This window comes from Enterobacter cloacae complex sp. P29RS, from assembly GCF_014893445.1.
Taxonomy (GTDB): domain Bacteria; phylum Pseudomonadota; class Gammaproteobacteria; order Enterobacterales; family Enterobacteriaceae; genus Enterobacter; species Enterobacter intestinihominis.
The window spans coordinates 55716-112032 of record NZ_JADBPZ010000004.1 but is presented as its reverse complement, the minus strand read 5'-3'; the positions used below and the strand labels follow the sequence as shown (position 1 = coordinate 112032).

Below are 56317 nucleotides of genomic sequence, written 5' to 3'. Positions count from 1 at the left end.
GGTTATCGATGAAGAAGAGAGCGAAGAGGATATCGCCCTCGCACTGAAATTCTAAAATTGCACGGCGCGGGGCAACCCGCGCCAGCGTAAAGGAGCTTAAAGATGTTAGATTTAGAGAGTATCGTTGCCGAAGAAACCGCAGTGAACGATCTGGAAGAGGTGGTGATGGGGCTCATCATCAATTCCGGGCAGGCGCGAAGCCTGGCGTATGCGGCGCTTAAGCAGGCTAAGCAGGGCGATTTTGTTGCCGCGAAAACCATGATGGAGCAGTCCCGTACGGCGTTAAACGAAGCGCATCTGGTGCAGACGAAACTCATCGAAAGCGACCAGGGCGAAGGGAAGATGAAAGTGAGTCTGGTGCTGGTACATGCGCAGGATCACCTGATGACCTCCATGCTGGCGCGCGAGATGGTAGCGGAGCTCATCGAGCTTCACGAGAAGATGCAGTAAGTCTGAACAGGCACCAGGAGGTCAGCACGATGGAAATCAAAACCGCACATGAGCAGCAGCTGTTTAATGGCAAGAATTTTCACGTGGTGATTTACAACAAAACGGAGAGCGCCAGCGGTCTGCACCAGCATGACTACTACGAGTTCACGATTGTTCTGACCGGCCGCTACTATCAGGAGATTAACGGTAAGCGCGTCCTGCTAGAGCGTGGCGATTTCGTCTTCCTGCCGATGGGGTCCTATCACCAGAGCTTTTATGAGTTTGGTGCGACGCGCATTCTTAACGTAGGGGTGAGCAGGCGTTTCTTCGAGAAGCACTATCTGCCGCTGGTTCCGTTCTGCTTTGTGGCGTCACAGGTGTACCGCGTTAAAAATGAGTTTATGACCTGGATTGAAACGGTTATCGCCTCGCTGAATTTCCGCGACAATGAATTTGATGAATTTATTGAAACCGTGACGTTCTACGTCATGAACCGTCTTCGCCATCACCGTGAAGAACAGCAGGTGGTGGATGATATTCCTCAGTGGCTGCGCAGTACCGTGGAGCTGATGCACGACAAAGGACAGTTCAGCGATAACGCCCTGGAAAACATGGTGGCGCTGTCGGGTAAATCGCAGGAATATTTAACGCGTGCCACGCAGCGCTATTACCGTAAAACGCCTGTTCAAATTATTAATGAAATCCGCATCAATTTTGCCAAAAAACAGCTGGAAATTACTAACTACTCTGTTACCGATATCGCTTACGAATCGGGTTACAGCAGCCCCAGCCTGTTTATTAAAACCTTTAAGAAAATGACTTCATTCACACCGAACAGTTACCGCAAAAATTTAACGGTAATTAATTAACTTTCGGCGGTTTATCCGCAGGAATATTGACGTAATGGCTTGCCCAAATAGCGGGAAGAGTACGCTATACCTTGCAGGCGATTACCCTGATAAGCTAAGGGAGAGTTTATGCAAAAGAAATTAAAAGTCGTAACCATTGGTGGCGGCAGCAGCTATACCCCGGAATTACTTGAAGGTTTCCTGAAACGTTATCATGAATTACCGGTCAGCGAATTATGGCTGGTGGATGTTGAAGAAGGTCAGGAGAAGCTAAATATTATTTTTGAACTGTGCAAACGCATGGTTGAAAAAGCAGGCGTGCCTTTAACCGTGCATAAAACGCTGGATCGCCGCCTGGCGCTGAAAGATGCTGACTTCGTGACCACCCAGCTGCGCGTCGGCCAGCTGAAGGCGCGTGAGCTGGACGAGCGTATTCCGCTGAGCCACGGTTATCTGGGCCAGGAAACCAACGGGGCAGGTGGCCTGTTTAAAGGTCTGCGTACGATTCCGGTCATTTTTGACATCATTAAAGACGTGGAGGAGATCTGCCCGAACGCGTGGGTGATTAACTTTACCAACCCGGCCGGGATGGTCACCGAGGCAGTCTATCGTCACACCGGTTTCAAACGCTTTCTCGGCGTCTGCAATATTCCGATCGGCATGAAGATGTTCATCCGCGATGTGCTGGCGCTAACCGATAACGATGAATTGTCCATTGACCTGTTCGGCCTGAACCACATGGTCTTTATCAAAGATGTGATTGTGAACGGGCAATCGCGCTTTGCGGAGCTGCTTGATGGCGTTGCCTCTGGTCGCCTGACCGCGGCCTCGGTGAAAAACATCTTCGATCTGCCGTTCAGCGAAGGGCTGATCCGCTCCCTGAATCTGCTGCCGTGCTCGTATCTGCTTTACTACTTCAAACAGAAAGAGATGCTGGCGATTGAAATGGGCGAATACTACAAAGGTGGCGCACGCGCTCAGGTTGTACAGAAAGTAGAGAAGCAGCTTTTTGATTTGTATAAAGATCCGAACCTGAACGTCAAACCGAAAGAGCTTGAGCAGCGCGGTGGGGCATACTATTCAGATGCCGCGTGTGAAGTGATCAACGCCATTTACAATGACAAGCAGGCCGAGCACTATGTGAACGTTCCGCATCATGGGCACATCGACAATATCCCGGCAGACTGGGCCGTGGAGATGACCTGCATCCTTGGGCGCGAGGGTGCAAAACCGCATCCCCGCATTACCCACTTCGACGATAAGGTGATGGGCCTGATTCATACCATCAAAGGCTTTGAAGTGGCGGCGAGCAATGCGGCCCTGAGCGGCGAGCTGAATGACGTGCTGCTGGCGCTGAACCTGAGCCCGCTGGTGCATTCTGACCGTGACGCTGAAAAACTCGCGAGTGAGATGATCCTGGCGCATGAGAAATGGCTGCCAAACTTTGCTGCAACGGTTGAGAAACTGAAACTCACACACCGTTAAGAGGAGGCGCGATGGAAAACCTGCTGATCGTCAATGCCGATGATTTCGGCCTGTCAAAAGGGCAGAACTACGGCATTATCGAAGCCTGTCGCCGGGGCGTCGTGACCTCTACAACAGCGCTCATCAACGGTGAGGCGGTGGAACATGCGGCGCAGCTAAGCCGTGAGCTGCCCGAACTGGGCGTGGGCATGCACTTTGTGCTGACGCTTGGGTTGCCCCTTTCACCGATGCCGGGGCTGACGCGCGACGGGCAACTGGGTAAATGGATTTGGGAAATGGCGGAGCAGGACGCTTTGCCACTTGATGAGATTGCCCGCGAGCTGGACTGCCAGTTTAACCGCTTTGTGGATGTGTTTGGCCGCGAGCCCACCCATATCGACAGTCATCATCATGTGCATATGATCCCGGCGATTTTCCCGCTTGTGGCAGAATTTGCCCAACGTAAAGGCGTGGCGATGCGCGTGGATCGGGAGGTGCGCGGACTGCCGGACGTTGCGGTGACGTCAACGGAGGGGTTCAGCAGCGCATTTTATGGCGACGATATCGACGAAGCGCTGTTCCTGAAGGTGCTGGATGCCTCCGCCGCAAAAGGGGAGCGCTCGCTTGAGGTAATGGCGCATCCGGCGTTTGTCGATAACATCGTACGTAAGAGCGCCTACTGCTGGCCGCGTCTGGCGGAACTGGACGTGCTAACGTCGGCGTCGTTGAAGTATGCGATTGCCGAGCGTGGGTATCGTCTGGGGACGTTCAGGGATTTGTGAGCAAAATAAAGCCCGGGGACGGCTTCGCCTTACCGGGCCTACAACATCAGTCGAAATATAGGCCGGGTAAGCGTAGCGCCACCCGGTTTTTTTTACGCCGGTATCTGGTCAATCTTGCTGCTGCGCGACCACACGCGGTGCGCGGCGAGCAGGTCAAACAGCCGGGTCATAAACGCATCGTCAATGTTATCACCTTCGACAATGCCTTCTTCCCCTTGATCCGGTACCTTCAGCAGCGATTTAAACTTCCGCGCATCGCCTGCGAGGGCGATTGGCTTCAGGTGCTTATAGGCTTCCAGCAGATAATAGGCGGCATCACCGTTACCGAGCAAACTCTCAACGTCGCCGCACGGCATAATCACCGCATCAACCGTCAGGGACGGTGCCCCGGCGAAGGTCGCAGCAATCGGCAGGACGGAGCCATCATCGGCCGTCACTTCACCCATGCGTGAGTAAAGCAGTTTGGCATGTACGCCCTGAGTCTTGAGCGCCCTCATGATCCCCAGCACGTCGCTGGCGCGCGGTTTATCGTTCAGCAGGATAGCCACTACGCGGCCTTTGATCGTCCCGCCAGGTACCGCGTACAGGCTCAGGGACGGATCCTTCTTAAGCCCGTTCACGTCTTTAGGCGGTGCAGCATGGCATTGCTCGTCAGTCAGCGTAATGCCGAGATTATTCGCCACGCCCTGAGCAAGCTGGATATCAATATGCGCCAGATGGTCGACCACGCGCTCGCGAATGTAGGTACGCACCACTTTGCTCAGCTCGAAGCTGAAGCCGCCGATAATGTGCTGCTGTTCGATCGGGGTCTGGCTGTTCCAGAACAGGCGAGGCTGAGCGTAATATTCGCCGAATGACGGGCTGCGCTCGCGAATTTTTGTTCCGTCCACGCGCTCCTGATACGACTCGAATCCGCCACGTTTTGGCCCCGGCGGGGTTTCACGCGGCCAGTTATCGTTAATGGAGTTCGGCTCGTAGTTCGCCGGGTTGGTATCGATATCCTGGCGATGCATCCCGTCACGCTGGAAGTTATGGTACGGACAGGTCGGACGGTTGATTGGGAGCTCATGGAAGTTAGGTCCACCAAGACGGCTGATCTGCGTATCGGTGTAAGAGAACAGACGACCCTGCAGCAGCGGATCGTTGGTGAAGTCCAGCCCCGGCACAATATGGCCCGGGTGGAACGCTGCCTGTTCATTTTCCGCGAAGAAGTTATCCGGGTTGCGGTTAAGCACCATTTTACCCACCAGCTGAACCGGCACCAACTCTTCAGGAATAAGCTTGGTCGGGTCGAGCAGGTCGAAGTCGAATTTGAACTCGTCTTCTTCCGGGATCAGCTGTAACCCCAGCTCGTATTCCGGGAAATCACCGGCTTCAATGGATTCCCACAGTTCGCGACGGTGGAAGTCCGGATCGCGTCCGGTCAGCTTCTGCGCTTCATCCCACACCAGGGACGCTTTCCCCGCGACCGGTTTCCAGTGGAAACGCACAAACGTCGCTTTACCTTCAGCATTAATCAGACGGAAGGTATGAATACCAAAGCCTTCCATAGTGCGATAGCTGCGTGGGATCCCCCGGTCAGACATCGCCCACATCACGTTGTGAAGGGTTTCCGGTTGCAGGGAGACGTAGTCCCAGAATGTGTCATGCGCACTTTGTCCCTGCGGTATGGCCCAGTGTGGTTCTGGTTTTACCGCATGGACAAAGTCAGGGAACTTATGCGCGTCCTGTATGAAGAAAACCGGGGTGTTATTCCCGACGAGGTCGAAAATGCCCTCTTCGGTATAGAATTTGGTGGCGAAGCCGCGGATATCACGCACCGTGTCGGCCGAACCCGCGCCGCCCTGTACGGTAGAGAAACGCACAAACACCGGTGTGATTTTGTTCGGATCGGAAAGGAAATCTGCTTTGGTGAGCTCCTTCAGGCTCTTGTACGGCTGGAAATAACCGTGCGCCGCGGAGCCGCGAGCGTGGACGATACGCTCAGGGATACGCTCATGGTCGAAATGGGTGATTTTTTCGCGCAGGATGAAATCTTCCAGCAGCGTCGGGCCGCGCGTTCCGGCGCGCAGGGAGTTCTGATCATCGGCAATGCGAACGCCCTGGTTCGTGGTCAGCGCATGGCCTTCACCGCCCTTGCGGTGAGGATCGAGCGATTTCAGCTTTTCGTTTTCCGTTTCCGGGGCTTTCATGCTGCCCGGGGCGGTAGGCTGTTCACCCGGTGCGGAAGGACCCGGTGATGGTTTGTGTGAGCCGTCGGCTGGGGCAAGTGAGTCCATTCCCGGTTGAGATTCTTCAGTCCCATGAATGGGTGACTGATGTGGTTTATCATTGTTCGACATTGCACGCTTCTCCTTTGTTCATTCCTAAAAACCCTATTAAGGATAGAACAATGTTAAGAATTAGCAGGCGAACTAAGCGTTTTCAGATATTGATTAGCGAAAGGAGCCATCTCCGATACGTCAGGCGCGACGGGCGGGGGGAGAATCGGCTATGATAGAAATTTCCTGCTTTAAGAATTTGCTTTAGTGAACCCGTCGCTTATGAAACCTCTTCGTCAACAAAACCGCCAGGTTATTAGCTATGTACCCCGCGTTGAGCCCGCGCCGCCAGACCATGCCCTGAAGGTGGATGGTTTTCGCGATGTCTGGATGCTGCGGGGTAAATACGTTGCCTTCGTGCTGATTGGCGAGCACTTCCGTCGCTCCCCTGCGTTTACGGTGCCGGAATCGGCGCAGCGATGGGCAATGCAGACCCGCCAGGATGAAGAGGTTGAAGAATAACAGCCATAAAAAAACCGCCCGATGGCGGTTTTTTTATTTCAGCAGTGATTAACGATGTGCCAGTTCGGCATCATCATCACTGTCGAGAATCGTTTTGTCGGTCTGCTTCAGCCACTGGCTGGTCAGGGTACCGGCGGTCATTGAACCACTCACGTTCAACGCGGTACGACCCATATCGATCAGTGGTTCAACAGAGATCAGCAGGGCAACCAGCGTTACCGGTAGCCCCAGCGCAGGCAGAACGATCAGCGCAGCGAAGGTCGCGCCGCCGCCCACGCCCGCAACACCGGCGGAGCTAATGGTCACGATACCGACCAGCGTCGCAATCCAGACCGGATCCAGCGGGTTAATACCCACGGTTGGGGCAACCATCACGGCCAGCATCGCCGGGTAGAGACCCGCACAGCCGTTCTGCCCGATGGTGGCGCCAAAGGAGGCCGAGAAGCTGGCGATAGACTCGGGTACGCCCAGACGACGTGTCTGTGCTTCCACGTTCAGCGGAATCGATGCCGCGCTGGAACGGCTGGTGAAGGCGAAGGTCAGCACCGGCCAGACTTTGCGGAAATATTTCAGCGGGCCAACGCCGTTCACCGCCAGCAGGATGCCGTGCACAACAAACATGATGCCCAGACCGAGGTACGAGGCAATCACAAAGCTGCCAAGCTTGATGATGTCTTGCAGGTTAGAACCTGCCACGACTTTGGTCATCAGCGCCAGGACACCGTACGGCGTCAGCTGCATGACCAGACGCACCAGCTTCATTACCCAGCTTTGCAGGGTATCGATGGCAGTCAGAACCCGCTCGCCTTTCGGCGCATCGTCCTTCAGCAGCTTCAGCGCAGCCACGCCCAGGAACGCAGCGAAGATCACTACGCTGATAATGGAGGTTGGGCTTGCACCGGTCAGGTCAGCAAACGGGTTTTTCGGAATGAAGGAGAGCACCATCTGCGGAACGGTCAGATCGGCCACTTTACCCACGTAGTTGGTCTCAATCGCCGTCAGACGCGCGGTTTCAGCGCTACCCTGCACCAGACCTTCAGCAGTCAGGCCAAACAGATTGGTAACCAGCACACCCACCAGCGCCGCAATCAGCGTGGTGAAGAGAAGGGTGCCAATGGTCAGGAAACTGATTTTACCCAGTTGAGAAGCATTATGCAGGCGGGCTACGGCGCTCAGAATTGAGGCGAATACCAGCGGCATAACGATCATTTGCAGCAGCTGTACATAGCCGTTACCGACAATGTTGAACCACTGAATGGAATCTTTCAGTACCGGGCTGTCGGAGCCGTAAATAGCGTGTAAGGCCAGGCCAAACACCACGCCCATGACCAGACCAACCAGTACCTTTTTCGCCAGGCTCCACTGTTTGTGGCGAGCCTGGGCGAGAAGCAATAGCAATACGACGAACACAACAATGTTCGCGATGAGTGGAAAATTCATCCCCGTTCTCCTGATTTATTATATGGTCGGTTTTTACCGAACCTGTTGGCGCAAGGTTATCAGAAGTGTGATGTGGCGCTTATATCCATATGGAATGGTTTATGACAAAAGTGATTATATTGTCGGTTTAATGTTCAATTTGGTGATTAATAAAACGATTGAACTGAAATTGCAGTGAGTTGATCATCTGCGATGACCAGCGCACTGCACCATTTTCGGGCAATGTCTGCGGCATCCAGACGGCATAGGCAAACAGCGCCATGCACAGAACGCGCTCCAGCTGGTTGCCTTTTTGCGGCACGAGGATTGGCAGGCGGAAACGCCAGCGGCAGGGCCAGAGCAGCGGAACGCCCGCTGGCGTCAGCATATCGGCGAGGATATGGCTTAAGTAGCCGAGCACCATGCCCTGAATGGCATCCGCCGGGACTATCCAACTCTCGGGAACCTTCAAATAGAAGAGTGTAAGCAGGCCAAATACGGCCAGCAGGCTGTGGGTAAACCCGCGATGACCAAAGGCTCTGGCGATGGGTTTTGAAATCCACTTCAGCCGCTGACCAAGGAATGATTTTGGATGATCGATGTCCGGCAGCAGGCAGGTCAGCACGGCAGAAGGGACAATATGCCACCAGTCCCCCTGGGCCAGCACAGGGGTCAGTTCAGCGTTTTTAGCAAACACTGCACAGGCAAGTGAAAAAAGCAGGTGGCCTTCCGCCGTCATGATAAAACCCGGTAAACTGTCAATCCATACAGTATAGGGTTTTTATACAGTGTGTGAAAGAGGTGACGGTGTAACTCTTTGTCACAAACCGGCGGTTAGCGCGCCAGCCAGCCACCGTCTACGGCAAGGGTATGGCCGTTAACGTAATCCGACGCCGCCGAGGCCAGAAACACCACCGGACCCTGTAAATCCTCCGGAAGTCCCCAGCGGCCCGCCGGAATACGGTCGAGGATCGCCTGGCTGCGCTGCTCATCATCGCGAAGTTGTTGGGTGTTATTTGTCGCCATATAACCCGGCGCGATAGCGTTCACGTTAATACCTAGCGGCGCCCATTCGTTTGCCAGCAGGCGGGTGAGCCCGAGGACGCCGCTTTTCGAAGCCGTATAGGACGGCACCCGAATGCCGCCCTGGAAGGAGAGCATGGAGGCAATGTTAATAATCTTGCCGCCCTGACCCTGCACGATAAACTGTTTCGCTACTGCCTGAGAGAGGAAAAAGACCGATTTCAGATTGAGATCGATGACCTCGTCCCAGTCCTTCTCGCTAAATTCCAGCGCATCGCACCGACGAATGGTGCCGGCATTGTTAACCAGAATATCGATGCGGCCCATCTCTGTGATGGCGGTATCCACGACGCTCTGAATACTCTCATGCTTGCCGAGATCGGCGCGAATTGCGATAAAGCGCCGTCCCAGCGCCGTGACGCGCGCTGCCGTTTCGTCAGGAACCTTGCGGTTTACCCCCACGATATCGCATCCTGCCTGGGCGAGGGCAATCGCCATGCCTTGCCCCAGACCGGTATCGCACCCGGTCACCATCGCCACTTTTCCTGCCAGAGTAAAAGCATCCAGTATCATACGCGCCTCAGAAGTCAGGTTATTGTCATTCTGCACGTAAGGATAGGAGTCTGGAATAAGAAAAGCAAATAAAGTAAAACGTTGTTTTGATTTTGTGATACAGGCAGCCGAAGCTGCCTGAAAGAGCGTTACTCTCCGCGCAGATGGCGGGCAGTCAATTCTTCAAGAGACGTCAGCCTGACATCCGCGAGGGCAAAGCGGGGATCGTGTCGGCCTTCTTCAGCCGGCACAACGATGGAGCGCATACGTGCGGCTTTGGACGCCACCATGCCGTTAACCGAATCTTCCAGCGCCACACAGGTAAGCGGATCCAGCCCCAGTTTCGCGGCGCAGTCCATATACACCTGCGGATGTGGCTTGCTGTAAGGAAGCTTTTCGGCCGAGGCCAGCGCGTCGAAGCTGTCGCGCAGCCCGAACATCGTCAGCACTTTTTCCAGCATATGCAGAGGTGAGGCAGAGGCAAGCCCCACTTTCAGCCCTTGCGCCTTGCACAGGGCGATAGCGTCGCGTACGCCCGGTAACAGAGGCTTATTCTCTTCAACAAGGGAGATAGCACGGTTGATAATGCGCGCCGTAACTTCGTCGCGATCCGGGCCAACCCATGGCTGGTGGGCATACCAAAGGTCAACCACCATATCGATGCGCAGCCCCAGGGTATCGGGAAGCTCATTACGACGACTGATATCGACGCCGAGGCTGGCCATCACGTCCAGTTCAGCCCGATCCCACAGGGGTTCGGAATCAATCAACAATCCATCCATGTCAAAAATAGCGGCAAGTATCTGGCGCGGTGTCGACATTACAACATCTCCTTATCTTGGGGGTAAGACGAACGGTGCTAAGCACAAGCAATTTAGCATATTGCATTCAAAGATCGGGCGAAAATGACCGACAGCAGGTAGACTTAGGCACAAATAACGCGTCTTTATGAAGAGGAACTAATGACGTATCAACAAGCTGGACGCATCGCAGTCTTAAAACGTATTGCTGGTTGGGTTATTTTCATTCCCGCCCTGATTTCAACGCTGATCTCCGTACTTAAATTTATGTACGATCACAGCGAAAAACAGCCGGGCATTAATGCCGTCATGCTCGATTTTGCTCACGTCATGATTGAGATGATGCGGTTTAACACCCCATTCCTGAACGTCTTCTGGTTCAACTCGCCCACCCCGGATTTTCACCACCAGCTGAATGTCGGGTTCTGGATAATCTATGCGTTGATCTTTATCGCGATGGCGTTGCAGGCCTCCGGCGCACGCATGAGCCGCCAGACCCGCTTTTTACGCGAAGGGGTAGAAGATCAGCTGATACTTGAGAAGGCGAAAGGCCCTGACGGGATGAGCCGCGAGCAGATCGAATCGCGCATTGTCGTTCCGCGTCATACCATTTTTGTGCAGTTTTTCCCGCTCTATATCCTGCCGGTTATTATCATTGTGGCCGGGTATTTCTTCTTTACGCTGCTCGGCTTCCTGTAATGTCAAAGGGGGCGAATTGCCGCCCCCTCCCGCTATGCCGCCAGGATACGGTCCAGCGCCCGCTGGGCATTCAAAAGATGACTCCCGCCAAACAAAATCGCCCGGTTTAGCAAGGTGTACAGCTGATAAACCGGCTGACGTTCAAGGAAACCCGCAGGTAACGGCGAGACAGACTGATAGCCATCATAAATTTGCGGCGGCTGTTCAGGGTGCAACGGCAGCATCGCGAGGTCACATTCTCTGTCGCCCCAGTAGCAGGCCGGGTCAAATATATAGGGACCATCAGGCCCAAGCGCGCAGTTGTTCGACCATAAATCACCGTGCAGAAGGGAAGCCTGAGGCTGATGCGAAGCCAGACGCTGCTGAATGTGTTCAACAATCGCGTCGATGTTGCCGAACGCTAGTCCCTTTTCAGCGGCCAGCTCCAGCTGCCAGCCTATGCGCTGCTCGGCGAAAAAAGTCGACCAGCGGCGTTGCCACGCGTTTGGCTGTGGGGTGGTAGAGAGGTCGTTATCGAAATCGAGCCCAAACTGAGGTTGATCGCTCCACTGGTGCAAACGGGCGATCTGTTGGCCGAGAATAAAGGCGTTGTGCGCATCCAGAGGGCGCGCCGGAAGATAGTTCATCACCAGAAAGCTGTAGTCACGATCGCTGCCAACGGCTAAAACCTGTGGAACGTTGACTGTTTTACTGCGCGATAACAACTCAAGCTGATCGGCTTCGGCCGTAAAAATGGGGAGCAATTCGCGCTCATCACATTTCACGAAGAGATCGCGCCCGGCGTAACGTAAATGCCATGCGGCATGGATCTCTCCGCCTGGCAGTTCGTTACGCAGTTCAATTTCACCTTCACCCAGCTGCTCACTTAAAAGATGACTGATAGCCTGCCACATGATGTCTCTCCCATGTTGTCTGCCAGATCATAAAGTTAGCGCAAAACGGCTATAAAAAAACAGGAACTAACGCACAACTGAGCGGTTTAATTTTGTACAGGGCACTTATTGTTCTTTTTTATGCCAGTTTTCCCAGCTATCCACATCAATTTCCGTGGCTTTGTCAGTCACGCTTTCCACCAGGCTACTGGCCAGCGCCTTCACCTCCTCCTGACTCAGCGGGCTTATCAGGCCAAAGGCCAGCGAGCCGAGATCGTGAATATTGCCCTCATCGTCCGTCAGCGTGAGCAGAAAATTCGCCCGCGTGAAAGCGTTGTTGAGTTCATTCAGTTCGGTCAGCGATGCTTCATGAATATTGACGGTTACGACGTAGCGGGTGATATCACCACTGCTCATAATTCACCTCGTTGTTATCCTGAAAGTTTTCTTAGCATAGTCGATAAGCCATATTTGGCGACTTCCCCCTCCACGGGAAGGGGAAGCACGTTCAGCTTCTCGCCAGGTAATCGACAATTTTCTGAGTATCCGCAAGCGAACACAGACGGGTTCCCTGATTGATGGTGGCAGCGCTCCCTGCCGCGACGCCATAGCGTGCCATCTCCAGAAGCGAAGCGCCCTGCGCCAGCTTCAGCACCATCGCGCCAACCATACTGTCACCGGCACCCACGGTACTCTGACTTTTCATCGGCGGTGGAACAACCTGCACGCAGCCCGTCTTGTCGACGGCCAGCGCACCCTGAGGACCGAGAGAGACTACAACGCGATGCGCTTTGCCCGTGCGTACCAGCTCTTCTGCGGCAGTACGCACGTCATCAGGCTGGTTGAGCTCGCGATTGACAAGCGCACTGAGCTCTTTCTGGTTAGGTTTGACAAGTTCAAGTTGTCCGGGCTCTAACGCCGCCTTCAGGGCATCGCCTGAGCTATCGACAATGCAGCGGATGCCGCGCTGGAGCACCGCCTGAACCAGTGCCGTCAGCTTTTCTGTTTTGACGCCCGGCGGCAGGCTACCGCTGATCACCAGCAATGAGCCGCTTTCAATGGTCAGCACTTTCTCTTCCAGTTGACGAAACTCATCATCGCTCAACTTCGCCCCTGGCATCACAAAACGATATTGCTCGCCGCTGGATTCAACATGGACATGCAGGTTTTGCCGGGTCCAGTCTCTGGCGTCAACGGTATCTACGGCAACCTGTTCATCTGCCAGCAACGCAACCAGATGCTCACCCGTGGCGCCGCCAGCGGGGAAGATGGCGGTTGCTTTTCCGCCGAGATGGGTAATTGCGCGCGCCACGTTAATGCCGCCGCCGCCCGGCTCAAACACCGGCGCGCTACAGCGCAGCTTACCTTCCGGATAGATTTGCGGCGTCATGGTCGCAGAGTCGAGGGAAGGGGAGAGCGTCAGCGTGTAAATCGAAGCCATCATGACCTCCTTTTATCATGGGTTATTTTAAGCCTGGCACCGTTTGGCAGGAAGGCAACGTAAATAACAGTATGATTTTAAAAATGAATGCTGACAAAAAACCTTGGCCGGGTATATACATTAAATCGCGTTTTGGGATCGTTCTTATTCAAAAAATGAAAGAAGAAATTATTGCTATGTTATTTGCGGCTTTTTATAATTTGTTACCTTTCTATGGTCGCTTTGTCATTGATCCGCAAGAAAGTTTCCGAGACCGTGACGGTCTCTTTTTATGTTGTACGGACTCCTAAAATAAATGAAGCTTTTGAAGACAGTACCCGCAGCACTGATGCTGGCGGGTGGCGTATTTGCGTCACTGAATGCAACCGCCGATGATACCGTTTTTACTGTCATGGACGATCCCTCCACTGCCAAAAAACCCTTTGAAGGTAACGTGAATGCCGGGTATCTGGCGCAATCCGGTAACACGAAAAGCTCCTCCATGACCGCAGACAGCACCCTGACCTGGTACGGCAACACCACGGCCTGGTCGCTGTGGGGCAATGCCAGCAACACATCTGCTAACGATGAACGCTCCTCTGAGAAATACGCGGTAGGTGGGCGTAGCCGTTACAACATGACAGATTATGACTACCTGTTTGGGCAGGCGAGTTGGCTTACTGACCGCTACAATGGCTATCGCCAGCGCGATGTCATGACTGCGGGTTATGGTCGTCAGTTCCTGAATGGACCAGTACACAGCCTCCGTTTTGAATTCGGTCCGGGTGTCCGTTACGACGAGTACACCAACGGCGAAGATGAAACCCAGCCGCTGGGTTATGCATCGGGCACCTACGCATGGCAAATGACTGACAACGCGAAATTCACCCAGGGTGTGTCGGTGTTTGGTGCTGAAGATACAACGCTGAACTCTGAAAGTGCGTTGAATGTGGCTATCAACGAACACTTTGGACTCAAGGTGGCGTACAACGTAACCTGGAACTCATCACCGCCTGATTCCGCGCCGGAACATACCGATCGCCGAACCACGATTTCTTTAGGTTATAAAATGTAATTTCTTCGGGCCGGGACTATTCTCGGCCTGTTTTTTATTTTTTGAAACTGTGCTTATTTATATTAAACGGCGTTTTGAAATAATAGGCATGCTTTCGTCTTCATAATTTCTCCATAATTAGGCGACCAGGCCTTATTCAGTTTATTTGACACGATTTGATAAATAATTTGACTAGGCAAAAGTGTGATCCAGATCTACACTTACGGCACAGGCAAAAAACTCGCCTCAGGCATTTCTGCATTAATTAAGTATGAGAACAGAATTATGAAAAAAATCAAAACCGCTACAGCAGCAATGGTGCTTTCCGCACTTTCATTTGGCGTATTTGCTGCTGATAATATGACGCAACCTGCCAGTGACGTTAACAGCCCAGTCGGGATCGCTAAAGCCTCTGATGTTGAAGCAGGCTCCAACATTGCCCCTGGCTCCCAGTCTACCGGCCAGTCAATGAATGATGCATTTGATGTACACAAGCTGGTGGCGGGTGAGTGGTCCTGATATTTCAACTGCCACATGTGATGGAATATATACGCTGTCACAGCCTGGCGAAAACCGGATTATGACGTACCGGTTTTGGACCATAAATTATCGTAAAGATAGTTAAGATTTATTCAGTAAATTCACGGCACGTCTTCGCTGACATAATATTAGCCCCAGATCATCGCGGCCCAGCGCAGCAGCAACATCGCGCCGCAAATAGCGATTAACACCACGACCATTTTCCAGTGCTTAACGGCAAATCTTTTTGTTGGCATAACCCAATCCTTGTCAGTTGATACCCTTAGTCTACCAAAGTCTGTGCCAGAAAGCGCTTTACCCGGGACAACAGGTTATGCCAGAACAGCGGTTCGGCTTAAAACCAGTGGAATCTGTCGGCCAGTATCAATACCAGACCAGCAGCGGAAAGTAGATTCAATATCACAACGGTTCTGCTCGATACATTCATGTGATACCCCTTCGATGTTTAAGGACCAGATCAAGAATAGCTCAGCACTTTCGGATTGCGAGCCCCCGTCAACAAAAGTTCATGAACGCAGACATAAGGATGAGCGGTTCAAATCGGTCGCGGGAAGGTGCATTCGCCCTGTTAATAGTGTTACCATTACGCTGCTTGCCGTAAATCCGCATTTATCTGAATCGGCAGGTGCATGATGACGAACCAATTTGACGATTGTTGGTCAGATGGTTTCGTAATCTACTGTTTAATCACGATTATTTTCTTTGTATATGCTCTTATGTGTGGGGCATCACTGCAAATAAGGATATAAAATGCCTGTAATTACTCTTCCTGATGGCAGCCAACGCCATTTCGACCACGCTGTAAGCCCAATGGATGTTGCCCTGGATATCGGTCCTGGACTCGCAAAAGCAACCATTGCAGGCCGCGTAAACGGTGAACTGGTAGACGCGTCCGATCTGATTGAAAGCGATGCAACGCTTGCGATCATCACCGCGAAAGACGAAGAAGGTCTGGAGATCATTCGTCACTCCTGTGCGCACCTGTTAGGTCATGCTATTAAGCAGCTGTGGCCCAACACCAAAATGGCGATCGGCCCGGTTATCGACAACGGCTTCTACTACGACGTTGACCTTGACCACACACTGACACAGGAAGATATCGACGCGCTCGAAAAACGTATGCATGAGCTCGCCGAAACGAACTATGACGTCATCAAGAAGAAAGTCAGCTGGCATGAAGCGCGTGAAACCTTCGTGAAGCGCGGCGAGAGCTATAAAGTCTCGATTCTTGATGAAAACATCGCTCATGATGACAAGCCTGGCTTGTACCATCACGAAGAATATGTCGACATGTGCCGTGGACCGCACGTGCCGAATATGCGCTTCTGTCATCACTTCAAACTGATGAAAATCGCAGGCGCCTACTGGCGTGGCGACAGCAACAATAAAATGTTGCAGCGTATCTATGGTACCGCATGGGCCGATAAGAAAGCCCTGAACGCGTACCTGCAACGCCTGGAAGAGGCGGCTAAGCGTGACCACCGTAAAATCGGTAAGCAGCTTGACCTGTATCATATGCAGGAAGAAGCGCCGGGGATGGTGTTCTGGCATAACGACGGCTGGACAATCTTCCGTGAACTGGAAACGTTCGTGCGCTCCAAGCTGAAAGAGTACCAGTATCAGGAAGTGAAAGGCCCGTTCATGATGGACCGTGTGCTGTGGGAAAAAACCGGCCACTGGGACAACTACAAAGATGCGATGTTCACCACTTCGTCTGAGAACCGTGAATACTGCATTAAGCCAATGAACTGTCCGGGCCACGTTCAGATCTTCAACCAGGGTCTGAAATCCTACCGCGATCTGCCGCTGCGTATGGCGGAGTTCGGTAGCTGCCACCGTAACGAGCCATCAGGTGCGCTGCACGGTCTGATGCGTGTTCGTGGCTTTACTCAGGATGATGCGCATATCTTCTGTACTGAAGATCAGGTACGTGATGAAGTTAACGCCTGTATTCGTATGGTCTACGATATGTACAGCACCTTTGGCTTCGAGAAGATCGTGGTCAAACTCTCAACGCGTCCGGAAAAACGTATCGGTAGCGATGAGACATGGGATCGCGCAGAGGCGGATCTCGCCGTGGCGCTGGAAGAGAACGGTATTCCGTTCGAATACCAGCTGGGCGAGGGCGCATTCTACGGTCCAAAAATTGAATTTACCCTGTATGACTGCCTCGATCGCGCATGGCAGTGCGGAACGGTACAGCTGGACTTCTCCCTGCCGCAGCGTTTAAGCGCCTCTTATGTTGGCGAAGACAACGAGCGTCAGGTGCCGGTTATGATTCACCGTGCGATTCTCGGTTCACTGGAGCGCTTCATCGGCATCCTGACTGAAGAGTTCGCGGGCTTCTTCCCAACCTGGCTTGCGCCAGTGCAGGTAGTTGTGATGAACATTACCGATTCTCAGGCGGATTACGTTAAAGAATTGACGCAGAAACTACAAAATGCGGGCATTCGCGTAAAAGCAGACTTGAGAAATGAGAAGATTGGCTTTAAAATCCGCGAGCACACTTTACGTCGTGTCCCGTATATGTTGGTCTGTGGTGATAAAGAGGTGGAAGCAGGCAAAGTTGCCGTTCGCACCCGCCGTGGTAAAGACCTGGGGAGCCTGGACGTAAGTGAAGTGATTGAGAAGCTGCAACAAGAGATTCGCAGCCGCAGTCTTCAACAACTGGAGGAATAAGGTATTAAAGGCGGAAAACGAGTTCAAACGGCACGTCCGAATCGTATCAATGGCGAGATTCGCGCCCAGGAAGTTCGCTTAACAGATCTTGAAGGTGAACCACTGGGGATTGTGAGTCTGAGAGAAGCGATCGAAAAAGCTGAAGAAGCTGGAGTAGATTTAGTTGAAATCAGCCCTAACGCCGAACCGCCAGTTTGTCGTATTATGGACTACGGCAAGTTCCTTTATGAAAAGAGTAAATCTTCTAAGGAACAGAAGAAGAAGCAAAAAGTTATCCAGGTTAAGGAAATCAAATTCCGTCCTGGTACCGACGATGGCGATTATCAGGTAAAACTCCGCAGCCTGATTCGCTTTCTGGAAGATGGCGATAAGGCCAAGATCACGCTGCGTTTCCGCGGTCGTGAGATGGCCCACCAACAGATTGGTATGGAAGTGCTTAACCGCGTCCGTGAAGATCTGAGTGAACTGGCAGTAGTCGAATCCTTCCCAACGAAGATCGAAGGCCGCCAGATGATCATGGTGCTCGCTCCTAAGAAGAAACAGTAAGGCCTTCAAGCAGCAAAATCTGTGGAGCCTTTGGGCCCCATAGGTTTTGTTCGCCTATGTTTCGTTTATTTAACAATGCGAAGTGGAAGTTATTAAAATGCCAAAAATTAAGACCGTACGCGGTGCTGCTAAGCGCTTCAAAAAAACCGGTAAAGGTGGTTTTAAGCACAAGCACGCTAACCTGCGTCACATTCTGACTAAGAAAGCTACCAAGCGTAAACGTCACCTGCGTCCAAAAGCCATGGTTTCTAAAGGCGATCTGGGCCTGGTCATCGCGTGCCTGCCGTACGCATAAGTCGTTAACGTTTAACTTTTTTAACTTAGAATAGATACAGGAGAGCACACATGGCTCGCGTAAAACGTGGTGTAATTGCACGTGCACGTCACAAGAAAATTTTGAAACAAGCTAAAGGCTACTACGGTGCGCGTTCACGCGTATACCGCGTTGCCTTCCAGGCTGTTATCAAAGCAGGTCAGTACGCTTACCGTGACCGTCGTCAGCGTAAGCGTCAGTTCCGTCAACTGTGGATTGCGCGTATCAACGCAGCAGCACGTCAGAACGGTATTTCTTACAGCAAATTCATCAACGGCCTAAAAAAAGCCTCTGTTGAAATCGACCGTAAGATCCTGGCTGACATCGCAGTATTCGACAAAGTAGCGTTCACCGCTCTGGTCGAAAAAGCGAAAGCAGCACTGGCATAAGCCAGTTGAAAGAGGGGGCTTTGCTCCCTCTTTTCATATCGCCTTATCAGAAGATTGACATTTACCCGTCCAGGCTTTTCAATAAGGTCTTAACGGTTTTTACCCTACAAGGTAACGCAAGCATGAATGCTGCTATTTTCCGCTTCTTCTTTTACTTTAGCACCTGACTTCAGGAGGCTAGCGCGTGAAAGATGAAACGAAAAACAGCGCCAGATAAGCCTCCCGATGGAGGCTTTTTTTGTGCCTGAATTTGAGAGATTACGTCCAACAATTCGGTGTCTGCACCGACATAATGAGGAAAACCATGTCACATCTCGCAGAGCTGGTTGCCAGTGCAACGGCCGCCATTAACCAGGCCTCAGATGTTGCCGCGTTAGACAATGTCCGCGTCGAATATCTGGGCAAGAAAGGGCATCTGACCCTTCAGATGACTACCCTGCGTGAACTGCCAGCAGAGGAGCGCCCGGCAGCAGGTGCAGTGATTAACGAAGCCAAAGAGCAGGTACAACAGGCGCTGAACGCACGTAAAGCCGAGCTGGAAAGTGCAGTACTGAATGCGCGTCTGGCGGCAGAAACGATTGACGTTTCTCTGCCGGGTCGCCGTATCGAAAACGGCGGTCTGCATCCGGTTACCCGTACTATCGATCGAATTGAAAGTTTCTTCGGTGAGCTCGGCTTTACCGTGGCGACTGGCCCGGAAATTGAAGATGACTACCACAACTTCGATGCCCTTAACATTCCTGGCCATCATCCGGCACGCGCTGACCACGACACTTTCTGGTTTGACGCCACCCGTCTGCTGCGTACTCAGACATCTGGCGTTCAGATCCGTACCATGAAGGAGCAGGCTCCACCGATCCGCATCATCGCGCCGGGTCGCGTATACCGTAACGACTACGATCAGACCCACACCCCAATGTTCCACCAGATGGAAGGTCTGATTGTTGATAAAAACATCAGCTTCACCAACCTGAAAGGCACACTGCACGATTTCCTGAACAACTTCTTTGAGGAAGATTTGCAGGTTCGTTTCCGTCCGTCCTACTTCCCGTTCACTGAACCTTCTGCGGAAGTTGACGTGATGGGTAAAAACGGTAAATGGCTGGAAGTGCTGGGCTGCGGCATGGTGCATCCAAACGTACTGCGCAACGTAGGTATCGATCCGGAAGTATACTCCGGCTTTGCGTTCGGTATGGGCATGGAGCGTCTTACCATGCTGCGCTACGGCGTAACCGACTTACGTGCGTTCTTCGAAAACGATCTGCGTTTCCTCAAACAGTTTAAATAAGGGCAGGAAAGAACAATGAAATTCAGTGAACTGTGGTTACGCGAATGGGTTAACACCACGCTGGACAGCGACGCGCTTTCTAACCAGATCACCATGGCGGGTCTGGAAGTTGATGGCGTGGATCCTGTTTCTGGCGCCTTTACCGGCGTCGTGGTAGGTGAAGTGGTTGAGTGTGGCCAGCACCCTAACGCCGACAAACTGCGCGTAACAAAAGTCAATGTGGGCGGTGACCGTCTGCTGGATATCGTCTGCGGTGCGCCAAACTGCCGACAGGGCCTGAAGGTAGCCGTGGCGACCGTCGGCGCGGTACTGCCGGGCGATTTCAAAATCAAAGCGGCTAAGCTGCGCGGTGAGCCGTCTGAAGGCATGCTGTGCTCCTTCTCCGAGCTGGGCATTTCCGACGATCACTCCGGGATTATCGAGCTGCCGCAGGATGCACCAGTGGGTACCGATATCCGCGAATACCTGAAGCTTGATGACAACACCATCGAAATCAGCGTGACGCCAAACCGTGCCGACTGCTTAGGTATCATCGGTGTAGCCCGCGACGTGGCCGTTCTGAACCAGACCGAACTGAACGAGCCGGAGATCGCTCCGGTTGAGGCAACCATCAGTGATGTGCTGCCGATTCAGGTTGACGCCCCTGACGCATGTCCGCGCTACCTCGGTCGCGTGGTGAAAGGTATTAACGTTAAAGCGCCAACCCCGCTGTGGATGAAAGAGAAACTGCGTCGCTGTGGTATCCGTTCTATCGACGCTGTGGTTGACGTGACCAACTATGTTCTGCTGGAGCTGGGCCAGCCAATGCACGCCTTCGATAAAGATCGTATCGAAGGGGGTATTATTGTGCGCATGGCGAAAGAGGGCGAAACCCTGGTTCTGCTGGACGGCAGCGAAGCGAAACTGAACGCCGACACTCTGGTAATTGCCGATCACAACAAAGCGCTGGCGATGGGCGGGATCTTCGGCGGCGAGCACTCTGGCGTCAACGACGAAACGCAAAACGTCCTGCTGGAATGCGCGTTCTTCAGCCCGCTCTCCATCACCGGCCGCGCACGCCGTCACGGTCTGCACACTGACGCTTCTCACCGCTATGAGCGTGGCGTGGATCCTGCGCTGCAATACAAAGCGATGGAGCGTGCGACTCGCCTGCTGATCGACATCTGCGGCGGCGAAGCGGGTCCGGTTATCGATGTGACCAACCAAGCGGCGCTGCCGAAGCGTGCGACCATTACTCTGCGCCGCAGCAAGCTGGATCGTTTGATTGGTCACCACGTTGCCGATGCGCAGGTGACCGACATTCTGACGCGTCTGGGCTGCGAAGTGACTGAAGGTCAGGATGAGTGGAAAGCCGTTGCGCCATCCTGGCGTTTCGACATGGAGATCGAAGAAGATCTGGTGGAAGAAGTGGCCCGCGTTTACGGCTACAACAATATCCCTGACGAGCCGGTGCAGGCGGGTCTGGTGATGGGCAGCCATCGCGAAGCCGATCTATCACTGAAGCGTGTGAAAACCATGCTGAACGACAAAGGCTACCAGGAAGTGATCACCTACAGCTTCGTTGATCCTAAGCTGCAACAGCTGATCCACCCGGGTCAGGAAGCGCTGATCCTGCCAAGCCCGATCTCCAGCGAGATGTCAGCGATGCGTCTGTCCCTGTGGACGGGACTGCTGGGTACTATCGTTTATAACCAGAACCGTCAGCAGAACCGCGTGCGTATTTTCGAAAGCGGTTTGCGCTTTGTACCGGATACTCAGGCCAATTTAGGCATCCGTCAGGATCTCATGCTGGCCGGCGCCATTAGCGGTAACCGCTATGAAGAGCACTGGGACCTGGCAAAAGGGACGGTTGATTTCTACGATATGAAGGGCGATCTGGAAGCGATTCTCGATCTGACCGGTAAATTATCCGAAATTGAATTCCGCGCAGAAGCGATTCCAGCCCTGCATCCGGGCCAGAGTGCGGCGATCTATTTAGACGGCAAACGTGTTGGTTTTATTGGGGTTGTTCACCCGGAGCTGGAACGTAAGCTGGATCTGAATGGCCGTACCATCGTATTCGAGCTGGAGTGGAACCCGGTTGCAGACCGCGTCATTCCTCAGGCAAAGGACGTCTCACGCTTCCCGGCAAACCGCCGTGATATCGCGGTTGTGGTCGCTGAAAATGTGCCCGCAGCAGATATTTTGGCCGAATGTAAGAAAGTTGGCGTAAATCAGGTAGTTGGCGTAAACTTATTTGACGTGTACCGCGGCAAGGGCGTAGCAGAAGGTTTCAAGAGCCTCGCTATTAGCCTTATCCTTCAGGATACCAGCCGTACACTCGAAGAAGAGGAGATTGCCGCTACCGTCGCCAAATGTGTAGAGGCATTAAAAGAGCGATTCCAGGCATCATTGAGGGATTGAACCTATGGCGCTTACAAAAGCTGAAATGTCAGAATATCTGTTTGATAAGCTTGGGCTTAGCAAACGGGATGCCAAAGAGCTGGTAGAGCTGTTTTTCGAAGAGATCCGTCGTGCTCTGGAAAATGGTGAGCAGGTTAAACTCTCCGGCTTTGGCAATTTTGATTTGCGAGACAAAAACCAACGTCCGGGCCGTAACCCGAAGACGGGGGAAGATATTCCCATTACAGCCCGCCGCGTGGTGACCTTCAGACCCGGACAGAAGTTAAAAAGCCGTGTCGAAAACGCAACGCCCAAAGCAGAGTAATATGAACTAACTAAAAAGGCCGCTCACGCGGCCTTTTTTCTTTGCGCTATTTGCTAAACCCGCCGTAAAATCAATGATATCTCAACCGGATAACCTATCGTCTATGCTTGATCTTGCCCGTCTTCAGCACCGCTCCGATCTCCGCCGCCTGTGTCTGCTCGGGGTGCTGATGATTGTCGCCACCACCGTCAGCCTGTGTGCGGGCGATCGGTGGCTGGGACCGGAAAGCTGGTTTACGCCTGAGGGACAGCTCTTTGTCTGGCAGATCCGCCTGCCACGGACGCTGGCTGTGCTTTTAGTCGGCGCTGCGCTGGCGCTGTGCGGCACGATCATGCAGGCATTATTTGAAAACCCTCTGGCGGAACCCGGACTTCTCGGGGTCTCGAATGGCGCAGGCGTCGGGCTTATCGCCGCCGTGATGCTGGGGGGAGGCGAGCTCTCCGGCTGGGGGATTAGCCTCAGCGCCATCCTTGGCGCGCTGTTGATAACCCTTATCCTTCTGCGCTTTGCCCGCCGCCACTTATCCACCAGTCGGCTGCTGCTTGCCGGGGTAGCGTTGGGGATCATCTGTAGTGCGCTGATGACCTGGGCCGTCTACTTCTCCACCTCCTTCGATCTGCGCCAGTTAATGTACTGGATGATGGGGGGATTTGGGGGTGTTGACTGGCATCAGGGGTGGCTGATGGTGCTCCTGATCCCGGTCATCCTGTGGACGGCGTTCCAGGCGCAGCCTCTTAATAATCTCGCGCTGGGCGAAACGTCTGCTCGCCAGCTCGGGATGCCGATTGGATTCTGGCGCAACGTGCTGGTTATCGCCATTGGCTGGATGGTGGGCGTAAGCGTGGCGCTGGCGGGGGCGATTGGCTTTATTGGGCTGGTGATCCCGCATATGCTGCGCCTGTGCGGTATTACGGACCACCGAACCCTGCTTCCGGCCTCGGCGGTTGCCGGGGCGGCAACGCTGCTGATTGCCGATATCATCGCCCGGCTTGCGCTGACGGCCGCTGAGTTGCCGATAGGCGTGGTGACCGCAACGCTGGGCGCACCGGTCTTTATCTGGCTACTATTAAAGGCTGGACGTTAAAACACAACCTGTAAGTCAACCTGAGGGAATGCTATGCAGTCTGATATTCTGAATACCGAAGTGACTACCATTGACGGCGAGAAAACCACGCTGGAAGGCTACAAGGGCAAGGTACTGCTCATCGTGAACGTGGCATCGAAATGTGGCCTTACGCCGCAGTATGAACAGCTGGAAAACATTCATAAAGCCTGGGAAAAAGACGGCTTTACCGTACTCGGCTTCCCGTGCAACCAGTTCCTGGGCCAGGAGCCGGGCAGCGAAGAGGAGATTAAGACCTTTTGCAGCACAACCTATGGTGTGACGTTCCCGATGTTCAGCAAAATTGATGTGAACGGGGAAAATCGTCATCCGCTGTATGCCAAACTGGTGGCTGCGGCGCCGACCGCCGTTGCGCCTGAAGAGAGTGGTTTCTATGAGCGTATGGCGAGCAAAGGTCGCGCGCCGCTCTATCCGGACGATATTCTGTGGAACTTCGAAAAATTCCTGATTGGCCGTGACGGTCAGGTCGTGCAGCGTTTCTCGCCTGACATGACGCCTGAAGATCCTATCGTGATGGAATCAATCAAACTGGCGCTGGCGAAATAATGACGCTGCTGATGCAGCTCACAGGCGTTGCCGGGAAGGGACGTCTTGAGCCTGTTACCGCCGCAGTCAACGCAGGTGAAATCCTTCACCTGGTTGGGCCTAACGGCGCCGGAAAAAGCACGCTGCTGGCGCGCATGGCGGGGCTGACCCGCGGGGAAGGGGAGATTACCTTTCTCGGGCAATCGCTCGTCAACTGGCTACCCTCTACACTCGCCTCCCGTCGAAGCTATCTGGTTCAGCAGCAGGTTCCGCCCTTTGCAATGCCCGTCTGGCACTACCTGACGCTGCACCTGCCTGATAAAAATCAGGTAGCATTGCTCCATGACGTTGCTGCGGCGCTCGGGTTAGACGATAAGCTCACCCGACAGGCCAGCCAGCTTTCCGGTGGCGAATGGCAGCGCGTGCGTCTGGCCGCCGTCATCCTTCAGGTTCATCCGGTGGGAAATCCTCACGGGCGGTTGCTGCTGCTGGACGAGCCGATGAGCGGACTGGACGTTGCCCAGCAGGCAGCGCTGGATACTCTGCTCAGCGCGCTGTGTCGCAAGGGCATCGCCATTGTGATGAGCAGCCATGATTTAAACCATACGTTGCGCCACGCGCATCGGGTGTGGTTGCTGGCGCGTGGCAAACTGATTGCCAGCGGAACGCGCGACAGCGTGCTGACGGCCCCCAATCTTGCGAGTGCTTACCACATGTCGTTCCGGAGGCTGGATATTGAAGGCCACAAGATGCTCATTTCCACGGCGCAGGAATAACCTTTCTTGCACAGCCGCATAGATGCACGCTAAATTACCGAAAGAACAAAAAAAGCAGAGGATTCGTCTGAAATGCGATTCTGGTTTCTCCTTGTTGCGGCGCTATTTCTTGCAGGATGCAGCAGCCATCGTGCACCTCCGCCTAACCCACGGCTTTCCGATTCCATTACGGTCATTGCCAGCCTGAACGATCAGCTCAGCAACTGGCGCGGTACCCCTTATCGCTACGGCGGGATGAGCCGGGGCGGGGTGGATTGCTCGGGATTTGTGCTGATGACTTTCCGCGATAAATTTGACCTACAGCTTCCGCGTGAAACGCGTATGCAGGCGAAAATCGGCACTGAAATTGATAAAGACGAGCTCCTGCCCGGCGATCTGGTCTTTTTTAAAACAGGTTCCGGTGAAAGCGGCCTTCATGTCGGCATTTATGACACCGATAATCAGTTCATTCATGCCTCGACCAGCCGCGGCGTGATGCGCTCCTCTCTCGATAATGTTTACTGGCGTAAAAATTTCTGGCAGGCCAGGCGTATTTAACCGCTGCATAAAGATGCAGTGCGGAGGGCCTGGCGGTGAAAATAGACGTCAGGCTTTTCTTGCGGGTGGATTAAAGTAAAATTTTTGCCCACTTATTTTTGTCAGCATGTGCCTGTTTTATCTAAAACTGGCTATTATTCAATAACCAGGATAAGATTATTTTAGATTCAGGGAAAAATCTGAAAATTAATACGGAAAGAATGAAATTAATCTTATTAAAATCAAGACAGTGGAATTGTGCCTGCAATTGCTCCAGGATGTTCTCTCTCATCTTTAATGCAGGACAAGGGCGATGATTATTACGCTAGATAATGCTTACCAGTCTGAACTTTTACTCCTTCCGGCGCGTGATAGTGCAGGTTTGCTTAAAGGTTTAGAGATTTTGGTTAACTTTACTGGCGTGGGTACGGACGTACGAATCCCGACTGAACTGGTTATCCCTCATCTTTCTCAGGAAGATGAATTAGTGCTGTTTCAGGAAAAACTGCAATTACTCGATACCTGTAAGCTATTTTTTATTCAGCATCAGTTAATTGCATGGATCAATATTACACCTGCAATTGTTGAGTTTTTATTAACTAATGAGAACGCTGTTTCAATCCTTGATCGTTATCCGTTTCTTGAGTTTACTGTTAATGAGAACTATCCAGGTTTAAATAACGGGAAAGACGATCTGACGCTTGCAAGAATGGCGATCCATTTCCCCTTAGTGCTGGCTAACTTTGGTGCAGGGGCTGCATCCCTTAAACCGGTTTATGATGGTCTGTTCAAACGGGTGATTCTGGATAAAAACTTTATTCATCAGCGCGTCTCGGCGCTCTCTTTCGAGCCATTTATGCGCGCCATTCTCTGGCAGATCGCGCCGCATTGTCAGTCGGTCATGGTCTCGGGAATTGACGATCACGGCATCTTACAACGCGTGCTGCCCTTCAATTTTGGCGCAATGCAGGGAACCCTGTGGCCTGCCGTCCCGGCAGAACGCGTAACGACCCTCGTTCAGCAATAACCCCTTTCTTCGCCCGTGTTTACGTCAAGGGAAACCCTCTACACTTAAAGCAGGAGGACTTATGACCCTGTCTTTTACTGCTCACTGGCACGATGAATTACCCGGCTTTTACACCGCGCTTAAGCCCACGCCTTTACAGAACGCGCGTCTTATCTGGCATAACGATGCATTAGCGGATTCGCTTGGCATCCCTTCGACACTTTTTCAGCCAGAAAAGGGCGCCGGTGTCTGGGGCGGCGAAACGCTGCTTCCGGGCATGAAGCCTCTGGCTCAGGTCTACAGCGGACATCAGTTTGGCGTCTGGGCGGGACAGCTCGGCGATGGTCGCGGCATCCTGCTGGGTGAACAGGTTATGCCGAATGGCGAAACGCTCGACTGGCACCTGAAAGGGGCAGGGTTAACACCGTACTCACGCATGGGGGATGGCCGCGCGGTGCTGCGTTCAACCATTCGTGAGAGTCTGGCTTCCGAGGCGATGCATGCCCTGGGGATCCCCACCTCACGCGCGCTGTCCATTGTCACCAGCGACACGCCGGTGGCCCGCGAGACGATAGAGCAGGGGGCGATGCTTATCCGCGTGGCGGAAAGCCATCTGCGTTTCGGTCATTTTGAACACTTCTACTATCGCCGCGAGCCGGATAATGTCCGCCAGCTTGCCGATTACGCCCTTCGACGTCACTGGCCGCACCTGCAAAACGAACCGGACCGCTATGTTCTCTGGTTCCGTGATATTGTCGCGCGCACCGCCTCAATGATTGCCCGCTGGCAGGCCGTCGGCTTTGCCCACGGGGTGATGAATACCGACAACATGTCCCTGTTAGGGCTGACGTTTGACTACGGTCCGTACGGCTTCCTTGATGACTATCAACCGGGTTACATCTGTAACCATTCGGACTATCAGGGGCGTTACCGTTTCGACAACCAGCCTGCGGTGGGGCTGTGGAACCTTCAGCGGCTTGCGCAAAGCCTGTCGCCGTTTATCGACGTCGATGCCCTGAACGATGCGCTCGACACCTATCAGGAGGTCTTGCTGCGGGAATATGGTGTGTTAATGCGCAACAAGCTGGGGCTGATGACGCAGGAAACAGGCGATAACGCGCTGCTGAATGGGCTGTTTGCCATCATGGCGCGTGAAGGCAGCGACTATACCCGAACCTTCCGTATGCTGAGCCAGACTGCGCAGCAGAGCGCCACTTCACCTCTGCGTGACGAGTTCATCGATCGACAGGCGTTTGATGACTGGTTTGCCACTTACCGGGCGCGTTTACAGCAGGAACAGATTGATGACGATACCCGCCAGGCGCGGATGAAGGCGGTTAACCCGGCGATGGTGTTGCGCAACTGGCTGGCGCAGCGGGCTATTGAGCAGGCAGAGCAGGGGGATTATGCCGAGCTGCATCGGCTGCATATCGCCCTGCGCACGCCGTTTGCCGACCGGGAGGATGACTATGTCAGCCGCCCGCCGGACTGGGGCAAGCGACTGGAAGTGAGCTGCTCAAGCTAAGGGGCGAGAAAAACCTGCGGTGCGGCGTGCGTCGGATGTCTGCCGACGTGCACCTGCGCACCGTACCAGCGCGCCAAAGCGTCGGCCTGCAATACCGTCTCCGGTATGCCCTGAGAAACAATCCTGCCGTTGTGTAACAGCAGGATCCGGTCCGACCATAACGCGGCGAGATTAAGATCGTGCAGCACCACGCAGGCGTGAAGATGACCCAGACGGGTCAGCGATTTCAACAGGCGCAGCAGATGCTGCTGGTGGTAGAGATCCAGCGCTGAAGTGGGTTCGTCGAGAAACAGCCAGCCGCGCGGCGTTCCCTCACGCCACAGCTGCGCCAGCGCGCGGGCGAGCTGAACGCGCTGCTGCTCGCCGCCCGAGAGGGAATGATAACGTCTGCCAGCCAGCGGCAGGCAACCGGTCAGCTGCATCACCTCACGCACAATCGACGGTTCAGGTTGACGCGACCAGGGCGCACGCCCCATTCCAACGATCTCCTCCACCAGCCAGTCAAATCCAGGCTGAGTATGCTGACGCATCACTGCCCGATAGCGGGACAGCGTCTCCGGGTGCCATTCATCCAGCGCTTTCCCCGCCAGCGAACAGCCGCCGCTGTCGGGTTTCAGGTAGCCGGTCAGCAGTCGCAGCAGCGTGGATTTCCCCGCGCCGTTGGGACCGATCAATGTAACCAGCTCTCCCTGCGACAGTGACAGCGAAACGTTATCAGTCAGCGTGCGGCCAGACCGGGTAAAAGTCAGATTTTCAGCCGTATAACGTTCAGCCATGCTGTTCTCCACGACGAAAAATGAGCCATAAGAACCAGGGGGCGCCAAGGATGCTGGTGAGCAACCCGACCGGCATTTCTGCCGGGGCGACCAGAGTGCGGGCTACCGTATCCGCCACCAGCAGCAGAAAAGCGCCCGCGAGAACCGTGCCGGGGAGGGTTGCCCGGTGATCGGCGCCCAGCCACATGCGCATCAGGTGCGGCACCACGAGTCCGACAAAGCCAATCACGCCGCTGACGGCGACAGCCGCAGCGACCAGCAGAGCGCTGCATAACAGTAATATTCGCTGTACAAGGGCAACGTCCACGCCGAGATAATGCGCTTCCTCTTCACCCAGTTGCAGTAAATTTAACGCGCTGGCACAACGCCAGATCGCCAGAGCGGCAGGCACCATCAGCGAGATCACGGCGAGCAGCGTTGACCACTGCGCCTGACCGAGACTTCCCATTCCCCAGAGTGAAAGCTGACGCAACTGGGCGTCATTGCTGACCCACGAAAGCACACCCACTGCCGCACCGCACAGGGCATTGATGGCGATACCCACCAGCAACAGACGTGACAGAGAGGTGTCACGCTGCTTGCTGAGCAGGAAGATCACGCCTGTGGCTGCCAGCGCCCCAAAAAATGCCGCCAGCATCGGAGCATAAAGCATCACCAGCGCGGGCAGCGATAGCGGGAGCACCACCCACAGGGCGACGGCCAGCGCCGCACCGCTGCTGATCCCGAGCAGGCCCGGGTCGGCCAGCGGATTGCGGAACAGCCCCTGCATGACGCAGCCGGCGAGCGCCAGCGACCCGCCAATCACCAGCGCCAGCAGCACGCGGGGCAGACGGATGGTGAGCCAGATCTGGCGTAGCGTCTCATCGCTGCCGCTCCACAGCACGTTCACCGGCAGGCGTAACGCCCCAAAACCGGTAGCCATGAACGTCATGACGGTAAGCAACCCCGCCAGAAGCCATAACGATAACGTGATGCGCCGGGACATCAGGGCAGTTGCTCCGCTCTGTCACGCAGTTGTTGTATGGCTTTCGGCGTGCGGACGCTGAAGCCCAGCAGGGCCATGTCATCAATAGCCAGCACCTGCTTGCTTCGTCCCGCTGGCGTTTGCGCCAGACCGGGCAGTTTCCACAGATTTTGTTCGCCGCCCAGCGCGTTAAGGCCGTCCTGCGAAATCACCACCAGATCCGGCTGGCTGGCCATTACCCCCTCCTGGGAGAGCGGCTGATAGCGGGTAAAGCCCTGCATGGCGTTCTGCAACCCGGCGGCGCGTATTGCCGCATCCGCGCCGGTCTGTTGCCCGGCCGCCATTGCGGTCATTCCGCCGTGGCTGAGGATAAACAGCACCCGCTTGTTGAGCGATGTTGAGGGCAGAGCCGCCAGCGCCTGACGCAGCGAGTTGCGCAGGGTTTCCCCTTGCACCTCATGATGCGTCGCCTGAGCTATCACCCGCACTTTTTCGTCAATCGTGCGCAGGTCAGGCGTGCCGGGAACGGTAACTACCCGGACGTGGTTCTGTTCAACCTGTTTCAGCGCCAGAGAGGGTTGCGCCTGGTCGCTTGCCAGCACCAGCGTCGGGCGTACGGACAGAATTCCCTCCGCATTCAGCTGGCGGAGATACCCCACGTCAGGCAGCGCGTTTGTCGCCTGCGGCCACTGGCTGGTACTGTCGCGCGCAACCAGAGAAGACTCCGCGCCGAGGGCGTAGACGATCTCCGTCACGTCGCCGCCGAGGGCGACAATTCTCTCCGGCGCGGCGACGGCGACCAGCGGCAGGGCGCAGAGCAGGGCAAACCAGTTTTTCATGCGGCCAGCCCTTCTGGCGTCAGAGCGTCAATCTGGCGGCGCCACTGGCTCTGCTCCGGCTCGCCTTCGGTACGCTGCCCGTAGAGCTGGGCGATCTGAGTTCCATCCGCAGCAAACAGCTCCAGGCTGGTAACGTGTCCGTCTGCCGTGGGCTTACGCGTAACCCACGTCTCCGCGATAGTCTCCTCCAGCAGATGCAGGGTAAAGGTTGGGTTAAAGATGTTCAGCCAGCCCTTCATGGGCGTCAGTTTTTCCACCACACCGGTGAAGATCTGCACGCAGCCTCGGTTGCCGACGAAGATCATGATTTCGTTTCCGTCCTGTTGCGCCGTCTCCAGCAGTTGTGCCAGCGCGCTGTTATCCACCTTACAGGCCAGATCGTCACTCACCAGACGAAACGCCTGCTGGCGGCTCAGGTTATGGCGCTTCAATAAGCTAAAGAATTGATGCACGTCGGTCATGGCGCGCCACTCTTTCTCCACCGAGCCTGCATCTGCACCGTCGGAATGCGCGGGGGCTTCGACAGCCTTCAGCGCCAGAGCGGGGTTATCGGCAATGATAAAACGGGTCAGCACGTCGCCCCAGGCGGCAACGTCGGTGTGATCCGTGGTGTAGACCTTCAGTAAAGCGTCGCCCTGATGATCGAAGAACTGAATGCTCTGACGTTCGCCGCGGGAGGTCGTTTCGCTAATGTGAAACGCGCTCGCCCACTGGTTGAGGAACAAACGCAGATCCAGCGCGCGCGGATTCAGCACCAGCCCGGCATGACCGCCGAAGTGCTGGTGAGTAAACGCTCCAACCTGTTCGTGAACGGCGTATTCGTTACGGCAGATGCATTTGGTTTCCCCCACGGACTCCAGCGCTGCCAGAATCTCGCGGATTTCACCGCGCAGCCGCCAGGCGTCGTGTCCAACGCGCGCAAATGCCAGCTCTGCTTCGCTGATGTGCATTAATCCGGCGATATCACGGGCGTACTTACCCGGATGTTCTTCTTTAAGCTCAAGCCAGCGTGTGTAGTGACCCATAATCTTATCCTTCTGAATCGTTGCCCCGAAGGGAATTACCATTGATAACTGACGAAGATCTTGCCGTTGCGGCCATCCTGCGGGATGCCCTGCGGTGACCAGTAGGCTTTGTCGAAGGCGTTCCCCAGCACGAGGGTGGTGGTGACGCCTTTGAACTGCTGCTGGCCTTTATAGCTGACGTAGAAATCATTTACTGCGTAGCCAGGCTGCTCGCTGTAGCTGCTGCTGATGTGCGTTGAACGTTCGACGAAGGTGCCGATCCAGCCCACGGAGAAGCCGCTTTGCGCCACCGGGATATCCAGCTTGCTGGTGACGGTGTCCGGGTTGATGCTGGAGATATATTCACCCGTGTCGGTATTTTTCCCGCGCGTGCGGTTGTAGGCCACGTCGAGGTTGAACAGGCTGGTCGAGTAGGTCGCCATCATGTCCCAGCCCCAGATTTTGGCATTTGGTACGTTATAGGACATGGTGGTGGCCGCCGCAAAATCGACGGTGGTAGAGATGTAATCTTTTGCTTTGGTGTCGAAGTAGCTGGCTTTGAACTCCAGCGCGTCGTTGGCGAGTAGCAGATCGTCAAAACGCAGCCCAAAACCGAACTCCTGGGTTTCGTTGGTCTCCGGACGCAGGTTCGGGTTCGGCACCCAGTAGTTAGTGTAGAAGCTGCCGATAGAGAAGTGCTTTGAGTCGTTATACATTTCGCCCATCGTTGGCGCGCGGAAGGCCTGGGCGTAAGAGCCGAACAGCATCAGCCAGTCGGCTGGACTCACGGTTAACCCGGCGCGTGATGACCATTTATCCGCATCCACGTCGTCGTAACCGTCGCTGCTGCCGCGGTAGTTGTCGTAACGCGTCCCGCCGAGAAGCGTTACCGGCAGGTCGCGCAGGGTGATCTCATCCTGCAACCAGCCGGAGCTGAAGTCGATTTTAGCGTCCGGGAAGCCGGTGGTCGCGCCGCCAGGGTGTTGCTCCTGACGGTAGTATTCCCCGCCATAGGTCAGCAGGTGCGAGGCGAAGGAGTCGCTGAACAGGCGGGTGCGGTTTTCCACTTTGCCGCCTTTGGTGGTCTGCTTACGGAACTCGCCGCTGGCGTCGATGTTCTGGGCGTTGATCCGCGCTTCGGACCAGTAAATTTTCGCATCGGCGTTCAGCCAGTCGTTTCCGGCTGGCGCAATGCGGTAGCCAAGCTGGGCATCGCGCTGAATGGTGGAACGATCGGTCATCGGGTTACTGCTGCTGGCATCCGTGGTCTGCGGGTTTTTCGGCTCCTGCGCGTCGTTGTTGTAGTAGCGCAGGGAGCCGCTCAGCGTCTGAGCCGGATCAATTTTCCAGCTGCCTTTCGCCAGCATATTGTTGATGGATTCGTCGTTTGGCGCCCTCGCGCCGTCACTCTGGCGAATGTCGCCGCGATCGCGGCTGGACCAGGAGACCACACCGTCCAGGGTATCGGTGCGGCCATAGGCGCTGGCGCCCATCCCGATGCTGTGATCGCCCGTTGCACCGGTAGCAAATACGCGATAGCCGCTATTTTTACCTGCGTCCAGCAGATCGCTGGCGTCGACGGTGTCATATGAAATTACGCCGCCCAGCGCGCCGCTGCCGTACAGCAAGGCGGAAGGGCCACGTACCACTTCGATACGTTTGATCAGCGCCGGATCGAGGAACGTGCTGTTCAGGTGTCCGGTATCGGTGCCCTGGCGTACGCCATCCACCAGCACCAGCACGCCACGTCGGTCGTAACCGCGCAGGTTAACGTCCTGACCGTTGGTGCGCCCGGTGCCGTCCAGCGTCAGGCCGGGCACCTTGCGCAGCAGGTCGGCGGCGGAGCTGGCGGTCTGGTTTTCCGGCGCGGTGGCGTCAATCACGCTTACCATCATGGGGGCTTCGAAGGCGCTGCGGGCGTTGCCGGTGGCGGTAACGGTGATATCGTCTGTGGCGGCAAACGCAACGCCCGGCAGGGTGCTGACAATTGCCAGCGCCAGAAGAGACGGGCGTAAAGACGCGGATTGCAGGTGTGGCATAGCAACTCTCCATAAGAATTGAAAAGCGCTGGCTGCCTGGGGATCACCTGGGTGGCTGGCGAATGTGTTGTCTGGATTATTTAGTCAGGATCAGTTTTCCGGCATTGGTCTGGCGCAGCAGGTAGTGCTGGCCGTCATGCTCGATAATGACCCGTCCCTCCTCACCCAACAGGCTTTTGCTGTCGATTCGGCGATCGGTGGGAGCAGGGGACGGCGCTGTGTGTGTTTTTACTGGCGTTGCCGCGCTGTTATCGGTCGGTGACATAATGTTTATAAATAACAATCAATGTAACAATGATAATCATTATCAATAAACTGCAAATTCACGGCAAGCGTTTTTATGAAAATTGTGTGAGGGGATCAAATTTGGGGGAGAGGTGCGGTCTGATGCCCTCACCCCGACCCTCTCCCATGGGGAGAGGGAGAAGGACACGTACCGTAGGCCGGGTAAGCGCAGCGTCACCCGGCAGGATTTTAAAAGCGCGTGTCCACGGCTGAAGCCAGCTTCTCCAGCAGCCGTTCGCTGTCTTCCCAGCTCAGGCACGGGTCGGTGATCGACTGGCCGTACACCATTTGCTGTCCGGCGACGATCTTCTGCGTGCCTTCTTTGATAAAGCTCTCCGCCATAATTCCTGCAATGGCGGTCGAGCCGCTGCGGATCTGCTGGCAGACTTCATCGCAGACGTCCAGCTGGCGGCGGTGCTGTTTCTGGCAGTTGCCGTGGCTGAAATCCACCACCAGATGCTCCGGCAGGTCAAATTCCGCCAGCGTTTCGCAGGCGGCGGCAATATCTTCTGCATGGTAATTCGGTTTTTTACCGCCACGCATAATGATATGTCCGAACGGGTTGCCGCTGGTCTGGTAGATGGTCATCTGGCCGTTTTTATCCGGGGAGAGGAACATATGGCTGGCGCGTGACGCGCGGATGGCATCAACGGCGATGCGGGTATTGCCGTCCGTTCCGTTTTTGAAGCCCACCGGGCAAGAGAGCGCCGACGCCATTTCACGGTGGATCTGGCTTTCGGTGGTACGCGCGCCAATCGCGCCCCAGCTAATGAGGTCGGCAATAAACTGTCCGGTCACCATATCCAGAAATTCGGTAGCGGTCGGCACGCCCAGCTCGTTAACCTGTAACAGCAGCTTGCGCGCCAGCGCAATGCCGTGATTCACCCGGTAACTACCGTTCAGATCGGGATCGGATATCAATCCTTTCCAGCCCACGACGGTACGCGGTTTTTCAAAGTAGGTACGCATCACGATCTCCAGGCGATCCTGATACGTGCCGCGCAGCGTCTGAAGGCGTTGTGCATAATCCATCGCCGCGTCCAGGTCGTGGATGGAGCAGGGGCCAATTACTACCAGAAGACGTTTGTCTTCACCATTGAGAATTTTTTCGATGCGGCGACGGGAGGCCGTCACATGGTCCGCCACCTCGGCGGAAACGGGGTGCAGCCGGGCAAGTTCAGCCGGGGTGACCAGGCTATCAATGCGCGCGGTGCGCAGTTCGTCGGTTTTGTTCATGGAATGTCTCAGAAATTTTTTGCTTCATCGGCAGACTACCGGGAAGTGATGGGCATCACCTTAAACCAATCCCTGCTGATTTCAAGTTCGGGGCACGTCGTCCCGAGGATGGCATGATAATAACTGAAACTGGATTAATGTACTAGCATATTAGTACATGCGGCGATTCAGTCCCATGATATCGAGGATCTTGGTGGCAATTTCTTCTACTGAATAGTTGGTACTGTTCAGCCAGGGGATCTGATTTTTCCGGTACAGCGCTTCGACTTCGGAGACTTCCATTCGGCACTGGCGCATTGAGGCGTAGCGGCTGTTCTCGCGACGTTCTTCGCGGATCGCCGCCAGTCGTTCCGGGTTGATGGTCAGCCCAAACAGCTTATGCTGAAGCGGCTTGAGCGCGGCAGGCAGCACCAGGTTGTCCATATCATCGGCAATAAAGGGGTAGTTGGCGGCGCGAATGCCAAACTGCATTGCCAGGTAAAGACTGGTGGGGGTTTTACCGCAGCGCGACACGCCTAGCAAAATGACCTGCGCCTGGTCCAGATTGCGCAGCGAGATCCCGTCGTCGTGCGCCAGAGTGTAGTCAATGGCGGCAATACGCGCATCGTATTTGGTCAGGTTGCCGGGGTTCAGCCCGTGGGTACGGTGAGCGATCGGCGTCGGGTCGAGCTTCAGCTCGCTTTGCAAGGGTGCAACCAGCGCCTGCACGATATCCTGACAGAAGCCCTCGCTTTGCAGAATGATGTTGCGGATCTCAGGGATCACAATGGAATAGAACACCAGCGGACGAACACCGGTCTGCTGGTAAATGGCGTCGATCTGGTCCTTGACCGCTTTGGCCCGGCTCTCGTTTTCCACGAACGGCAGCGTGATGCTGTTTATCGACACGGGAAACTGCGACATCACCGCGTGACCCAGCACCTCGGCGGTAATCGCCGTCCCATCAGAAATATAAAAAACGTGGCGATCGACAGCATTATCCATTTTATCCACCCTGAATAGCGTACGTAATTGCCTGAAAGCATAAATTAAAAAAGTTAATTGCACAGCAAAGAACTTATCTGAATTTAAAATGAAATGGTGTTTTTGATTTTCCTGAAAAGTGGATTTCATTTTCTGATTAGCGGCGTTATTTCTATGGTTTTTGCCGGAATCTATAGGAATCATCGGGTTAGCGAGTGCGGGGAAACTGTCCGAAAAGTTGAAAATTTAAATTGCTTACACGATTCACCGTTTTTTTAGCGGAAATAAATATGCCAGTATAAATACGTAGTCAGGTGTTTCTTACTCCGATCAAATATCACAAAAGGATTGTTTCGATGTCCAACAATGGCTCGTCACCGCTGGTGCTTTGGTATAACCAACTCGGCATGAATGATGTAGACAGAGTTGGGGGCAAAAATGCCTCCCTGGGTGAAATGATTACAAATCTGTCCGGTATGGGTGTCTCCGTACCAAACGGGTTTGCCACAACCGCCGATGCGTTTAACCTGTTTTTAGACCAGAGCGGTGTAAACCAGCGCATTTACGACCTGCTGGATAAAACGGATATTGATGATGTCACCGAGCTTGCCAAAGCCGGCGCGCAAATCCGCCAGTGGATTATCGACACACCTTTCCAGCCGGAACTGGAAAAAGCCATCCATGACGCCTACAACCAGCTCTCCGCTGACGACGCGCAGGCCTCCTTTGCCGTGCGCTCTTCCGCTACCGCGGAAGATATGCCGGATGCCTCTTTCGCCGGACAGCAGGAAACCTTCCTCAACGTCCAGGGTTACGAGGCGGTACTGGTGGCGGTGAAGCATGTGTTTGCTTCCCTGTTCAACGACCGCGCCATCTCCTATCGCGTGCATCAGGGCTATGACCACCGCGGCGTCGCGCTCTCCGCAGGCGTACAGCGCATGGTGCGCTCCGACGTGGGCTCTTCCGGCGTGATGTTCTCTATCGACACGGAATCTGGCTTCGACCAGGTGGTGTTAATCACCTCCGCGTGGGGTCTGGGCGAGATGGTGGTGCAGGGGGCGGTGAACCCTGACGAATTCTATGTGCACAAGCCTACGCTGGCGGCTAACCGTCCGGCAGTGGTTCGCCGCACCATGGGCTCGAAAAAAATCCGCATGATCTATGCCCCGACGCAAGAGCATGGCAAGCAGGTCACCATTGAAGATGTGCCGCTGGAGCAGCGGGATCGCTTCTCGCTCACCGACGCCGAAGTGGAAGAGCTGGCGAAGCAGGCGGTGCAGATTGAAAAACACTATGGCCGTCCGATGGACATCGAGTGGGCCAAAGACGGACACACCGGCAAGCTGTTTATCGTGCAGGCGCGTCCGGAAACCGTCCGTTCGCGCGGTCAGGTCATGGAGCGCTACACCCTGCACGCGCAGGGCAAAATTGTCGCGGAAGGCCGCGCAATCGGCCACCGCATCGGCGCCGGTCCGGTGAAAGTGATCCACGACATCAGCGAGATGAATCGTATTCAGCCTGGCGACGTGCTGGTGACCGACATGACCGACCCGGACTGGGAGCCGATCATGAAGAAAGCGGCTGCTATCGTCACCAACCGCGGTGGCCGTACCTGTCACGCGGCTATCATTGCCCGTGAGCTGGGGATCCCGGCGGTAGTCGGCTGTGGTGACGCGACCGAACGCATGAAGGACGACCAGAACGTGACGGTCTCCTGTGCCGAAGGCGATACCGGTTACGTGTATGCCGATATCCTCGACTTCAGCGTGAAGAGCTCCAGCGTGGATACCATGCCGGACCTGCCGCTGAAAATCATGATGAACGTCGGTAACCCGGATCGCGCGTTTGACTTCGCCTGCCTGCCGAACGAAGGCGTGGGCCTGGCGCGTCTGGAATTCATCATCAACCGCATGATCGGCGTTCACCCGCGCGCGCTGCTGGAGTTTGACGACCAGGACGCGAAGCTGCAAAACGAAATCCGCGAGATGATGAAGGGTTACGACTCGCCGAGAGAGTTCTATGTCGGTCGTCTGACGGAAGGCATCGCCACGCTCGGCGCGGCCTTCTACCCGAAACGCGTGATCGTGCGTCTGTCGGACTTTAAGTCCAACGAATATGCCAACCTGGTGGGCGGCGAACGCTACGAGCCGGAAGAAGAGAACCCGATGCTGGGCTTCCGCGGCGCCGGACGCTACGTGTCGGAAAGCTTCCGCGACTGCTTCGCGCTGGAGTGCGAGGCGGTAAAACGCGTGCGCAACGACATGGGGTTGACCAACGTGGAAATCATGATCCCGTTCGTCCGTACCGTGGATCAGGCGAAAGCGGTGGTGGATGAGCTGGCGCGTCAGGGGCTGAAGCGCGGCGAGAACGGGCTGAAGATCATCATGATGTGTGAAATTCCGTCCAACGCCCTGCTGGCCGAGCAGTTCCTGGAGCACTTCGACGGCTTCTCCATTGGTTCGAATGATATGACGCAGCTGGCGCTCGGCCTGGACCGCGACTCCGGCGTCGTCTCTGAGCTGTTTGATGAGCGTAACGAGGCGGTGAAAGCGCTGCTCTCCATGGCCATCCGTGCGGCGAAGAAACAGGGTAAATATGTCGGGATCTGCGGGCAGGGTCCTTCTGACCATGAAGACTTTGCGGCCTGGCTGATGGATGAGGGGATTGATAGCCTCTCCCTGAACCCGGACACCGTGGTGCAAACCTGGCTGAGCCTGGCAGAGCTGAACAAGTAAAACCTGCATAACCTGAAAAAGGCGAGGATATCTGTCCTCGCCTTTTTTATTTTCCTGCGAATATGCTCACCATCACAAATAAAGCAAAAAACCAAATATCATAATTTATCTGTTAATTTAGACAATTGTTAGTGGGCAGGGCGTTGCTAATACTTGAGCCTTACCGCGTACATCCGTCGGGATGATGCGCGACTGGTTGAAATACGTTTTAACCTGAAAAAAAGGCAAATAACAATGACAATCTCCTCTGTATTACGTACCAAAGATAAAATAGGTTATGGCCTGGGTGACATGGCCAGCGCGCTGGTCTGGCAAACGGCAACGTTATTTCTCGCGTATTTCTATACGGACGTATTCGGTTTGCCGGCGGCCATTATGGGCACCATGTTTTTAGTGGTGCGCGTGATCGATGCGTTTGTCGATCCGTGCATTGGCGCGCTGGTGGACCGCACTCAGACCCGCCACGGTCGTTTTCGTCCCTGGCTGCTCTGGTTTGCCATTCCGTTTGGCGTGAGCTGCCTGATTACCTTCTACGTACCGGATGCCGGGCAGACGGCGAAAATTGTCTATGCCTGTGTAACCTATGCCATCCTGAGCCTGATCTACTCCGCGATTAACGTTCCATACTGCGCCATGCCCGGCGCGCTGACGCTCGACCCGCGCGAGCGCCACTCGCTGCAATCCTGGCGCTTTGGCCTGTCGTTTATCGGCGGGTTGATTGTAACGGTCATCGCGCTGCCGCTGGTCTCATTATTAGGTCAGGGGAATGTGCAAAAAGGTTATTTCTATGCCATGAGCCTGATGGGACTGCTGGGTATTGTTTTATTCTTCTGCTGCTTCTTTATGACCCGGGAGCGTTACTCGCCACGCAATGACACCTCCGGCTCGATGCTGACGGATTTAAAACTGCTGTCCGCCAACAGCCAGTGGCGAATTGTTTTTCTGTTTAATATTTTACTGTTAACCGCCGTCGTGACGCGTGGCTCTGCGACCATGTATTACGTTAACTATGTTCTGTTACGTCCTGAACTGGTCTTTGCCTTTATTGTTTCCGGCATGGTGGCATCCTTAAGCGGCGCATTATTATCTGAACGCCTGCTGGGGAAATTTGATCGCGTACGTGCCTATCAATGGACCATTATTTCTTTCGTTATTTTTGGCGCGTTGATTTTCTTCATTCCTCCTTCGCAGGTGTGGCTGATATTTGGTCTGAATATTGTGTTTAGTTTTATTCAGAACCTGACCACGCCGCTGCAATGGACCATGTTCTCCGATGTAGTGGACTACGAAGAACACCGCAGCGGCCGCCGTCTGGACGGGCTGGTCTTTTCTACCGCCCTGTTTGCCATCAAGTTTGGGCTGGCGCTGGGTGGGGCGGTGGTCGGTTGGGTGCTGGGCATGGTGGATTACGCGCCCGGACAGGCAAACCAGGCGCCTCACGTCCTCGCAACCATCAATGCCCTGTTCACCCTGATCCCCTGCGCGCTGTTCCTCTGCATGGTGGCGCTCCTTGCTATCTACAAACTCAACAGCCGACTGGTGGATTCCATTGCCCGTGAGCTGGCCAGCAAGCGAGACATTCGAAACGATGCGGGGCAGCTCAGCCCGGTAACCCAATCCGCACTACAGGAGTAAACCATGACTGTGATCTACAAGGACGCGGGACGTCCCGTACACGAGCGTGTCGCTGATTTACTGGCGCGTATGACGCCGGAAGAGAAATTTGCCCAGATGCACGCGTACTGGCTGATCCTCGATGAACACGGCAACCACCGCGAGCGCAGCGATTTGAGCGATGAGTTCGCTGGCGTGAGCGAACAGGCGTCCCTCAGCGAAAGGCTGAAGCTGGGCGTCGGGCAGATCACCCGTCCGCTCGGCACGCACATTGTTGATGCAAAAACCGGCGTGCGTGCCGCTAACCGCCTGCAACGTATGATGATGGAGGAGACCCGGCTCGGCATTCCGGCGCTGTTTCATGAGGAGTGTCTGGTGGGGCTGCTGTGCAAAGATGCAACCCTGTTCCCGTCGTCGCTGAACTACGGTTCCACCTGGGACCCGGCGCTGGTGCAGCGCGCGGCGGAGCAGATTGGCAACGAGGCCCGGTCTGTCGGGTGCCAGCAGGGGCTGGCCCCGGTGCTGGATGTCTCGCGCGATGTGCGCTGGGGACGGACGGAAGAGACCTTTGGGGAAGATCCGTGGCTGGTAGGGGTGATGGCGACGGCGTACGTGAAGGGGTTGCAGGGCGATAAGCGCGATCTGCTGGCGACCCTGAAACATTACGTGGGGCACTCCTTCAGCGAAGGGGCGCGCAATCATGCGCCGGTCCATCTGGGTTTCAGCGAGCTAAACGATACCTTCCTGCTACCGTTTGAGATGGCGGTGAAGCTGGCCAACGCCGGTTCGGTGATGCCAGCCTATCATGACATCGATAATCAGCCAGGGCACAGCGACCATTTCCTGCTCACCACCGTGCTGCGTGATCAGTGGGGCTTCGACGGCATTATTGTCGCGGATTACGGCGGCGTCAGCCTGCTGCACCAGCACCACGGGATTTCTCACGATCCAGCAGAATCGGCGGCGCTGGCGTTTAACGCCGGGCTGGACGTGGAATTGCCGAAGGATGACTGCGCGCGTCATCTGGCGGAAGCGGTAGAGCGTGGGCTTATCTCAATGGCGAAAGTGGATGAGATTGTGGCGCGCGTGCTAAGTGAAAAATTCCGTCTCGGGCTGTTTGAAAAACCGTACGCCGACGAAAAAGGTATCGATTTGCAGAATGAGGCGACCCGGCAGGTGGCGCGCGAGGTGGCAACAAAATCGATCACGCTGCTGGAAAATAACGGCATTTTGCCCCTCGGCGGAAAACCCCGTGTAGCGGTAGTGGGGCCGACGGCGGACGATCCGCTGGCGTTGCTGAGCGGCTACAGCTTCCCGGTTCACCTGATCATCAGCGATATGGTTGAAGAGACCTCGCAGGTGACAACCCCGCGCGCGGCGCTGGAACAGTACCTTGGTGCATCGCAGATACGTTACGCCAAAGGGTGCCACATTATCGAAAAACGGATGGCGGGTGCGCCGGTGTTCCCGGGCGACAGCGGCGGTAAACCGATGCAGCAATCGCCGGTTTCACAACGCACGGATTTGATCCCCGAAGCCGTGAGCGCGGCAAAAGAGAGTGACGTGGTGGTGGCCTGCGTGGGCGACCTCGCCGGGCTATTCCAGAGCGGCACCGTGGGGGAAGGATCGGATACCGATTCGCTGAATCTGCCGGGCGTGCAGCAACAGCTGCTGGAGGAGCTGGTGGCAACCGGCAAGCCGGTAATTGTCGTCATGACGGGCGGGCGTCCTTATAACCTTCAGGGGCTGGAAGAGAAGGTGGCCGCGCTGATGATGGCCTGGGCGCCGGGGCAGGAAGGGGGCTGGGCGATTGCCGATATCTTAACCGGCCGCGCGGAGCCGCAGGGCAGGCTGGTAGTCAGCGTGCCGAAAAACGCCGGGGCGATGCCGTACTACTATAACCACAAGCTGAAAAGCGGCGGCACGCCGTTTGCGTTCCATTTCGGCGCACTTTACCCGTTCGGTTACGGTCTTGGCTGGACGCAGTTTCGCTGGAGTGCGGCGCGTCTCGCTGAAAGCCACGTCCCGGTCGACGGAGAGGTGGTGTTAAGCGTCGATGTCAGTAACATCGGGGAGCGCAGCGGCAGCGAAGTAATACAGGTGTACGTGCGTGACAAAGTCGCGACGCAGGTTCGTCCGCTTCAGGAGCTGAAAGCGTTTCAACGCGTTACGCTTTCACCGGGAGAAACCGCCACCCTGACCTTTACCTTGCCGGTGGAGATGTTTAATTTCACCCGCCGGGACGGGAAGCGAATTGTCGAGCCAGGTGAATTTGAGCTACAGGTTGGCGCGTCCTCGGCGGATATTCGCGAGGTGGTGAACGTGCAGGTGAGCGGGGAGACGCGGGTGCTGGAGGGGGAATGGCAGATGTTGAGTAGGAGTGAAATTTGTAAAAATTAATATTCAGGACTCGCCTGGCCACAAAGGCGAGTCCTCTTTCAAGCAATCAAAAGAGGAAAATGAACTTACAAAGCACTAATAACTTAAAAAAATAGTTCGCATAAGAATAGTCTTAGCCGCCTTGCTCTGAGCCTGGAACTGATATAGCTACTCCTCACCGTCTGCTGGTTGCAGGACTGCGCCAGATAGCCTGATAGGTTTGATGAGCTATAAAAGATGAAATTTAAATGAAGATACGGACTCTGTCTGATTTAAGTTCCCTGTGCAACGGCTATATGACAACGCAATGCAGGGAAAACGAAGACCTACAGTGCATAGCGTCAGAACTCAGGATTCAATAAGTAACTGGAGAGGTTAAGTGGTTGTAGATATTTCGGTGTTATTCATTATTCTTTTAATGATTGTGTGCGCCCTGATTTATCGCCTTTCTGTCATGGAAGATAAGTTGTTAGCAATGGAGTTAAGACACGCTACGGAAGTCAACGCAGCGCGTAGAGAAGGGTATATAAACTGCATGAATCTTCATGCTCAGGTTGAAAAAAGTATAAAAGATAAAGCTAAATGATGGCGTTTTTAGGAACGCCAGTTTGGCTGTTATATCATTTACTGTGCTTGCCTTGACGTTTATCTTTTTTCTTATGGCGGGAAAATAACCCACATAACTATTATTGACAGAAGAAAAAGGTGCAGGCGCTGCTCCTGCAGTGGTCAGCCGCCTTAAACGTGGTGATGCTCATTACAACGTGAACGTGCTCGCGCTGATGAACGGGCAGAGGCTACTAATAATTCAGAGTAAAAGGGACACCTGGCGGTACGAGAAAGATATTCAGTTGATAGTGAAATGGCATATGCTTATGACGAATGGAACTAAACAGTAAAACTCTTTCATCGCTATTCATCCGTCTGTAATGAACGGTTCTTTCGTTTAAAACACGCCTAAATCCTGTGCGCTCAGCATAAGGTAAATAAAAAAAAAGCCCATCGTGGGAGATGGGCAAAGACTACACACAGCAATTCGTTGTTTCACTCAGGGGATTTCCATGCTTATAAATCAAGGTGTTGATTTATAACCGTGTCTTAATAGTAGGCATGCCAACTTTATGAGTCGATCGGATTCGTCTCAATAGTTAAAGGGAGGTAAAGATTTCTTGAAGAGAATGACGGTTTTAGGCATGAAAAAGCGGGTCTGACCAGTGCGCAGAGAATAAATAGTTTAGCAACGTTTAAGTATTCCTGCGAAGAGTGTAGGCCGGGTAAGCGCTAGCGCCACCCGGCAAAGGTTATTACTGCGCGTTCTTATCTTCCAGCTCTTCAAGTTCGCTTAAGATGAGGTCCGGATCGGTTCCGGGTGGCGGCACTTCATGCACCCAGGCAGAGAAGAGACGCCAGGTTACCGCAAGCAGCACCGGACCGATAAACAGGCCAATCATGCCGAAGGCAATCAACCCCCCGATCACCCCGGACAGGATCAGAATCAGCGGCAGATCAGCGCCCATGCGGATGAGGAGAGGACGAATCACGTTATCCATGGTGCCCACCACGCAGCTCCATACCAGCAGCACCGTGCCCCAGGTCGTGTCCCCCGTCCAGTAAAGCCAGATAATGCAGGGAACCAGCACCAGCAGCGGACCAAGCTGTGCCAGACAGGTCATCAGCATGACAACGGTGAAAATAGTGGCATAAGGTACGCCGGAAACAGCCAGCCCGATGCCGCCAAGCACAGCCTGCACCAGCGCTGTGACCACCACGCCGAGCGCTACCGCGCGAACGGCCTGGGCTGCCAGCAGCACGGCCGCATCGCCGCGTTTACCTGCCAGCCGGGTGGCGAAATGGCGTACCCCCAGCGCAACCTGCTCGCCGCGCCAGTACAGCAGGGCGCTGAAGACCAGCATCAACGTACAGTGCATCATGAAGCGACCAATATGCGCAGCCTGCCCGACAAACCAGGTGGTGGTTGTGCCGATGTACGGGCGCACTTTGGCCATCAGGGCGCTACCGCCCATCTCCAGCAGGCTGTGCCAGCCGCTGTATAGTTTTGCGCCCACAACAGGAATGCTGTTCAGCCACGCGAGATCCGGCAGCGTCATGTCACCGCTGGTGACCGCGCGAATAACCGGGCCGCTGCTGTCAACCAGGCTGTTAACCAGCAGCGCAATGGGAATAATAAACAGCAGGAACAGCAGCAGCGTCATCACCAGCACGGCAAGGCCGCGGCGACCAAACAGCAGTTTCTGCAAACGTAAGAGTAAAGGCCAGGTTGCGACCACGACGGTCGCGGCCCAGGCAAATCCGAGCACGAAAGGACGAACAATCCACAGACACGCAATAATCATAATGGCTAAGAACAGCACCGACAGCAGTATCTGTGCGACATCCCTGGGCTGACGAAGATTGACCATAAACGAAACTTTCCTTAAATGAACACCAGCAAGGCTGATGGGAATATAAACCGCATCTCTCTAATCATTAGTGATTTCAGCGATTTTTGACAGGCGGATTTTGCCCGTAATTCTACGAAGCACATAAGAAAAAAATGTGATAAAACTTTCCAGACACAACGCAAACGATTTCACACTCTTCTCATTAGGGTCGACAGCAATGATCCCACAGATTTCTCAGGCACCGGGCGTCGTTCAACTGGTGCTTAATTTTTTGCAGGCACTGGAGCAACAGGGTTTTACAGGTGATACCGCCACCGATTATGCCGACAGGCTGACGATGGCAACCGATAACAGTATTTACCAGCTTCTTCCCGATGCCGTCGTTTTCCCGCGCTCTACCGCCGATGTGGCCCTCATCGCCCGTCTGGCGTCGCAGGAGCGTTTCAGCTCCCTGGTCTTTACCCCGCGCGGCGGCGGGACGGGCACCAATGGGCAGGCGCTGAACCAGGGCATCATCGTTGATATGTCCCGCTATATGAATCGCATCATTGAGATCAACCCGGAAGAGGGGTGGGTGCGTGTGGAAGCGGGGGTAATCAAAGATCAGCTGAATCAGTTTTTAAAACCGTATGGCTATTTTTTTGCGCCCGAGCTTTCCACCAGTAACCGCGCAACCCTTGGCGGGATGATCAACACCGATGCCTCAGGGCAGGGCTCGCTGGTCTACGGCAAAACCTCCGATCACGTCATGGGTGTGCGGGCGGTGCTGCTGGGGGGCGATATTCTCGATACCCAGCCGTTGCCGGTCGAACTGGCTGAAACGCTGGCAAAAGAGAGCACCACCAGCGGACGGATTTATCGCACCGTGCTGGAGCGCTGCCGCGAAAATCGCGAACTGATCCTCGACAAATTCCCGAAGCTCAATCGCTTCCTGACGGGCTACGATCTGCGCCATGTCTTTAATGACGATCTGAGCCAGTTCGATCTTACCCGCGTACTGACCGGGTCAGAAGGTACGCTGGCCTTTATCACCGAAGCGCGTCTGGATATCACCCCGCTGCCGAAGGTGCGCCGTCTGGTGAACGTCAAATACAACTCCTTTGACTCCGCGCTGCGTAATGCCCCGTTTATGGTGGAGGCGCGGGCGCTGTCGGTGGAAACCGTTGATTCAAAAGTACTGAACCTGGCCCGGGAAGATATTGTCTGGCATTCGGTGAGCGAACTGATTACCGACGTGCCGGATAAAGAGATGCTCGGTCTGAACATCGTCGAGTTCGCCGGGGATGACGCAGAGCTGATTGAGAGCCAGGTGAGCACGCTCTGCCAGCGTCTGGATGAGCTGATTGCACAGGGGGAAGGCGGCGTCATTGGCTGGCAGCTGTGTAACGACCTCTCCGGCATCGAGCGAATCTACGCGATGCGTAAAAAGGCGGTGGGGCTGCTCGGTAACGCGAAAGGGGCGGCGAAGCCGATTCCGTTTGCGGAAGATACCTGCGTGCCGCCGGAGCATCTGGCGGATTATATTGTGGAGTTTCGTGCGCTGCTCGACAGCCATGGTCTGAGCTATGGCATGTTCGGGCACGTTGACGCGGGTGTGCTACACGTGCGCCCGGCGCTGGACATGTGTGATCCGCAGCAGGAGATCCTGATGAAGGAGATCTCCGACGAAGTCGTGGCCCTTACGGCCAAATATGGCGGTTTGTTATGGGGAGAGCATGGCAAAGGATTCCGCGCCGAGTACAGCCCGGCGTTTTTTGGCGAACAACTCTACGCCGAGCTGCGTAAGGTGAAAGCCGCTTTTGATCCTGATAACCGTCTTAACCCGGGTAAAATCTGCCCGCCAGAGGGCGTTGATGCGCCGATGTTGCAGGTAGACGCCGTCAAGCGCGGCACCTATGACCGACAAATTCCGATTGCGGTTCGCGCTTCCTGGCGCGGCGCGATGGAGTGCAATGGCAACGGGCTGTGCTTCAACTTCGATGTGAAAAGCCCGATGTGTCCGTCGATGAAAATCACCAGCAACCGCATCCACTCCCCAAAAGGACGTGCGACGCTGGTGCGCGAATGGCTGCGCCTGCTGGCTGACCGCGGCATTGACCCGCTCAAGCTGGAACAGGAGCTGCCGGAAAAACGCGCCAGCCTTCGCGGGCTCATCGAACGGACCCGCAACAGCTGGCATGCGAATAAAGGCGAATACGATTTCTCGCATGAGGTGAAAGAGGCGATGTCCGGCTGCCTGGCGTGCAAGGCGTGTTCAACCCAGTGCCCGATTAAAATTGACGTGCCGGAATTCCGTTCCCGCTTCCTCCAGCTGTACCACACGCGTTATCTGCGCCCGATGCGCGATCATCTGGTGGCAACGGTGGAGAGTTACGCGCCGCTAATGGCTCGTGCGCCAAAAACCTTTAACTTCTTTATCAATCAGCCGCTGGTGCGCAAACTGTCTGAAAAACATATCGGCATGGTGGATCTGCCGCTGCTGTCGGTGCCATCGCTCCAGCGTCGGCTGGTGGGGCACCGCTCGGCGAACATGACCCTGGAACAACTGGAAGCATTAAGCCCTGAGCAGAAAGCGAAGGTGGTGCTGGTGGTGCAGGATCCGTTTACCAGCTATTACGATGCGCAGGTGGTGGCTGATTTTGTCCGTCTGGCAGAGAAAATTGGCTACCAGCCGGTGGTACTGCCGTTCTCGCCGAACGGCAAGGCGCAGCACATTAAAGGTTTCCTGACCCGCTTCGCGAAAACCGCGCAGAAAACTTCAGATTTCCTGAATCGCGTGGCGCAGCTCGATATGCCAATGGTGGGCGTCGATCCGGCGCTGGTGCTCTGTTACCGGGATGAATATAAGCAGACGCTCGGCGATAAGCGCGGTGATTTTCAGGTCTTACTGGTGCATGAGTGGCTGCCTTCGGTGCTGAAGCAAACGGCCCCTCAGGAGGTCAGCGGAGAATCCTGGTACCTGTTTGGGCACTGCACTGAAGTGACCGCGCTGCCGACGGCGCCTGCCCAGTGGGCTTCTATCTTCGCCCGCTTTGGCGCGAAGCTGGAAAGCGTCAGCGTGGGCTGCTGCGGTATGGCCGGAACCTACGGTCATGAAGTCAAAAACCACGCTAACTCGCTCGGCATTTACGAGCTGTCGTGGCACCAGGCAATGCAGCGCCTGCCGCGTAACCGCTGTCTGGCGACGGGCTACTCCTGCCGCAGCCAGGTGAAACGGGTGGAAGGTAACGGCGTTCGCCATCCCTTGCAGGCTTTACTGGAGATTATCGGATGATCTGGAAACGTGCGGTCACTCTGCAGGCCTTAAATGCCATGGGTGCGGAAAACATGGTCGGTTTGCTGGATATCCAGTTTACGCGCATTGGCGATACCGAACTTGAAGCGACGATGCCAGTAGACAGTCGTACTCATCAACCGTTTGGCCTGCTGCACGGCGGCGCGTCCGTCGTGCTGGCCGAAACGCTGGGGTCGGTCGCGGGTTACCTGTGTACGGAAGGGGAGCAGAAGGTGGTCGGGCTGGAGGTCAATGCCAACCACATCCGCTCCGTTCGCAGCGGGCGCGTGCGCGGTGTTTGCCGCGCACTGCACGCCGGAAGTCGTCATCAGGTGTGGCAGATTGATATTCTGGACGAGCAGGATCGCCTGTGTTGTTCATCCAGACTGACGACGGCCGTTGTGTAAAGTTTCCGAATGTCTTGCTTTTGGTCAAAAATTAGCCGCCTGATTGTGATATACTGGTCACGTTTTGAACATAAGCGAGGACATCATGGATACTGAAATAACCCCAACACAGCTGGCAATTGAATATTTACGTCGCGATAAAAGCAATCTGTCTCCGGCGCAGTACCTGAAAAAGCTGAAACAACTTGAGCTGGAATTTACGGATTTGCTGGCGCTCTCTTCAAACGAGCTGAAAGAAGAGATCTACTTTGCCTGGCGGTTGGGCGTTCACGTCCATTGAGCAGTGAAGAAAAGGCCGCCTGCGCGGCCTTTTTTGTGTCTGAAAATCAGTATTTGGCAGGCAGTTTGTTAATTTTAATGAGCCGGCCTTCTTCCATTTCGATGAACCCGCCCGTTTTCAGGTCAGCCAGTATCCGCATTACGCCGCTGCGGGAAAGCCGGGTTTTATCCCGGATGTACCTTTCCGCCGTCACGCTGCGTCGGTAGCTGTCATCTTCCTGCATCAGCATCATGAGCTGCTGACGAATCATCTCGTAAGCCGTTGGCGCACCTTTCGGCATGACGTTGTGATAAAGGCGGTTATAGACAAACATCAGATGATTAGAAAGCAGCCCCCATAACGCCTTCTCTTTGATAACTTCTGCCACCCGATCGGTTGCTAGCACGCCGATCAGGCATGGCGTCACCGTTTTGAGATAATCGTTAAAATATATGTCCGTCAGATTAGCGAGACCAAACAGGGCGGGACTGCGCGCGGTGGTAAGCATCATGTCGTCGCTTCTTCTGTATATCGCGATTGTGCCCTCTAGAATTAAATAACACATACTCTGCCCGTTAACCTGGAGATCAAGTTGCTCACCGGGATCGGTTTTATACGTGGCGCAGTGCGGCTGTAAGTGGGAAATCAGTTCCTGGGCATAGGGAGAGCCGCGATGCGATGGTTTGTCAGAAGACATAGCGTTAACCTGGAAAGAGACTGTACTTTCTATAGTGTCGCTCTTATTTTCCACCTTCTCCAGAGATAAAAACAGCCTCAGTACTTGCGGGGTAAGTGATGGATCTCGATTAGCACGCCGCGCTCCATAGTGATGTATTTCCCCGTCCGCAACTCCGCCAGGATCCGCATAATGCCGCTGCGTGAAAGATAGGTGCGGCTTTTGATATAGGCTGCGGCGGTAATGCTTTGTCTTATGGCTTCCGGCTCCTGCATCAGTTCTACCAGCTGAAAGCGGATAATGTCGTAAGCCGACATCTGCGATATCTGGGCACAATGTTCGTAAACGCGCGATGCGGTATAGATCAGCAGGTTCGAGAAGGACTCCCATAAATTCTGTTGTGCGACTACGTGATTAAAACGCTCCAGCGTAACGCTAGCCACCTCTGAAGTTTCCAGCGCTCTGACGTAGAGGTGCTCAGAAGAAAACTGGCTGCTCACGCCGAGTATAAAAGGTGCGGATTCGGAATTTAAGACGATACCGTCACCTCGACGATGCAATGCCACGCTGCCATGTAACAGTAAAAAGCACTGGCGGATATCACCGGAATAATAATGGATGACTTCACCTTTAGCCATGATGCATCTTTCCGTATGCGGCAAAACATTATCGATTATTTTTTCAATGTGCTTAAGAGGCTTAGCGCCAAGCACTGTTGTTATTTCATTGCCTGAAACGGGCGCAATACGGGTGTTCATAAGAGGCCTCATACACTGATGCGATCATTTTTTGATCGACATAAAGAATTATCTTAAAAAACAGTTAGTCAGGGAATATTTTCGTCGAGTCTAATTATAGACTTGCCTATTAATGAGTGTTAATTAGTTGAATTTGAAACATTTTTGACTTAGGTCTAAAAGTAGACCGGGGACTTTATTGTTAAGATATTTCCAAAGTAATTTGTTTTGTTTTTGTTAAAAGAGAGTCTACAGCTAGACCCTAAAATCGATTGTGCGTAGAAAAAGAGTTGTATAAATTTTGATTCGTCGAAAGGGGTTTTGTTTCTGCAACTGAATATCGGTAATAAATAAAGTAATATAGGAAAGAGAATTATGAATAAAAAAATGATGATGGCAATGTTAGCGGCAGGTTCTGTACTCACCATGACCAATGCATTTGCAGCGGCAGGTACCGTTAATTTTAACGGAAATATTCTGGATTCTGCCTGCGACGTAGATGTGGCATCACAGAACCAGGTGGTGGTATTGGGCGATTATTATAAAACGGAATTCCCGACGGCGGGAGCCAGAACGGCTGCGACGCAGTTTAATATTATTTTGAAAAACTGTCCTGTGACGGTCACTAATGCAAAAGTCCGTTTTGACGGTACGCCGGATTTAACCAACGCCAGCCTGCTGGCGATTGATACGTCCGTGGCGGGGGCGGCCACAGGGGTAGCGATTAACCTGATGACTGCAGATAAAGCCGATCTGCCGCTGTACGGCAGCAACAGCTATACCTACGCGCTCAGCAGTACGGCTGATAATACACTGAACTTCTACGCGCAGTATATCTCCACCGCAGCGTCCGTGACCGCGGGCCCGGCTAACTCGGTCGCGAACTTCTCAGTGGTTTACAACTAAGTCATTGGCAGTAATTAGCAGGGGGCTTCCCGGCCCCTTGTTTTATGAGGTATTGAAATGCGTTTTATAACGACAACTGGCCTGGCGATGGCGCTGTTATCGCTGACGTTAACATCCGCCAGTGCTGGAGTAGTTATTGGCGGCACCCGCATTATTTTCGATGGGGCAAAAAAAGAAGCGTCAATAAGTATCACCAATCCTGATGACGTTCCTTATTTAATCCAGTCGTGGATTGATGTTCAGGATGGGCAATCCGGTAAAGCGCCTTTTATTATTACGCCTCCGCTGTATCGGCTGGATGGCGGGCAAAAAAACCTTGAGCGTATTGTCATGACAGGCTCGCTGCCTCAGGGGCAGGAGAGTTTATTCTGGCTGAACATTAAAGCTATTCCATCAGCTTCAAAGCAGATGAACTCGCTGCAAATTGCCGTCAAAACGCGCATTAAACTTATTTATCGGCCAGAGAGCCTTCGTGCGTCTACCCCTGAGGAACAAACCAACAAATTAACCTGGCATCGTGCGGGAAATGCTCTGCAGGTAAATAACCCAACGCCGTACGTTATCAATTTCAATGAAATAACGGTCGGGGGTAAAAAACTTGATGATGTCACGTACGTAATGCCTTCAGGCTCAGTTCGTTTCCCGTTACCGAATGGGACCAATGGCAATACGCTGACGTTTAAAGTCATTAACGATTATGGCAATCCTGGCGAATTACACCGGGCCAGTTTGTGATCCCTTTGCATTAATCGGGTGCTCGTCATGACAACGGCATTTAATACAGTGCAGCCTGCGCGCCTGGCAATATTCATTGCCCTCGCGCTTGCGGGTTTCTCTCCCACACTGTGGGCCAGTGAGACGTTTAATACGGAACTGGTAGAACTGGATAATCCCGGAATGGGAAAAGCGGATTTATCTGCCTTTGAATCCGGCTCGCAGGCGCCCGGGACGTACCACGTGGATATTATTCTTGACGAGCGGCTGCTGGAAACGCGGGATATTCGTTTCATGGCAGTGAAGGATGCTAACGGCAGTGAAACGTTGCAGCCGTGCCTGAGTATCAGGCAGTTAAAAGCGTGGGGCGTGAAAACGGCGCTTTTCCCGCAGCTCGACGCCGGGCAAGGAGAATGCGCCGATCTCAAGGCGATTCCACAGGCCAGCGCGGACTTCCAGTTTGGCGCCCAGCGTCTGGCAATCAGCATCCCACAGGCGGCCATAGATCTGCCAGCGAGAGGTTACGTTCCGCCGGAGATGTGGGATGAAGGCATTACCGCGGCTATGCTCAACTACAGCCTGAGCGGCGCGAACAGCCGGGCAAGAAGCGGGGCAGGCACCCGCAGCGACAGTCAGTATGCAAACCTGCGACCGGGGATCAACGTCGGTCCCTGGCGGTTACGCAACTACACCACCTGGTCCCGCGATGCGTCCGGCCAGGATAAGTGGGACAATGTCTATACCTTGATGCAGCGCGCGATTATTCCCCTGCAAGCCCAGCTTACGCTCGGAGACAGTTCCGCCCCTGCCGATGTCTTTGACAGCATGCCTTTTCGCGGCGTCCAGCTGGCGTCCGACGACGATATGTTACCGGATTCCCTGAAAGGCTATGCGCCGGTGGTGCGCGGTATTGCGCGAACTAACGCGCAGGTCGTGGTGCGTCAGAATGGCTATCAAATCTACCAAAGCTATGTGGCGCCGGGCGCGTTTGAGATCGCGGATATGTATCCCACCGGCGGCGCGGGCGATCTTGATGTCACGATCGTCGAAGCTGATGGCAGTGAGCAACATTTCACCCTGCCGTACGCTTCGCTGCCGGTCCTGCAACGGGAGGGGCGCCTGAAATATGCCCTTACCGCCGGGCAGTATCGATCGTATAACCGTAGCGTGGAGAAAACCCCCTTCGGGCAACTGACCGGAATCTACGGCCTCCCTTACGGCCTCACGCTCTATGGAGGCGTTCAGGGGGCAGATAAGTACCAGTCGGCGGCTCTGGGGGTGGGCAAGAACATGGGCGATTTCGGGGCGATATCCGCAGACCTCACCCAGGGCTGGTCAACGCCGGAGCATGCCGCGAAAACAAGCGGTCAGTCGTGGCGGGCCCGATACAGCAAGAATTTTATTAATACCGGGACGAACTTTTCGATTGCCGGGTATCGCTACTCGACCCGCGGCTATTACGGGATGCAGGAGGTCCTCGATTCGTACGGCGACAGCAGCGCGCTTCAGGACAGGCGACGTAACCGTGCCGAGCTGACGATGAGCCAGACGCTGGGGGACAACCTGGGCGCGCTTACCCTCAGTGCGGCGCAGGAAGATTACTGGAATGACGGTAAGTCGATGGCTTCGTGGAGCGTCGGCTATAGCAACTACTGGCACAACATCAGCTATGGCCTGACATGGACCTACAGCAAAAATGTCCGCTCAGCGTCAGAAACCCGCGACAACCAAAAAAACGCTGATCACGACCAGCTTCTGGCGTTCAACATCAGCATTCCGCTGGATAAATTTTTGCCGCAGACATGGGCGAACTATGGCATGAACGCCAGCAGGAATAACGGGATGACACACAGCATCGGTCTGAACGGGGTGGCTCTCGAAAACCGAGCCCTGAACTGGAACGTGCAGCAGGGATACGGCACAGAGGGCGTGGGCTATACCGGCAGCGTTAACGCGGACTACAGAGGCACCTATGGCGAAGCCACGGCGGGGTATGGTTATGACAAAAACAGTGAACGCCTGAATTACGGGCTACAAGGCGGCATTCTCGCCCATGCTGATGGCATCACGCTTTCTCAGCCGCTGGGGGAGACCAACGCCTTAATTAAAGCGCCTGGCGCCCACGGCGTGGATATCTGCAATCAGCCCGGTGTACGGACAGATGTTCGCGGTTATACGGTCGTGAGCAACCTTTCGGTCTACCGAAAAAACGATCTCACTCTCGATCCGGAAAATATGCCGGAGGATGTCGAACTGGAGATCAACACCCGCACGGTGACGCCGACGCGGGGAGCGGTGGTGAGAGCCGATTATTTGCCGAAGTCAGGTCGCCGGGTGCTGATGACCTTGACCGACAACGAACGCGCCGTTCCGTTTGGGGCGGTGGTCACCCTTGTCGGTGATGAGAGCAGCAGTTTTATTGTGGGCGATCGCGGCCAGGTTTATTTAACCGGTATGCGCGAGGAGGGGACGTTAGTCGCAACATGGGGGAGTCAGCCCAGCCAGCAATGCCGCGCTGATTTCAGCCTGCCGACACACTCAACATTCGGTGGGATCGCTGACATGCGCGCCTCCTGCCGTCAGGAACGTTAACATGAAATGGCTTATCGTGATTTTGCTTCTCTGTTTGCTCGCGGCGGGAAACCTCGCCCGTGCCGGTACGTGCACCACCATCACGCCGCAGCTGTCAACCCTGTCCGTGGGGACGATTAACGTGCAGCGTGATGCGCCTGTCGGCACGGTGGTCTTTTCCGGCGCGGCGACAGCCACCGGTTCCTATCTTACTGGATGTGCTAATCCGCTGATGCTGGGATTCAGCATGCGCTACAACAGCGCCACGTTGAGCAGCTACGGCAATCATGTTTACAACACTAACGTCAGCGGGATAGGCATACGCTTTTCCTCCAACGCCTATTTTGAAAACCCGAGCAATACGTTCTCGTACAATGCGCAGACCTCCTATGTCGACTGGTATGGCGGGAGGATTGAGCTGGTGGTGACTGGCCCGGTCTCATCGGGGGCGTTAACCCCGGGGGCGATCGGCGTCGTGACGCTTCAGGGGAGCGACGGCATCTATCGTGACGGCCTGACCACGCAGCTCACCGCCGGAACCATTAATGCCATGGCGTGCACGGTGAATACGTCACAGCTGACGTTTCCGATCGGGGATATCCCCGCCTCGGCGTTCGGCACCGTGGTGGGCACCACGCCAGCGGGAGCACAGAACACGCAAAACCTGGGCTTAACCTGCGCCGCCGGAACCAATATTACGGTCTCGCTCAGTGGAATACAGAATCCGGACAGCGCCAATACCAGCGTGATGGCCTTAACCGGGCAGGGAAATGCCGGCACCGCAAAAGGGGTTGGGGTGCAGCTTATCTATAACGGTGCGCCGCTGGTGATGAACAGCCGACTATTCTTGCGGCAGTCTGCCGGCGGGCAAGAGACATTGCCGTTAACGGCCCGATATTACCAGACGTTGAACCGCGTGGAGTCAGGTTCAGCAAATGCCTCCGCCACCCTTAATTTGACCTATCAGTAGCAGGTACGAAGATGAAAATAATATACGGGACACTGCTGTTACTGGCTTTACTCAGCGGGAAGGCTTTCACCGCTGATAGCGTCAACATCGGTGTGAAGGGAAATATCGTTGCGTCGCCGTGCATATTTAATGGCGGGAGTAACAGCCTCGATGTCAATCTGGGCAATATAGAGGCAACCAATATGGCGACGCCGGGCTCAACATCGGATCCGGTGCCATTTAGTCTGCTGTTCACCCAGTGCCCAACGGGAACGCAAAGTGTGACCGTCTCTTTTACCGGCAGCCCCGATCCCGCGGCGGGCGCGGACTATTTTATGAACAGCGGTTCGGCCACGCACGTGGCGATAGCCATGCGCGATGCCCAAACGGGTACGCTTAAAGGAACAGGCTCTGGCATGACTCAAACTATTGGTGCCGACAGAACCGCGACAATGGCTATGCAGGCCTCGGTTAAATCCGTGACGGGTGGCGTCACGCCGGGAAGCATCA

Annotated in this window: 57 protein-coding genes, 1 other RNA gene and 1 other annotated feature (2 of these 59 only partly in view); of the genes, 36 read left to right on the top strand and 22 right to left on the bottom strand. The window is 54.7% G+C overall.

Going from position 1 to position 56317, the window contains the following annotated elements; all coding sequences use genetic code 11:
• The 5 genes from chbC to chbG all read left to right on the top strand — a co-directional run.
• Positions 1-55 carry the final stretch of a PTS N,N'-diacetylchitobiose transporter subunit IIC gene (gene chbC, locus IM282_RS04545; protein ID WP_017384664.1) on the top strand. Its footprint begins 1304 nt before the window's first position, so only the last 55 of its 1359 coding nucleotides appear in the window; the start codon falls outside the window, past its left edge; it ends in the stop codon at positions 53-55.
• 47 nt (positions 56-102) lie between these two features.
• Positions 103-450 (top strand): PTS N,N'-diacetylchitobiose transporter subunit IIA, encoded by a 348-nt coding sequence (chbA, locus tag IM282_RS04540; protein ID WP_022647820.1) that lies wholly within the window; start codon positions 103-105, stop codon positions 448-450.
• Positions 451-452: 2 nt separating this feature from the next.
• Positions 453-1298 (top strand): transcriptional regulator ChbR, encoded by an 846-nt coding sequence (gene chbR / locus IM282_RS04535; RefSeq protein ID WP_255248587.1) that lies wholly within the window; start codon positions 453-455, stop codon positions 1296-1298.
• A 108-nt stretch (positions 1299-1406) separates the two neighbouring features.
• Entirely contained in the window at positions 1407-2762 is a 1356-nt protein-coding gene (locus IM282_RS04530; RefSeq protein WP_154051172.1) for a 6-phospho-beta-glucosidase, read from the top strand.
• 11 nt (positions 2763-2773) lie between these two features.
• Positions 2774-3523, top strand: a complete 750-nt coding sequence (chbG, locus tag IM282_RS04525; RefSeq protein WP_045307974.1) for a chitin disaccharide deacetylase — start codon at positions 2774-2776, stop codon at positions 3521-3523.
• 92 nt (positions 3524-3615) lie between these two features.
• On the opposite strand, the gene katE is transcribed toward chbG, so the two are convergent.
• Positions 3616-5865, bottom strand: coding sequence for a catalase HPII (gene katE, locus IM282_RS04520; RefSeq protein WP_192970184.1), 2250 nt, complete (start codon positions 5863-5865; stop codon positions 3616-3618).
• 201 nt (positions 5866-6066) lie between these two features.
• Between katE and cedA the strand changes: the two genes are divergently transcribed.
• A complete protein-coding gene (cedA, locus tag IM282_RS04515; RefSeq protein ID WP_022647825.1) occupies positions 6067-6306 on the top strand; it encodes a cell division activator CedA in 240 nt (79 codons plus the stop codon).
• A gap of 48 nt (positions 6307-6354) precedes the next feature.
• On the opposite strand, the gene tcyP is transcribed toward cedA, so the two are convergent.
• From tcyP to hxpB, 4 genes are all read right to left on the bottom strand, one after another.
• Positions 6355-7746, bottom strand: coding sequence for a cystine/sulfocysteine:cation symporter (gene tcyP, locus IM282_RS04510; protein WP_192970183.1), 1392 nt, complete (start codon positions 7744-7746; stop codon positions 6355-6357).
• Positions 7747-7873: 127 nt separating this feature from the next.
• Positions 7874-8464, bottom strand: a complete 591-nt coding sequence (locus IM282_RS04505) for a metal-dependent hydrolase (RefSeq protein ID WP_015570742.1) — start codon at positions 8462-8464, stop codon at positions 7874-7876.
• A 95-nt stretch (positions 8465-8559) separates the two neighbouring features.
• The gene (gene kduD / locus IM282_RS04500; protein WP_022647827.1) at positions 8560-9321 is read right to left on the bottom strand and encodes a 2-dehydro-3-deoxy-D-gluconate 5-dehydrogenase KduD; all 762 of its coding nucleotides are present in this window, start codon (positions 9319-9321) and stop codon (positions 8560-8562) included.
• 128 nt (positions 9322-9449) lie between these two features.
• Complete coding sequence (gene hxpB, locus IM282_RS04495) at positions 9450-10121, bottom strand: hexitol phosphatase HxpB (RefSeq protein WP_022647828.1); 672 nt, start codon at positions 10119-10121, stop codon at positions 9450-9452.
• Between the two features lie 141 nt (positions 10122-10262).
• Here hxpB and IM282_RS04490 point away from each other — a divergent pair, with 141 nt between their 5' ends.
• On the top strand, positions 10263-10799 hold the full coding sequence (locus IM282_RS04490) for a YniB family protein (RefSeq protein WP_015570741.1): 537 nt from the start codon (positions 10263-10265) through the stop codon (positions 10797-10799).
• A 32-nt stretch (positions 10800-10831) separates the two neighbouring features.
• On the opposite strand, the gene IM282_RS04485 is transcribed toward IM282_RS04490, so the two are convergent.
• The 3 genes from IM282_RS04485 to pfkB form a co-directional block, all read right to left on the bottom strand.
• Positions 10832-11692 carry a fructosamine kinase family protein gene (locus IM282_RS04485; protein ID WP_048966333.1) on the bottom strand — a complete coding sequence of 287 codons (861 nt, stop codon included), beginning with the start codon at positions 11690-11692 and terminating at the stop codon, positions 10832-10834.
• A 105-nt stretch (positions 11693-11797) separates the two neighbouring features.
• Positions 11798-12088: a type V toxin-antitoxin system endoribonuclease antitoxin GhoS gene (ghoS, locus tag IM282_RS04480; RefSeq protein ID WP_003857822.1), complete on the bottom strand. Its 291-nt coding sequence runs from the start codon at positions 12086-12088 to the stop codon at positions 11798-11800.
• Positions 12089-12179: 91 nt separating this feature from the next.
• Positions 12180-13112 (bottom strand): 6-phosphofructokinase II, encoded by a 933-nt coding sequence (gene pfkB / locus IM282_RS04475; RefSeq protein WP_022647831.1) that lies wholly within the window; start codon positions 13110-13112, stop codon positions 12180-12182.
• A 17-nt stretch (positions 13113-13129) separates the two neighbouring features.
• On the opposite strand from pfkB, the gene IM282_RS04470 reads away from it, so the two are divergent.
• From IM282_RS04470 to IM282_RS04460, 3 genes are all read left to right on the top strand, one after another.
• Positions 13130-13402 carry a hypothetical protein gene (locus tag IM282_RS04470; protein WP_165715772.1) on the top strand — a complete coding sequence of 91 codons (273 nt, stop codon included), beginning with the start codon at positions 13130-13132 and terminating at the stop codon, positions 13400-13402.
• Between the two features lie 5 nt (positions 13403-13407).
• Positions 13408-14166: a YdiY family protein gene (locus IM282_RS04465; protein WP_022647833.1), complete on the top strand. Its 759-nt coding sequence runs from the start codon at positions 13408-13410 to the stop codon at positions 14164-14166.
• Positions 14167-14430: 264 nt separating this feature from the next.
• Positions 14431-14664 (top strand): hypothetical protein, encoded by a 234-nt coding sequence (locus IM282_RS04460; protein ID WP_032622263.1) that lies wholly within the window; start codon positions 14431-14433, stop codon positions 14662-14664.
• A gap of 149 nt (positions 14665-14813) precedes the next feature.
• On the opposite strand, the gene yniD is transcribed toward IM282_RS04460, so the two are convergent.
• Both yniD and yncL read right to left on the bottom strand, forming a co-directional pair.
• On the bottom strand, positions 14814-14921 hold the full coding sequence (yniD, locus tag IM282_RS04455; RefSeq protein WP_003857815.1) for a small membrane protein YniD: 108 nt from the start codon (positions 14919-14921) through the stop codon (positions 14814-14816).
• Between the two features lie 98 nt (positions 14922-15019).
• The gene (gene yncL / locus IM282_RS04450; protein WP_071785204.1) at positions 15020-15112 is read right to left on the bottom strand and encodes a stress response membrane protein YncL; all 93 of its coding nucleotides are present in this window, start codon (positions 15110-15112) and stop codon (positions 15020-15022) included.
• A gap of 323 nt (positions 15113-15435) precedes the next feature.
• Here yncL and thrS point away from each other — a divergent pair, with 323 nt between their 5' ends.
• The 14 genes from thrS to selO all read left to right on the top strand — a co-directional run bounded on the left by thrS (position 15436) and on the right by selO (position 28078).
• Positions 15436-17364 carry a threonine--tRNA ligase gene (gene thrS, locus IM282_RS04445; RefSeq protein ID WP_006809077.1) on the top strand — a complete coding sequence of 643 codons (1929 nt, stop codon included), beginning with the start codon at positions 15436-15438 and terminating at the stop codon, positions 17362-17364.
• Positions 17365-17367: 3 nt separating this feature from the next.
• The gene (gene infC, locus IM282_RS04440) at positions 17368-17910 is read left to right on the top strand and encodes a translation initiation factor IF-3 (RefSeq protein WP_059443439.1); all 543 of its coding nucleotides are present in this window, start codon (positions 17368-17370) and stop codon (positions 17908-17910) included.
• A 97-nt stretch (positions 17911-18007) separates the two neighbouring features.
• Positions 18008-18205, top strand: a complete 198-nt coding sequence (rpmI, locus tag IM282_RS04435) for a 50S ribosomal protein L35 (RefSeq protein ID WP_001124225.1) — start codon at positions 18008-18010, stop codon at positions 18203-18205.
• Between the two features lie 50 nt (positions 18206-18255).
• Positions 18256-18612 carry a 50S ribosomal protein L20 gene (rplT, locus tag IM282_RS04430; protein ID WP_000124850.1) on the top strand — a complete coding sequence of 119 codons (357 nt, stop codon included), beginning with the start codon at positions 18256-18258 and terminating at the stop codon, positions 18610-18612.
• A 117-nt stretch (positions 18613-18729) separates the two neighbouring features.
• Positions 18730-18854, top strand: a sequence feature (Phe leader region).
• Positions 18735-18779 carry a pheST operon leader peptide PheM gene (pheM, locus tag IM282_RS04425; protein ID WP_001386830.1) on the top strand — a complete coding sequence of 15 codons (45 nt, stop codon included), beginning with the start codon at positions 18735-18737 and terminating at the stop codon, positions 18777-18779. (Overlaps the previous feature by 45 nt.)
• 62 nt (positions 18855-18916) lie before the next feature.
• The gene (gene pheS / locus IM282_RS04420; RefSeq protein WP_022647837.1) at positions 18917-19900 is read left to right on the top strand and encodes a phenylalanine--tRNA ligase subunit alpha; all 984 of its coding nucleotides are present in this window, start codon (positions 18917-18919) and stop codon (positions 19898-19900) included.
• A 15-nt stretch (positions 19901-19915) separates the two neighbouring features.
• The gene (pheT, locus tag IM282_RS04415) at positions 19916-22303 is read left to right on the top strand and encodes a phenylalanine--tRNA ligase subunit beta (protein ID WP_038415896.1); all 2388 of its coding nucleotides are present in this window, start codon (positions 19916-19918) and stop codon (positions 22301-22303) included.
• Between the two features lie 4 nt (positions 22304-22307).
• Complete coding sequence (gene ihfA, locus IM282_RS04410) at positions 22308-22607, top strand: integration host factor subunit alpha (protein WP_003857805.1); 300 nt, start codon at positions 22308-22310, stop codon at positions 22605-22607.
• A gap of 103 nt (positions 22608-22710) precedes the next feature.
• A complete protein-coding gene (btuC, locus tag IM282_RS04405) occupies positions 22711-23691 on the top strand; it encodes a vitamin B12 ABC transporter permease BtuC (protein ID WP_192970182.1) in 981 nt (326 codons plus the stop codon).
• A gap of 33 nt (positions 23692-23724) precedes the next feature.
• A complete protein-coding gene (locus IM282_RS04400) occupies positions 23725-24276 on the top strand; it encodes a glutathione peroxidase (protein ID WP_022650905.1) in 552 nt (183 codons plus the stop codon).
• Positions 24276-25031, top strand: a complete 756-nt coding sequence (gene btuD / locus IM282_RS04395; protein WP_022647841.1) for a vitamin B12 ABC transporter ATP-binding protein BtuD — start codon at positions 24276-24278, stop codon at positions 25029-25031. The genes IM282_RS04400 and btuD overlap by 1 nt, the downstream gene beginning before the upstream one ends.
• Positions 25032-25103: 72 nt before the next feature.
• The gene (locus IM282_RS04390) at positions 25104-25568 is read left to right on the top strand and encodes an NlpC/P60 family protein (RefSeq protein WP_015570730.1); all 465 of its coding nucleotides are present in this window, start codon (positions 25104-25106) and stop codon (positions 25566-25568) included.
• 292 nt (positions 25569-25860) lie between these two features.
• Positions 25861-26574: an EAL domain-containing protein gene (locus tag IM282_RS04385; RefSeq protein ID WP_022647843.1), complete on the top strand. Its 714-nt coding sequence runs from the start codon at positions 25861-25863 to the stop codon at positions 26572-26574.
• 61 nt (positions 26575-26635) lie between these two features.
• The gene (gene selO, locus IM282_RS04380; protein ID WP_192970181.1) at positions 26636-28078 is read left to right on the top strand and encodes a protein adenylyltransferase SelO; all 1443 of its coding nucleotides are present in this window, start codon (positions 26636-26638) and stop codon (positions 28076-28078) included.
• Here the strand turns inward: selO and IM282_RS04375 are convergent.
• The 8 genes from IM282_RS04375 to ppsR all read right to left on the bottom strand — a co-directional run bounded on the left by IM282_RS04375 (position 28075) and on the right by ppsR (position 36205).
• Complete coding sequence (locus IM282_RS04375; protein WP_154848668.1) at positions 28075-28854, bottom strand: heme ABC transporter ATP-binding protein; 780 nt, start codon at positions 28852-28854, stop codon at positions 28075-28077. The two genes, selO and IM282_RS04375, sit on opposite strands and share 4 nt — an antisense overlap.
• Complete coding sequence (locus IM282_RS04370; protein WP_023299913.1) at positions 28847-29839, bottom strand: iron ABC transporter permease; 993 nt, start codon at positions 29837-29839, stop codon at positions 28847-28849. Before IM282_RS04370 ends, IM282_RS04375 begins: the two co-directional genes overlap by 8 nt.
• Complete coding sequence (locus IM282_RS04365; protein WP_192970180.1) at positions 29839-30657, bottom strand: hemin ABC transporter substrate-binding protein; 819 nt, start codon at positions 30655-30657, stop codon at positions 29839-29841. The genes IM282_RS04370 and IM282_RS04365 overlap by 1 nt, the downstream gene beginning before the upstream one ends.
• The gene (gene chuS, locus IM282_RS04360) at positions 30654-31682 is read right to left on the bottom strand and encodes a hematinate-forming heme oxygenase ChuS (protein ID WP_192970179.1); all 1029 of its coding nucleotides are present in this window, start codon (positions 31680-31682) and stop codon (positions 30654-30656) included. Before chuS ends, IM282_RS04365 begins: the two co-directional genes overlap by 4 nt.
• 35 nt (positions 31683-31717) lie before the next feature.
• Positions 31718-33700 (bottom strand): TonB-dependent hemoglobin/transferrin/lactoferrin family receptor, encoded by a 1983-nt coding sequence (locus IM282_RS04355; protein ID WP_192970178.1) that lies wholly within the window; start codon positions 33698-33700, stop codon positions 31718-31720.
• Between the two features lie 76 nt (positions 33701-33776).
• Entirely contained in the window at positions 33777-33965 is a 189-nt protein-coding gene (hemP, locus tag IM282_RS04350) for a hemin uptake protein HemP (RefSeq protein WP_022647850.1), read from the bottom strand.
• Between the two features lie 209 nt (positions 33966-34174).
• A complete protein-coding gene (gene aroH / locus IM282_RS04345) occupies positions 34175-35221 on the bottom strand; it encodes a 3-deoxy-7-phosphoheptulonate synthase AroH (protein WP_023299917.1) in 1047 nt (348 codons plus the stop codon).
• Positions 35222-35371: 150 nt separating this feature from the next.
• Positions 35372-36205: a posphoenolpyruvate synthetase regulatory kinase/phosphorylase PpsR gene (gene ppsR, locus IM282_RS04340; RefSeq protein ID WP_017384644.1), complete on the bottom strand. Its 834-nt coding sequence runs from the start codon at positions 36203-36205 to the stop codon at positions 35372-35374.
• A 335-nt stretch (positions 36206-36540) separates the two neighbouring features.
• Between ppsR and ppsA the strand changes: the two genes are divergently transcribed.
• The 4 genes from ppsA to IM282_RS04320 all read left to right on the top strand — a co-directional run bounded on the left by ppsA (position 36541) and on the right by IM282_RS04320 (position 43498).
• Complete coding sequence (gene ppsA / locus IM282_RS04335; RefSeq protein ID WP_192970177.1) at positions 36541-38919, top strand: phosphoenolpyruvate synthase; 2379 nt, start codon at positions 36541-36543, stop codon at positions 38917-38919.
• A 234-nt stretch (positions 38920-39153) separates the two neighbouring features.
• A complete protein-coding gene (locus IM282_RS04330) occupies positions 39154-40554 on the top strand; it encodes an MFS transporter (RefSeq protein ID WP_192970176.1) in 1401 nt (466 codons plus the stop codon).
• 3 nt (positions 40555-40557) lie between these two features.
• Positions 40558-42933: a glycoside hydrolase family 3 N-terminal domain-containing protein gene (locus IM282_RS04325; protein WP_192970175.1), complete on the top strand. Its 2376-nt coding sequence runs from the start codon at positions 40558-40560 to the stop codon at positions 42931-42933.
• 358 nt (positions 42934-43291) lie between these two features.
• On the top strand, positions 43292-43498 hold the full coding sequence (locus IM282_RS04320; RefSeq protein ID WP_022647855.1) for a hypothetical protein: 207 nt from the start codon (positions 43292-43294) through the stop codon (positions 43496-43498).
• 401 nt (positions 43499-43899) lie between these two features.
• Here IM282_RS04320 and rprA read toward each other — a convergent pair.
• Both rprA and ydiK read right to left on the bottom strand, forming a co-directional pair.
• Positions 43900-44007: antisense sRNA RprA (gene rprA, locus IM282_RS04315), an RNA gene on the bottom strand.
• 209 nt (positions 44008-44216) lie between these two features.
• Complete coding sequence (gene ydiK, locus IM282_RS04310; protein ID WP_022647856.1) at positions 44217-45332, bottom strand: AI-2E family transporter YdiK; 1116 nt, start codon at positions 45330-45332, stop codon at positions 44217-44219.
• 199 nt (positions 45333-45531) lie between these two features.
• Here ydiK and IM282_RS04305 point away from each other — a divergent pair, with 199 nt between their 5' ends.
• The 3 genes from IM282_RS04305 to IM282_RS04295 all read left to right on the top strand — a co-directional run bounded on the left by IM282_RS04305 (position 45532) and on the right by IM282_RS04295 (position 49275).
• Positions 45532-48588 (top strand): FAD-binding and (Fe-S)-binding domain-containing protein, encoded by a 3057-nt coding sequence (locus tag IM282_RS04305; protein ID WP_023305977.1) that lies wholly within the window; start codon positions 45532-45534, stop codon positions 48586-48588.
• Positions 48585-48995 carry a 1,4-dihydroxy-2-naphthoyl-CoA hydrolase gene (menI, locus tag IM282_RS04300; RefSeq protein ID WP_022647858.1) on the top strand — a complete coding sequence of 137 codons (411 nt, stop codon included), beginning with the start codon at positions 48585-48587 and terminating at the stop codon, positions 48993-48995. Before IM282_RS04305 ends, menI begins: the two co-directional genes overlap by 4 nt.
• A gap of 85 nt (positions 48996-49080) precedes the next feature.
• Entirely contained in the window at positions 49081-49275 is a 195-nt protein-coding gene (locus IM282_RS04295; protein WP_003857766.1) for a YdiH family protein, read from the top strand.
• Between the two features lie 46 nt (positions 49276-49321).
• Here the strand turns inward: IM282_RS04295 and IM282_RS04290 are convergent, their stop codons facing one another.
• Both IM282_RS04290 and IM282_RS04285 read right to left on the bottom strand, forming a co-directional pair.
• Positions 49322-49951 (bottom strand): helix-turn-helix domain-containing protein, encoded by a 630-nt coding sequence (locus tag IM282_RS04290; protein WP_108367686.1) that lies wholly within the window; start codon positions 49949-49951, stop codon positions 49322-49324.
• 77 nt (positions 49952-50028) lie between these two features.
• Positions 50029-50688, bottom strand: coding sequence for a winged helix-turn-helix transcriptional regulator (locus tag IM282_RS04285; RefSeq protein ID WP_022647860.1), 660 nt, complete (start codon positions 50686-50688; stop codon positions 50029-50031).
• 354 nt (positions 50689-51042) lie between these two features.
• Here IM282_RS04285 and IM282_RS04280 point away from each other — a divergent pair, with 354 nt between their 5' ends.
• The 5 genes in view from IM282_RS04280 to IM282_RS04260 are tightly spaced (at most 57 nt apart) and all read left to right on the top strand, a layout consistent with a single transcriptional unit that may run on beyond the window.
• Positions 51043-51573 carry a fimbrial protein gene (locus IM282_RS04280; RefSeq protein ID WP_063163265.1) on the top strand — a complete coding sequence of 177 codons (531 nt, stop codon included), beginning with the start codon at positions 51043-51045 and terminating at the stop codon, positions 51571-51573.
• A gap of 57 nt (positions 51574-51630) precedes the next feature.
• A complete protein-coding gene (locus IM282_RS04275; RefSeq protein ID WP_022647862.1) occupies positions 51631-52308 on the top strand; it encodes a molecular chaperone in 678 nt (225 codons plus the stop codon).
• Positions 52309-52335: 27 nt separating this feature from the next.
• Positions 52336-54879 (top strand): fimbria/pilus outer membrane usher protein, encoded by a 2544-nt coding sequence (locus tag IM282_RS04270; protein WP_192970174.1) that lies wholly within the window; start codon positions 52336-52338, stop codon positions 54877-54879.
• A 1-nt stretch (position 54880) separates the two neighbouring features.
• Complete coding sequence (locus IM282_RS04265) at positions 54881-55828, top strand: fimbrial protein (RefSeq protein WP_058677986.1); 948 nt, start codon at positions 54881-54883, stop codon at positions 55826-55828.
• Positions 55829-55839: 11 nt separating this feature from the next.
• On the top strand, positions 55840-56317 hold the 5' portion of the coding sequence (locus tag IM282_RS04260) for a fimbrial protein (protein WP_192970173.1). Its footprint extends 35 nt past the window's final position; only the first 478 of its 513 coding nucleotides appear in the window; it begins with the start codon at positions 55840-55842; the stop codon falls past the right edge of the window.

Excerpts from the sequence above, each read along its gene's own strand:
- btuD (WP_022647841.1), top strand. The coding sequence starts at position 24,276 with ATGACGCTGCTGATGCAGCTCACAGGCGTTGCCGGGAAGGGACGTCTT.
- IM282_RS04470 (WP_165715772.1), top strand. The coding sequence starts at position 13,130 with ATGGGTTATTTTAAGCCTGGCACCGTTTGGCAGGAAGGCAACGTAAAT.
- cedA (WP_022647825.1), top strand. The coding sequence starts at position 6,067 with ATGAAACCTCTTCGTCAACAAAACCGCCAGGTTATTAGCTATGTACCC.
- IM282_RS04325 (WP_192970175.1), top strand. The coding sequence starts at position 40,558 with ATGACTGTGATCTACAAGGACGCGGGACGTCCCGTACACGAGCGTGTC.
- IM282_RS04275 (WP_022647862.1), top strand. The coding sequence starts at position 51,631 with ATGCGTTTTATAACGACAACTGGCCTGGCGATGGCGCTGTTATCGCTG.
- selO (WP_192970181.1), top strand. The coding sequence starts at position 26,636 with ATGACCCTGTCTTTTACTGCTCACTGGCACGATGAATTACCCGGCTTT.
- chuS (WP_192970179.1), bottom strand. The coding sequence starts at position 31,682 with ATGGGTCACTACACACGCTGGCTTGAGCTTAAAGAAGAACATCCGGGT.
- chbG (WP_045307974.1), top strand. The coding sequence starts at position 2,774 with ATGGAAAACCTGCTGATCGTCAATGCCGATGATTTCGGCCTGTCAAAA.
- IM282_RS04465 (WP_022647833.1), top strand. The coding sequence starts at position 13,408 with ATGAAGCTTTTGAAGACAGTACCCGCAGCACTGATGCTGGCGGGTGGC.
- IM282_RS04530 (WP_154051172.1), top strand. The coding sequence starts at position 1,407 with ATGCAAAAGAAATTAAAAGTCGTAACCATTGGTGGCGGCAGCAGCTAT.
- IM282_RS04385 (WP_022647843.1), top strand. The coding sequence starts at position 25,861 with ATGATTATTACGCTAGATAATGCTTACCAGTCTGAACTTTTACTCCTT.
- IM282_RS04305 (WP_023305977.1), top strand. The coding sequence starts at position 45,532 with ATGATCCCACAGATTTCTCAGGCACCGGGCGTCGTTCAACTGGTGCTT.
- IM282_RS04400 (WP_022650905.1), top strand. The coding sequence starts at position 23,725 with ATGCAGTCTGATATTCTGAATACCGAAGTGACTACCATTGACGGCGAG.
- yncL (WP_071785204.1), bottom strand. The coding sequence starts at position 15,112 with ATGAATGTATCGAGCAGAACCGTTGTGATATTGAATCTACTTTCCGCT.
- IM282_RS04375 (WP_154848668.1), bottom strand. The coding sequence starts at position 28,854 with ATGGCTGAACGTTATACGGCTGAAAATCTGACTTTTACCCGGTCTGGC.
- IM282_RS04295 (WP_003857766.1), top strand. The coding sequence starts at position 49,081 with ATGGATACTGAAATAACCCCAACACAGCTGGCAATTGAATATTTACGT.
- IM282_RS04490 (WP_015570741.1), top strand. The coding sequence starts at position 10,263 with ATGACGTATCAACAAGCTGGACGCATCGCAGTCTTAAAACGTATTGCT.
- hemP (WP_022647850.1), bottom strand. The coding sequence starts at position 33,965 with ATGTCACCGACCGATAACAGCGCGGCAACGCCAGTAAAAACACACACA.
- IM282_RS04485 (WP_048966333.1), bottom strand. The coding sequence starts at position 11,692 with ATGTGGCAGGCTATCAGTCATCTTTTAAGTGAGCAGCTGGGTGAAGGT.
- menI (WP_022647858.1), top strand. The coding sequence starts at position 48,585 with ATGATCTGGAAACGTGCGGTCACTCTGCAGGCCTTAAATGCCATGGGT.
- IM282_RS04355 (WP_192970178.1), bottom strand. The coding sequence starts at position 33,700 with ATGCCACACCTGCAATCCGCGTCTTTACGCCCGTCTCTTCTGGCGCTG.
- ppsA (WP_192970177.1), top strand. The coding sequence starts at position 36,541 with ATGTCCAACAATGGCTCGTCACCGCTGGTGCTTTGGTATAACCAACTC.
- chbA (WP_022647820.1), top strand. The coding sequence starts at position 103 with ATGTTAGATTTAGAGAGTATCGTTGCCGAAGAAACCGCAGTGAACGAT.
- pheS (WP_022647837.1), top strand. The coding sequence starts at position 18,917 with ATGTCACATCTCGCAGAGCTGGTTGCCAGTGCAACGGCCGCCATTAAC.
- pheT (WP_038415896.1), top strand. The coding sequence starts at position 19,916 with ATGAAATTCAGTGAACTGTGGTTACGCGAATGGGTTAACACCACGCTG.
- IM282_RS04330 (WP_192970176.1), top strand. The coding sequence starts at position 39,154 with ATGACAATCTCCTCTGTATTACGTACCAAAGATAAAATAGGTTATGGC.
- IM282_RS04285 (WP_022647860.1), bottom strand. The coding sequence starts at position 50,688 with ATGAACACCCGTATTGCGCCCGTTTCAGGCAATGAAATAACAACAGTG.
- rplT (WP_000124850.1), top strand. The coding sequence starts at position 18,256 with ATGGCTCGCGTAAAACGTGGTGTAATTGCACGTGCACGTCACAAGAAA.
- ihfA (WP_003857805.1), top strand. The coding sequence starts at position 22,308 with ATGGCGCTTACAAAAGCTGAAATGTCAGAATATCTGTTTGATAAGCTT.
- IM282_RS04390 (WP_015570730.1), top strand. The coding sequence starts at position 25,104 with ATGCGATTCTGGTTTCTCCTTGTTGCGGCGCTATTTCTTGCAGGATGC.
- IM282_RS04270 (WP_192970174.1), top strand. The coding sequence starts at position 52,336 with ATGACAACGGCATTTAATACAGTGCAGCCTGCGCGCCTGGCAATATTC.
- IM282_RS04460 (WP_032622263.1), top strand. The coding sequence starts at position 14,431 with ATGAAAAAAATCAAAACCGCTACAGCAGCAATGGTGCTTTCCGCACTT.
- ghoS (WP_003857822.1), bottom strand. The coding sequence starts at position 12,088 with ATGAGCAGTGGTGATATCACCCGCTACGTCGTAACCGTCAATATTCAT.
- aroH (WP_023299917.1), bottom strand. The coding sequence starts at position 35,221 with ATGAACAAAACCGACGAACTGCGCACCGCGCGCATTGATAGCCTGGTC.
- IM282_RS04370 (WP_023299913.1), bottom strand. The coding sequence starts at position 29,839 with ATGTCCCGGCGCATCACGTTATCGTTATGGCTTCTGGCGGGGTTGCTT.
- IM282_RS04280 (WP_063163265.1), top strand. The coding sequence starts at position 51,043 with ATGAATAAAAAAATGATGATGGCAATGTTAGCGGCAGGTTCTGTACTC.
- IM282_RS04290 (WP_108367686.1), bottom strand. The coding sequence starts at position 49,951 with ATGTCTTCTGACAAACCATCGCATCGCGGCTCTCCCTATGCCCAGGAA.
- IM282_RS04505 (WP_015570742.1), bottom strand. The coding sequence starts at position 8,464 with ATGACGGCGGAAGGCCACCTGCTTTTTTCACTTGCCTGTGCAGTGTTT.
- katE (WP_192970184.1), bottom strand. The coding sequence starts at position 5,865 with ATGTCGAACAATGATAAACCACATCAGTCACCCATTCATGGGACTGAA.
- rpmI (WP_001124225.1), top strand. The coding sequence starts at position 18,008 with ATGCCAAAAATTAAGACCGTACGCGGTGCTGCTAAGCGCTTCAAAAAA.
- kduD (WP_022647827.1), bottom strand. The coding sequence starts at position 9,321 with ATGATACTGGATGCTTTTACTCTGGCAGGAAAAGTGGCGATGGTGACC.
- yniD (WP_003857815.1), bottom strand. The coding sequence starts at position 14,921 with ATGCCAACAAAAAGATTTGCCGTTAAGCACTGGAAAATGGTCGTGGTG.
- ppsR (WP_017384644.1), bottom strand. The coding sequence starts at position 36,205 with ATGGATAATGCTGTCGATCGCCACGTTTTTTATATTTCTGATGGGACG.
- ydiK (WP_022647856.1), bottom strand. The coding sequence starts at position 45,332 with ATGGTCAATCTTCGTCAGCCCAGGGATGTCGCACAGATACTGCTGTCG.
- btuC (WP_192970182.1), top strand. The coding sequence starts at position 22,711 with ATGCTTGATCTTGCCCGTCTTCAGCACCGCTCCGATCTCCGCCGCCTG.
- pfkB (WP_022647831.1), bottom strand. The coding sequence starts at position 13,112 with ATGGCTTCGATTTACACGCTGACGCTCTCCCCTTCCCTCGACTCTGCG.
- IM282_RS04265 (WP_058677986.1), top strand. The coding sequence starts at position 54,881 with ATGAAATGGCTTATCGTGATTTTGCTTCTCTGTTTGCTCGCGGCGGGA.
- thrS (WP_006809077.1), top strand. The coding sequence starts at position 15,436 with ATGCCTGTAATTACTCTTCCTGATGGCAGCCAACGCCATTTCGACCAC.
- hxpB (WP_022647828.1), bottom strand. The coding sequence starts at position 10,121 with ATGTCGACACCGCGCCAGATACTTGCCGCTATTTTTGACATGGATGGA.
- tcyP (WP_192970183.1), bottom strand. The coding sequence starts at position 7,746 with ATGAATTTTCCACTCATCGCGAACATTGTTGTGTTCGTCGTATTGCTA.
- IM282_RS04365 (WP_192970180.1), bottom strand. The coding sequence starts at position 30,657 with ATGAAAAACTGGTTTGCCCTGCTCTGCGCCCTGCCGCTGGTCGCCGTC.